General features: G+C 57.9%; 55 protein-coding genes, 3 tRNA genes and 1 pseudogene (1 of these 59 running past the window's edge). 50 read left to right on the forward strand and 9 right to left on the reverse strand.

Annotated features, from left to right (window positions below; all coding sequences use genetic code 11):
- The first annotated feature begins 200 nt into the window (after positions 1-200).
- The 19 genes from FYJ43_RS12005 (at position 201) to FYJ43_RS03940 (ending at position 20692) form a co-directional block, all read left to right on the forward strand.
- Complete coding sequence (locus FYJ43_RS12005; RefSeq protein WP_195839895.1) at positions 201-1424, forward strand: tetratricopeptide repeat protein; 1224 nt, start codon at positions 201-203, stop codon at positions 1422-1424.
- Entirely contained in the window at positions 1421-2419 is a 999-nt protein-coding gene (locus FYJ43_RS03855; RefSeq protein ID WP_326833320.1) for an HAD-IIA family hydrolase, read from the forward strand. Before FYJ43_RS12005 ends, FYJ43_RS03855 begins: the two co-directional genes overlap by 4 nt.
- A 53-nt stretch (positions 2420-2472) precedes the next feature.
- Complete coding sequence (locus FYJ43_RS03860; RefSeq protein WP_326833321.1) at positions 2473-3051, forward strand: biotin transporter BioY; 579 nt, start codon at positions 2473-2475, stop codon at positions 3049-3051.
- Entirely contained in the window at positions 3048-3788 is a 741-nt protein-coding gene (locus FYJ43_RS03865; protein WP_326833322.1) for an energy-coupling factor ABC transporter ATP-binding protein, read from the forward strand. Before FYJ43_RS03860 ends, FYJ43_RS03865 begins: the two co-directional genes overlap by 4 nt.
- Complete coding sequence (locus FYJ43_RS03870) at positions 3785-4405, forward strand: energy-coupling factor transporter transmembrane component T family protein (RefSeq protein ID WP_154562292.1); 621 nt, start codon at positions 3785-3787, stop codon at positions 4403-4405. Before FYJ43_RS03865 ends, FYJ43_RS03870 begins: the two co-directional genes overlap by 4 nt.
- Positions 4406-4639: 234 nt before the next feature.
- A complete protein-coding gene (locus FYJ43_RS03875; RefSeq protein WP_154562294.1) occupies positions 4640-5626 on the forward strand; it encodes an ABC transporter permease in 987 nt (328 codons plus the stop codon).
- Positions 5623-6594, forward strand: a complete 972-nt coding sequence (locus tag FYJ43_RS03880) for an ABC transporter permease (protein ID WP_154562296.1) — start codon at positions 5623-5625, stop codon at positions 6592-6594. Before FYJ43_RS03875 ends, FYJ43_RS03880 begins: the two co-directional genes overlap by 4 nt.
- Positions 6594-8747: a dipeptide ABC transporter ATP-binding protein gene (locus FYJ43_RS03885; RefSeq protein ID WP_154562298.1), complete on the forward strand. Its 2154-nt coding sequence runs from the start codon at positions 6594-6596 to the stop codon at positions 8745-8747. Before FYJ43_RS03880 ends, FYJ43_RS03885 begins: the two co-directional genes overlap by 1 nt.
- Positions 8740-10452 carry an ABC transporter family substrate-binding protein gene (locus FYJ43_RS03890; RefSeq protein ID WP_195839896.1) on the forward strand — a complete coding sequence of 571 codons (1713 nt, stop codon included), beginning with the start codon at positions 8740-8742 and terminating at the stop codon, positions 10450-10452. The genes FYJ43_RS03885 and FYJ43_RS03890 overlap by 8 nt, the downstream gene beginning before the upstream one ends.
- A gap of 139 nt (positions 10453-10591) precedes the next feature.
- Positions 10592-11329 (forward strand): TlyA family RNA methyltransferase, encoded by a 738-nt coding sequence (locus FYJ43_RS03895; protein WP_326833323.1) that lies wholly within the window; start codon positions 10592-10594, stop codon positions 11327-11329.
- A 39-nt stretch (positions 11330-11368) separates the two neighbouring features.
- A complete protein-coding gene (locus tag FYJ43_RS03900) occupies positions 11369-12304 on the forward strand; it encodes an NAD kinase (RefSeq protein ID WP_326833324.1) in 936 nt (311 codons plus the stop codon).
- Positions 12301-13980 carry a DNA repair protein RecN gene (gene recN, locus FYJ43_RS03905; protein WP_326833325.1) on the forward strand — a complete coding sequence of 560 codons (1680 nt, stop codon included), beginning with the start codon at positions 12301-12303 and terminating at the stop codon, positions 13978-13980. Before FYJ43_RS03900 ends, recN begins: the two co-directional genes overlap by 4 nt.
- Positions 13981-14235: 255 nt before the next feature.
- Positions 14236-15924 carry a CTP synthase gene (locus FYJ43_RS03910; protein ID WP_326833326.1) on the forward strand — a complete coding sequence of 563 codons (1689 nt, stop codon included), beginning with the start codon at positions 14236-14238 and terminating at the stop codon, positions 15922-15924.
- The gene (locus FYJ43_RS03915; RefSeq protein WP_326833327.1) at positions 15921-16580 is read left to right on the forward strand and encodes an NUDIX hydrolase; all 660 of its coding nucleotides are present in this window, start codon (positions 15921-15923) and stop codon (positions 16578-16580) included. The genes FYJ43_RS03910 and FYJ43_RS03915 overlap by 4 nt, the downstream gene beginning before the upstream one ends.
- Positions 16577-17497 carry a site-specific tyrosine recombinase XerD gene (locus FYJ43_RS03920; protein WP_326833328.1) on the forward strand — a complete coding sequence of 307 codons (921 nt, stop codon included), beginning with the start codon at positions 16577-16579 and terminating at the stop codon, positions 17495-17497. The genes FYJ43_RS03915 and FYJ43_RS03920 overlap by 4 nt, the downstream gene beginning before the upstream one ends.
- A gap of 89 nt (positions 17498-17586) precedes the next feature.
- Positions 17587-18504: a ParA family protein gene (locus FYJ43_RS03925; protein ID WP_326833329.1), complete on the forward strand. Its 918-nt coding sequence runs from the start codon at positions 17587-17589 to the stop codon at positions 18502-18504.
- Positions 18489-18848: a hypothetical protein gene (locus tag FYJ43_RS03930; protein WP_154562302.1), complete on the forward strand. Its 360-nt coding sequence runs from the start codon at positions 18489-18491 to the stop codon at positions 18846-18848. Before FYJ43_RS03925 ends, FYJ43_RS03930 begins: the two co-directional genes overlap by 16 nt.
- A 20-nt stretch (positions 18849-18868) precedes the next feature.
- A complete protein-coding gene (locus FYJ43_RS03935) occupies positions 18869-19606 on the forward strand; it encodes a pseudouridine synthase (RefSeq protein ID WP_154562304.1) in 738 nt (245 codons plus the stop codon).
- A 6-nt stretch (positions 19607-19612) separates the two neighbouring features.
- Positions 19613-20692 (forward strand): FKBP-type peptidyl-prolyl cis-trans isomerase, encoded by a 1080-nt coding sequence (locus tag FYJ43_RS03940; protein ID WP_326833330.1) that lies wholly within the window; start codon positions 19613-19615, stop codon positions 20690-20692.
- Positions 20693-20699: 7 nt separating this feature from the next.
- Here FYJ43_RS03940 and gluQRS read toward each other — a convergent pair whose 3' ends face one another.
- Positions 20700-21755: a tRNA glutamyl-Q(34) synthetase GluQRS gene (gene gluQRS / locus FYJ43_RS03945; protein ID WP_154562308.1), complete on the reverse strand. Its 1056-nt coding sequence runs from the start codon at positions 21753-21755 to the stop codon at positions 20700-20702.
- Positions 21756-21800: 45 nt separating this feature from the next.
- On the opposite strand from gluQRS, the gene FYJ43_RS03950 reads away from it, so the two are divergent.
- The 11 genes from FYJ43_RS03950 (at position 21801) to ilvC (ending at position 32802) form a co-directional block, all read left to right on the forward strand.
- Positions 21801-22763: a helix-turn-helix transcriptional regulator gene (locus FYJ43_RS03950; protein WP_154562310.1), complete on the forward strand. Its 963-nt coding sequence runs from the start codon at positions 21801-21803 to the stop codon at positions 22761-22763.
- Positions 22760-23722: a WYL domain-containing protein gene (locus FYJ43_RS03955; RefSeq protein WP_154562312.1), complete on the forward strand. Its 963-nt coding sequence runs from the start codon at positions 22760-22762 to the stop codon at positions 23720-23722. Before FYJ43_RS03950 ends, FYJ43_RS03955 begins: the two co-directional genes overlap by 4 nt.
- Positions 23722-23925 (forward strand): hypothetical protein, encoded by a 204-nt coding sequence (locus FYJ43_RS03960; protein WP_154563285.1) that lies wholly within the window; start codon positions 23722-23724, stop codon positions 23923-23925. The genes FYJ43_RS03955 and FYJ43_RS03960 overlap by 1 nt, the downstream gene beginning before the upstream one ends.
- A gap of 93 nt (positions 23926-24018) precedes the next feature.
- Positions 24019-24252: a twin-arginine translocase TatA/TatE family subunit gene (locus FYJ43_RS03965; protein WP_154562314.1), complete on the forward strand. Its 234-nt coding sequence runs from the start codon at positions 24019-24021 to the stop codon at positions 24250-24252.
- On the forward strand, positions 24252-25124 hold the full coding sequence (gene tatC, locus FYJ43_RS03970; RefSeq protein ID WP_154562316.1) for a twin-arginine translocase subunit TatC: 873 nt from the start codon (positions 24252-24254) through the stop codon (positions 25122-25124). The genes FYJ43_RS03965 and tatC overlap by 1 nt, the downstream gene beginning before the upstream one ends.
- 71 nt (positions 25125-25195) lie before the next feature.
- On the forward strand, positions 25196-27946 hold the full coding sequence (locus tag FYJ43_RS03975) for a DEAD/DEAH box helicase (protein WP_154562318.1): 2751 nt from the start codon (positions 25196-25198) through the stop codon (positions 27944-27946).
- Between the two features lie 39 nt (positions 27947-27985).
- Positions 27986-28747 carry an imidazole glycerol phosphate synthase subunit HisF gene (hisF, locus tag FYJ43_RS03980; protein WP_154562320.1) on the forward strand — a complete coding sequence of 254 codons (762 nt, stop codon included), beginning with the start codon at positions 27986-27988 and terminating at the stop codon, positions 28745-28747.
- Between the two features lie 44 nt (positions 28748-28791).
- Positions 28792-29202, forward strand: a complete 411-nt coding sequence (locus tag FYJ43_RS03985) for an HIT family protein (protein ID WP_154562322.1) — start codon at positions 28792-28794, stop codon at positions 29200-29202.
- A gap of 219 nt (positions 29203-29421) precedes the next feature.
- Positions 29422-31209, forward strand: a complete 1788-nt coding sequence (locus FYJ43_RS03990; RefSeq protein ID WP_195839897.1) for an acetolactate synthase large subunit — start codon at positions 29422-29424, stop codon at positions 31207-31209.
- 9 nt (positions 31210-31218) lie between these two features.
- Positions 31219-31725 (forward strand): acetolactate synthase small subunit, encoded by a 507-nt coding sequence (ilvN, locus tag FYJ43_RS03995; RefSeq protein ID WP_154562326.1) that lies wholly within the window; start codon positions 31219-31221, stop codon positions 31723-31725.
- A gap of 48 nt (positions 31726-31773) precedes the next feature.
- On the forward strand, positions 31774-32802 hold the full coding sequence (gene ilvC, locus FYJ43_RS04000) for a ketol-acid reductoisomerase (RefSeq protein ID WP_154562328.1): 1029 nt from the start codon (positions 31774-31776) through the stop codon (positions 32800-32802).
- 60 nt (positions 32803-32862) lie between these two features.
- Here the strand turns inward: ilvC and FYJ43_RS04005 are convergent, their stop codons facing one another.
- A complete protein-coding gene (locus tag FYJ43_RS04005) occupies positions 32863-33441 on the reverse strand; it encodes an O-methyltransferase (protein ID WP_326833331.1) in 579 nt (192 codons plus the stop codon).
- Between the two features lie 54 nt (positions 33442-33495).
- Positions 33496-34554: a 3-isopropylmalate dehydrogenase gene (locus FYJ43_RS04010; RefSeq protein ID WP_154562330.1), complete on the reverse strand. Its 1059-nt coding sequence runs from the start codon at positions 34552-34554 to the stop codon at positions 33496-33498.
- Between the two features lie 87 nt (positions 34555-34641).
- Between FYJ43_RS04010 and FYJ43_RS04015 the strand changes: the two genes are divergently transcribed.
- Entirely contained in the window at positions 34642-35733 is a 1092-nt protein-coding gene (locus FYJ43_RS04015; RefSeq protein WP_154562332.1) for a branched-chain amino acid aminotransferase, read from the forward strand.
- A 74-nt stretch (positions 35734-35807) separates the two neighbouring features.
- On the opposite strand, the gene FYJ43_RS04020 is transcribed toward FYJ43_RS04015, so the two are convergent.
- Positions 35808-37091 carry a thymidine phosphorylase gene (locus tag FYJ43_RS04020; RefSeq protein WP_154562334.1) on the reverse strand — a complete coding sequence of 428 codons (1284 nt, stop codon included), beginning with the start codon at positions 37089-37091 and terminating at the stop codon, positions 35808-35810.
- A 72-nt stretch (positions 37092-37163) separates the two neighbouring features.
- Between FYJ43_RS04020 and FYJ43_RS04025 the strand changes: the two genes are divergently transcribed.
- The 4 genes from FYJ43_RS04025 (at position 37164) to FYJ43_RS04040 (ending at position 39282) form a co-directional block, all read left to right on the forward strand.
- Complete coding sequence (locus FYJ43_RS04025) at positions 37164-37964, forward strand: fumarylacetoacetate hydrolase family protein (protein ID WP_154562336.1); 801 nt, start codon at positions 37164-37166, stop codon at positions 37962-37964.
- Positions 37964-38908, forward strand: coding sequence for a CPBP family intramembrane glutamic endopeptidase (locus FYJ43_RS04030; protein ID WP_154562338.1), 945 nt, complete (start codon positions 37964-37966; stop codon positions 38906-38908). Before FYJ43_RS04025 ends, FYJ43_RS04030 begins: the two co-directional genes overlap by 1 nt.
- 93 nt (positions 38909-39001) lie before the next feature.
- Positions 39002-39073 (forward strand) — tRNA-Gln (locus tag FYJ43_RS04035).
- A gap of 136 nt (positions 39074-39209) precedes the next feature.
- Positions 39210-39282, forward strand: a tRNA-Glu gene (locus FYJ43_RS04040).
- A gap of 106 nt (positions 39283-39388) precedes the next feature.
- Here FYJ43_RS04040 and FYJ43_RS04045 read toward each other — a convergent pair.
- Complete coding sequence (locus FYJ43_RS04045) at positions 39389-40108, reverse strand: IclR family transcriptional regulator (RefSeq protein ID WP_154562340.1); 720 nt, start codon at positions 40106-40108, stop codon at positions 39389-39391.
- Between the two features lie 109 nt (positions 40109-40217).
- Between FYJ43_RS04045 and leuC the strand changes: the two genes are divergently transcribed.
- The 4 genes from leuC to FYJ43_RS04065 all read left to right on the forward strand — a co-directional run bounded on the left by leuC (position 40218) and on the right by FYJ43_RS04065 (position 44240).
- Positions 40218-41633: a 3-isopropylmalate dehydratase large subunit gene (gene leuC, locus FYJ43_RS04050; RefSeq protein ID WP_154562342.1), complete on the forward strand. Its 1416-nt coding sequence runs from the start codon at positions 40218-40220 to the stop codon at positions 41631-41633.
- Position 41634: 1 nt separating this feature from the next.
- The gene (gene leuD, locus FYJ43_RS04055) at positions 41635-42234 is read left to right on the forward strand and encodes a 3-isopropylmalate dehydratase small subunit (RefSeq protein ID WP_154562344.1); all 600 of its coding nucleotides are present in this window, start codon (positions 41635-41637) and stop codon (positions 42232-42234) included.
- Positions 42235-42371: 137 nt separating this feature from the next.
- The gene (locus FYJ43_RS04060) at positions 42372-43094 is read left to right on the forward strand and encodes a lysophospholipid acyltransferase family protein (protein WP_154563289.1); all 723 of its coding nucleotides are present in this window, start codon (positions 42372-42374) and stop codon (positions 43092-43094) included.
- 48 nt (positions 43095-43142) lie between these two features.
- Entirely contained in the window at positions 43143-44240 is a 1098-nt protein-coding gene (locus tag FYJ43_RS04065; protein WP_154562346.1) for a D-alanine--D-alanine ligase family protein, read from the forward strand.
- 35 nt (positions 44241-44275) lie between these two features.
- On the opposite strand, the gene FYJ43_RS04070 is transcribed toward FYJ43_RS04065, so the two are convergent.
- Entirely contained in the window at positions 44276-44731 is a 456-nt protein-coding gene (locus FYJ43_RS04070; RefSeq protein WP_326833332.1) for a DUF3515 domain-containing protein, read from the reverse strand.
- Between the two features lie 48 nt (positions 44732-44779).
- Between FYJ43_RS04070 and FYJ43_RS04075 the strand changes: the two genes are divergently transcribed.
- Positions 44780-45742, forward strand: coding sequence for a thiamine-phosphate kinase (locus FYJ43_RS04075; protein WP_154562348.1), 963 nt, complete (start codon positions 44780-44782; stop codon positions 45740-45742).
- 31 nt (positions 45743-45773) lie between these two features.
- Here the strand turns inward: FYJ43_RS04075 and FYJ43_RS12565 are convergent.
- Positions 45774-46046: pseudogene (locus FYJ43_RS12565) on the reverse strand (amidase); the annotation flags it as partial.
- Positions 46047-46065: 19 nt separating this feature from the next.
- Between FYJ43_RS12565 and FYJ43_RS04085 the strand changes: the two are divergent.
- Positions 46066-48402 (forward strand): FtsK/SpoIIIE family DNA translocase, encoded by a 2337-nt coding sequence (locus tag FYJ43_RS04085; protein ID WP_154562350.1) that lies wholly within the window; start codon positions 46066-46068, stop codon positions 48400-48402.
- An 83-nt stretch (positions 48403-48485) separates the two neighbouring features.
- Here FYJ43_RS04085 and FYJ43_RS04090 read toward each other — a convergent pair whose 3' ends face one another.
- Together FYJ43_RS04090 and FYJ43_RS04095 are read right to left on the reverse strand one after the other, a co-directional pair.
- On the reverse strand, positions 48486-49043 hold the full coding sequence (locus FYJ43_RS04090) for a DUF805 domain-containing protein (RefSeq protein ID WP_154562352.1): 558 nt from the start codon (positions 49041-49043) through the stop codon (positions 48486-48488).
- Between the two features lie 121 nt (positions 49044-49164).
- A tRNA-Val gene (locus tag FYJ43_RS04095) sits at positions 49165-49238 on the reverse strand.
- A 159-nt stretch (positions 49239-49397) separates the two neighbouring features.
- Between FYJ43_RS04095 and prfB the strand changes: the two genes are divergently transcribed.
- The 9 genes from prfB to argH all read left to right on the forward strand — a co-directional run.
- Positions 49398-50504 carry a peptide chain release factor 2 gene (gene prfB, locus FYJ43_RS04100; protein ID WP_326833333.1) on the forward strand — a complete coding sequence of 369 codons (1107 nt, stop codon included), beginning with the start codon at positions 49398-49400 and terminating at the stop codon, positions 50502-50504.
- 10 nt (positions 50505-50514) lie between these two features.
- Positions 50515-51201, forward strand: a complete 687-nt coding sequence (gene ftsE, locus FYJ43_RS04105) for a cell division ATP-binding protein FtsE (RefSeq protein ID WP_326833334.1) — start codon at positions 50515-50517, stop codon at positions 51199-51201.
- A 26-nt stretch (positions 51202-51227) separates the two neighbouring features.
- Complete coding sequence (gene ftsX / locus FYJ43_RS04110) at positions 51228-52130, forward strand: permease-like cell division protein FtsX (RefSeq protein WP_229771623.1); 903 nt, start codon at positions 51228-51230, stop codon at positions 52128-52130.
- Positions 52131-52176: 46 nt separating this feature from the next.
- Positions 52177-52659 carry an SsrA-binding protein SmpB gene (gene smpB / locus FYJ43_RS04115; RefSeq protein ID WP_154562354.1) on the forward strand — a complete coding sequence of 161 codons (483 nt, stop codon included), beginning with the start codon at positions 52177-52179 and terminating at the stop codon, positions 52657-52659.
- Positions 52660-52755: 96 nt separating this feature from the next.
- Complete coding sequence (gene argC, locus FYJ43_RS04120; protein ID WP_154562356.1) at positions 52756-53811, forward strand: N-acetyl-gamma-glutamyl-phosphate reductase; 1056 nt, start codon at positions 52756-52758, stop codon at positions 53809-53811.
- Positions 53812-53822: 11 nt separating this feature from the next.
- The gene (argJ, locus tag FYJ43_RS04125; RefSeq protein ID WP_154562358.1) at positions 53823-54989 is read left to right on the forward strand and encodes a bifunctional glutamate N-acetyltransferase/amino-acid acetyltransferase ArgJ; all 1167 of its coding nucleotides are present in this window, start codon (positions 53823-53825) and stop codon (positions 54987-54989) included.
- A complete protein-coding gene (gene argB, locus FYJ43_RS04130; RefSeq protein ID WP_154562360.1) occupies positions 54986-55918 on the forward strand; it encodes an acetylglutamate kinase in 933 nt (310 codons plus the stop codon). Before argJ ends, argB begins: the two co-directional genes overlap by 4 nt.
- 10 nt (positions 55919-55928) lie before the next feature.
- Positions 55929-57125 carry an acetylornithine transaminase gene (locus FYJ43_RS04135; RefSeq protein ID WP_154563299.1) on the forward strand — a complete coding sequence of 399 codons (1197 nt, stop codon included), beginning with the start codon at positions 55929-55931 and terminating at the stop codon, positions 57123-57125.
- A gap of 115 nt (positions 57126-57240) precedes the next feature.
- Positions 57241-57671: the beginning of an argininosuccinate lyase gene (gene argH / locus FYJ43_RS04140; protein WP_326833335.1), read on the forward strand. The gene runs 1030 nt beyond the window's last position; 431 of the gene's 1461 nt are visible here — the first part of the coding sequence; it begins with the start codon at positions 57241-57243; its stop codon lies off the right edge, out of view.

The following is a 57671-nucleotide window of genomic DNA, read 5'->3' on the forward strand; positions in this document are numbered from 1 at the left end:
GGGTGGGGTCCAACACGCGCGTGTGCACACACCCACAAGACACGTGCACAGGGGACAGGGGGTGCCCCGCAACCCCCTCACCAACTCCAGACCCTCACTACCGAAACCCACCACCCCAACACCGCGAACCACGATAGATAGCGGACACACGACTAGAGCTCGGTTCGCCATGAGGGCCATGTGTGCGGGAGAATATCAGCATGGCTGATTCTTCCTCCCCTCATAGCGGTCGACCCGGCGGAGGCCACTCGGGCCCGAGGCGCAACGGCTGGTCCGGCAAATCTGGTGGACGCGGCGGTTGGAACTCGAATTCTCGTGGCCGTCGTAGCGACCGCCAGTCGTGGTCTGATGGCGACCGTCCGCGCCGCGGAGGAGACAACGATCGTCGTTGGAATGGGGACCGTAAGCCCCGCGGTGATGGTGAGCGTCGTTGGGATGACGACCGTAAATCTCGGCGCGGCAATGGGCGCCGTTGGGACGGTAGGCCGAGGCGTGGTGACTCTGAGCGTCCGTGGCGCGAGGGCCGTGATTTTCGTCGAGATGATCGGCCTCGTCGAGATTTTGCCGGGGATGGCCGTCAGGATGATGATCGTCGGGAATTGCGTAAAAATGGCCACGCGCGTGATGCTCGCCATTATGAAGCTGGCGCGACGAAGAATCCCGCAGTTGAATCGGATGGCACTGTGGCTTCTCAGGAGCCCATGGCGCCGCTTGATTTCGATGAGAAAGCTCTTCCGGCAGCGGTACGTGCTGAGTTACGCGGAGTTTCCGCTGATACTGCTCACATCATTGAGGGGCATTTGGTAGCTGCTGCTGAACTTCTCGATGAGGACCCAGCTTTGGCTAATGCCCATGCTCAGGCTGCTCGTCGTCGGGCCCCGCGCTTGCCCGTCTTACGTGAAGTGGCTGCCGAAGCCGCGTATCAGGCAGGTGAATATGCCTCTGCTCTCAACGATTACCGTGCCCTACGCCGTATGACCGGAAATGATAACTTCCTGCCTGTGATGGCCGATTGTGAGCGGGCACTAGGACGTCCGCAGGCTGCACTTCGGCTTATTCGTGAAGGCGAGGCGGCGGGACTCAGTCCGTCTCAGCGGGTGGAGCTTGTGCTTGTGCAGGCTGGTGTGCGCCGTGATCTTGGCCAAAGAGACGAGGCGGTTCGTGTCGTCCGTTATGCCGTCAAGAATCTCAAGGCTCCCACGGAAGCGACTGCGCGTCTGCATTATGCTTACGCAGAAATGCTCTTGGAGGACGGCGATACGGCCGGTGCTCGCACATGGTTTGCTTCCGCCGATAAGCATGATCCCGCGAATTTCCTTGACAGCCAGGATCGCATTGACATCATTGATGGTCGTGAGCCAAGCGGGGATCCGGCTGATGACATGATTTTTATTGACGACGAGAGTGAGGAAACAGATCAGTGAGCGGTGCCCTCATCGATGGTCATGATGCCGTTCTCTTTGATCTGGACGGGGTGGTTTATCTAGGACCGAACCCAGTCCCGACAGCCCCGGACACCATCGCTGAATTGCGGCGTCGTGGGGTGAAGGTTGGCTTCGTCACCAACAATGCTGCGCGTTCTGCTGTGGTCGTTGCTCGACACCTGACTGATATCGGCATCCCGACGTGCCCCGACGACGTCGTCACGTCAGCGCAGGCGGTTTGTGATCTCGCTGCTCGTAGTTTGCCTGCCGGGGTGCGAGTACTTGTCGTCGGCACCGAATCGCTACGCGAGGAGGCGATAGCTCGTGGGCTACTGCCCGTCGAATCCGCCAAAGACGATCCGGTCGCTGTTATTCAGGGGTACGACTCGCAGGTTTCGTGGTCGAAACTCGAGGAGGCGGGATTCGCTTTGCAAGCTGGTGCACGGTGGTATGCCGCCAACCCAGATATCACGCGTCCAACTGATCGCGGTATTGTTCCGGGAATTGGTGCTCAACTTCAGGTTGTTGCCTCAACCTGTGACGTTCAGCCTATTTTCGCTGGAAAGCCCTATCGCCCCTTGCTGGACGCCACTATTTCTCGTTTAGGGTCAACGTCACCAATCTTTGTTGGGGATCGCTTGGATACGGATATTCGTGGCGCCAATGCGATTGGAATTGACTCACTGTTTGTCTTCACGGGTGCTCACGGCGTCACTGACCTATTAAATGCTGTACCTGAGGATCGACCGAATAATATTGCCGCCGATTTGTCCGGGTTGTTTGAACCCAAACGCGAGGTTGTGATGTCGGGCGAGCGCGCACAGTGTGGTGACGTCACGGTGTCGTTGGATGAGGACCGGGCGCTCCGCCCTGAGGGTGTCCCTGAGGATGCGTGCGGACAGCTCGATGCTGTTGCCGCCATGATGGTCCTCGTCTATGGGATGGATGCGACTGTTCCCGACGATGCGGCGAGGCTTTTCGACAAGCTTCACTGAACGGTGTTCAATTAGTTCTATCAGCGGCCTACCGGGACGGCCGCTCTCTCGTCGTGGGAAGGAACGCGATGTCGAAAGGTTTCCAGGCTACAGACCTGGCTCTCATCGCGGTCTTCGCAGCGCTCATCGCTGTGCTGGCCGTCATTCCGCCAATATTCATGGTGGGGGCTGTGCCTTTCGCTCTTCAGATGATTGCCATCATGCTGACTCCCATGGTTCTGGGAAGCGTCCGTGGCGGATGTGCGGTTGGCCTTTACATTCTTGTCGGTGCTCTGGGGCTGCCCGTGTTTAGCGGTGGGGCGAGTGGTGTTGGCGTCTTAGTCGGCCCTACTGGTGGGTTTCTATGGGGTTGGCTGATCGGTGCCTTCATTGCGGGTGCAGTGGCGACGCTCGTGCTTCGGAAACATCCACGAAAGTCGATGCTTCCAGTGTGGCTTTATGTCGTGGTACTGGTGGACTTAGCATGTACCTATGTTGGCGGCATTTTGGGGCTGATGGGATTTGCGAAACTGAGCTTCAACGCAGCGGTTACCGCCAATCTTGCCTTTTTTGGGTTCGACCTAGTTAAGGGAATCCTGTCCTGTCTCATCGCTACTGCAGTGTTGACCGCTTTTCCCCGTCTTATGCCGTGATTGAATTTCATCAGGTCAGCGTCGACGTCGACGAGTACGACGTGGAGGGCCGTCACTGTCGCGTGACAATTCTTCGAACGGTCGATCTCGCCCTACCCGAGCGTAGGGTCGCTGTTATCGGTCCTAATGGGGCAGGTAAGTCAACTCTTCTCAAGCTCGTTAACGGGTTAGTCGAGGCGACGAGTGGCACAGTCACGGTCGACGGGATCGATCCGGCCCGAGACGGTCGTGCGGCTCGATCACACGTCGGCTACATCTTTACGAATCCGATGAGCCAACTCGTCATGTCGACTCCAGCTGCCGACGTTGAACTGTCTCTTCGACAACGCATTCGCGACCGTGCCGAACGCCATGAAGCAGCGATCCGCATTCTCGCCGATCAAGGGCTAGAAACCGTTGCGGGACGCAGCGTGCATGCTCTATCGGGAGGGGAACGTCAACTGGTGTCACTGGCGAGTGTGTTGGCGGTTGAACCATCAGTCATCCTCGCTGACGAGCCGACGACCTTGCTGGATCTACGAAACCGGGAGATGGTGCGTCGCGCATTCGAGCGCTTAGACCAGCAGATCCTGTGTTGTACCCACGATCTGGAATTGGCTGCGTCTTTTGACCGTGTCCTAGCTGTCGAAGATGGTCGAGTAGTTGATGACGGCACACCGGGAGAAGTTATTGCTGGCTACCGGGCGCGGATGATGCTTCACGATGCTCGATATGGTGGACAGGATAAGAGTCGATGACGGCCTTCTTAGGCGGTTACCGCGCCGGGAGCACTCTCGCTCACCGTATGCCAGTTTGGTCGAAGTACCTCCTCGTCGTGCTTGTCGGGGTGACGCCCTTTTTCGTCAAACAATGGTGGTTCTCTTTGGGCTGCCTGGTATTGGCGGTCATCATTGATGTGACGGTTGCCAAAATGTCCATGCGCACGGCGCTGTCCGTAGGTCTGCCGTTATGGATCGCGAATGCCTTGATACTCGCATACCACTGTATTTTCACGACCTGGCAACGGGGAGTGATATACGTTGCCGGTTTACTCGCGTGCCTCTACATTGCCCGATTGGTGACGTGTACCACTGATCCCGGAGCGCTCATGGATGCCATGGTTGTTCTAGCTCGACCTCTTCAGCCATTAGGTGCTAAGCCAGAAAAATTTGCGCTCACTATTGCCCTAATGTGGACCACAATCCCGTATCTGCTCGGATCAATCGGTCAGGTCAGGGACGCCGCCAAAGCCCGGGGATTGGAACGATCGAGTTGGCGATTTCTCATCCCGATGTTCGTCGGGGCGGTGGGTCATGCTCTGGAGATGGGAGAGGCGCTCAAGGCCCGCGGTTTGGGGGATGAAGACCCGTCCTAACGTCCTCTTAATGATACTGCGTATCGAATAATGAGATATTGTTGCTGATGACCCGCATCATTGCGTAGGCCTTACTGCTAACCGCACCAGGTTCTTGGTTCGCAGTTGGCAGTCGCCCTCTCTGGGGCCCTATCAAGGAGGTAGACGATGATGACGCTTGTTGGACCACCCCTGGGCTCCTGGCGCGGGGAGGATATGGCGGTATCGCTGCTCGATGTTGAGCAGGGGTAACGAATGTTCAAGTACCTTGCCAAACGCGCCGTGACGTACGTCATCATGGCTTATTTAGCGACGACCGCTGCCTATTTCTTGGCCTGCTCGTATTTTCGTCCCGGCAACCTAATGCTCGATCGCACTCCTCGTCCGACTCCTGAACAGGTTCAGCATAGCCTTGCGACATTGGGCCTCGACCCGACCAAGTCAGTTCCGCAACGGTATTGGGAATGGCTTAAGGCCGTTGTCCTGCATTGGGACTGGGGCCGTAGCCCAGATTCCACCTTCGTCAACGTCGAGTTCGCACACCGAGTGTGGATCAGCTTTGCTCTTCAGATCGTCTCGATCGTTCTCACCTTGATCATCGGGATTGTCTTGGGCGTCATTTCCGCTGCCCGTCAGTATTCGGTAGCGGACCGTGTGATTACCGGATGGTCGTACCTCACGTACATTCTTCCGGCCCCCGTTGCATACTTGCTGGTGCAGCTCGGGGCTGTTGCTATCAATCAAGCCAGCGGATCCCAGGTCTTCTTCGTGACAGGGACTTATGATCCAACAGTGGTCGGGTTGTGGCCCCGAGCTCTCGACCTGGCGAAGCACTACGTTGTACCGACCGTCGCTATGACGATCTTTGGCTGGGCTGGGTACCAAGTTGGTCAGCGTCAATACCTGTTAGACAACATTGCAACTGACTTTGTGCGGACTGCTCGCGCCACCGGTTTGACCCGATCGCAGGCCATCCGTCGCCATGCGTTGCGGGTGTCGTTTATCCCAGTGGCTCAGTCGATCGCCTTCACAATTCCAGCGGTATTCACCGGGTCTTTCTTTGCCGAGTCGATCTTCAACTGGCAAGGGCTGGGAATGTGGTCTATTAGCGCCATTGGCAAGCAAGACGTCAATGTAGCGGTGGCCATGGTCGCATACGGTGCAGTGGTCTTTGCGATCGGTGCTTTGCTGGCAGACTTCTCGATCACCCTGGTCGATCCCAGAGTGAGGTTTACGTCATGAGCGGGACAGAGCCTGTAGGGGAGCTCGGCCAGCTCGCGCGTTTTGACGCTGGGCCTCACCTCGGCGAGGACATTGAGACTGACAATATACACGGCGCCGAGGATTTCCGTCCCCTTAATAAGCACCGGATTATCGCGCGTCGCTTTTTCCGAAACAAACTGGCTGTTGCTGGCCTATGTGTATTGGTGTTGGTAGTCTTTTTCGCCGTCGCTGTGATGATTTTCAGTCCGTATCGTGTCGATGACCTCGATCCCAATGTCATTGGAGCTGAGCCGCCGAGCTCACATCACTGGCTAGGGACGAACCAGGCCGGTGCCGACGTCTTGACGTTACTTGGACACGGAACTGGATTGTCCCTGCTTATCGGTGTTTTGGTTGGTGTCATCACCCCGGTCATCGCCGTTGTCTATGGCACCGCGATGGCGTACTTTGGCGGGATAGTCGATCGGGTCTTACTGTTTCTCCTCGAGACGCTCATCATGGCCCCGGCTTTCCTTCTCATCGCCATCATTATGGCGGGTCGTAGCGCGGGATGGCCGGTGCTTGTTCTCATGCTCGTCATCTTCGGCTGGATGGGGACTGCCCGTGTCATTCGCGGTATGGCGATGACGTTGGTCAACCTCGACTACGTGCGCTCAGCCCGATACATGGGCGTGAGTTCACCTCGCATTATTTGGCGCCACTTGGTGCCAAATATCGCCTCGCTGACAATCCTCAACGTCACTACCGGCATTTGGGGGGCCATCCTGGCGGAGGTGAGTTATTCCTATATCGGCATCGGTATCAAGATTCCGGATACCTCGCTGGGGCTCATGATCGCCCAGTCTTCGGATGCGGTGTCTTCTTACCCGTGGTTGTTCTGGACGCCAGTGTGCATGCTCGCGCTCATCACGGGCCCGCTCGCACTCATCAATGACGGACTGCGAGACGCCTTCGATCCAAGTTCACATGCAGGAGGACACGCCTGATGGCAGCCACAGCACACGTACCAACGCGCGCCACGACGACCGAGCCGGTGCTGCAGGTCAAGGATCTCAATGTTCAATTTAAGACCGAGGATGGCATCGTTCACGCTGTCAGAGATCTGTCGTTTGATTTATATCCCGGTAAAGCCCTCGGCATCGTGGGTGAATCAGGGTCGGGTAAATCTGTGACGGCGTTGTCGATTATGGGCCTACTAGACCCAACGGCTCGGACCGACGGCACAGTGATGTTAGACGGCATCAACCTGCTCGATCTCAGCGATAAGCAGATGTGCGCCCATCGTGGCAAGGACATCGCGATGATTTTCCAAGATCCGTTGAGTTCGTTGACGCCGGTCTTTTCCATTGGTCGTCAGATTAGTGACGCACTACGTATCCACAACCCTGAGTGGTCAAAAAGGAAGATCCGAGATCGCGTCATCGAGCTGCTTGAGCTCGTGGGTATTCCGTCCCCTGAAACACGAATTGACTCATTTCCGCACCAACTCTCCGGCGGTATGAGACAGCGTGTCATGATTGCAATCGCTATCGCCAATAACCCGCGCGTACTTATTTGCGATGAGCCGACAACCGCTCTGGACGTCACTATTCAGGCTCAAATACTTGACCTCATCCGAGTGGCTCAGAAAGAGACGGGGTGTGCAGTCATTTTCATCACCCACGACTTGGGAATTCTGGCCGGTTTGGCTGATGAGATGATCATCATGTACGCCGGCAGGGCTGTTGAGAAGGCTGAGGTCGACGAGTTATACACGCATCAGTGGATGCCATACACCATGGGATTGTTGGCAGCTGTTCCCCGCGTCGATCAGCATCGTGACGAAGCTTTGGTGCCAATTGAGGGACATCCTCCTAACCTCATAATGGAACCGACAGCCTGCTCATTTGCTCCACGGTGCCCGCTGGCCATAGAGGCATGCCATCAAAGGGTTCCGCGTCTTAAAGAATTAGCCGATAACCACCAGGCGGCCTGTATCCGCGGCGAGGAATTGCGCGATCAGAGCCTCAATGCACGCGACGTATTCAGGCCACCGGTTATTCCACAGGGACAGTTCTATGGTGTGCCGCGTGATGAGCGCGAGACTGTACTCGACGTCAGAAATGTTGTGCGTCATTTCCCATTCACGAAAGGATCCATCGTCAAGCGACGCATTGGGACAGTTAAAGCTGTAGATGGGGTGAGTTTCGATATCCGACAGGGGGAGTGCTTCGCTCTGGTTGGTGAATCGGGCTGTGGCAAAACAACCACATTGCTAGAGATCATGGACCGTGCGGGTGACCAGACCGGCACTATCAGTGTGTGTGGCCGAGATCATCGTTCGAAGGCCGCTGTGCGCGATTCGCGGGCAGATGTGCAGATCGTCTTCCAAGATCCGATGGCCGCACTTGATCCACGGTTCACTGTTTACGAGGTCCTCGCTGAGCCGCTTCAGGCCCATGGATGGGCACCGGACAAGGTCCGCGAGCGCGTCTTCGAACTGATGCGGACGGTGGGGCTCGTTCCGGACATGGCCAACCGTTTCCCTGCACAATTCTCCGGTGGTCAACGTCAGCGGATCGGTGTAGCTCGGGCTCTTGCTCTCAAGCCGAAATTGCTGGTTCTCGACGAGCCGGTATCGGCCCTGGATGTGTCTATTCAAGCCGGCATGATTAACTTACTTGACCAATTGCGCGCCGAGTTGGGGCTGTCGTATCTGATTGTTGCTCACGACTTGTCAGTGATTCGTCATATCAGTGACCGAGTGGGCGTTATGTATCTTGGCCGCATCGTTGAGATCGGCGACACTAATGAGGTCTTCGACGATCCCCGCCACCCCTATACCAGGGCGCTATTATCCGCAATCCCGGTTCCCGATCCTCAGGTTGAGCGGAACCGTCGGCGCGTCGTGCTTGCGGGGGACTTGCCCTCTCCGACCGACGACCTGTCCGGGTGCCCATTTGCCACCCGGTGCCCCCAATACGCCCTCTTGGGCCCCGATGAGCAGAAGGTCTGTTCATCGCGACGTCCCGAACTCACTGCGGATGGTCGTGATCGGCTGCACGCCTGTCACTTCCCGCAGTCAGGGGAGATTGGAAGTCGTATTCCCGGTGGTCACGATGGCCATCCGGGGCGCGCGTTAGAGAAGGAAGGTGACTGACGTGTCTACCCCCAAACGAATCAGTTCAGCCCTCATTATGGGCTTGTGCGCCTCGATGGCCATGAGCGGGTGTGCAGGAGGATCTGGTGAAGGTTCTGGCCCTGCAGCTGGTAAGGCTAATCAGGACTTAACGAAGCTGGTCTCTATCAACAAGCAAGATGCCAGTAACTTGGAGCAGGGCGGCACGCTTCGCACCTTCGTGGGCAGTTTCGGCCCGAATTTCAATACTTGGGCAAATGCCGGCAACTCGTCTGATACGACAGTCGTCCTGCGGGCTATCAACCAGGCTGGTTGCTTCACGATGACGGCTGACGGCAAATACAACCTCGACAAGGACTTCTGCACTGAGGCTGAGACAACCACCGAGAATGGAAAGCAGCTGGTTAAATTTACCTTCAACCCGAAGGCTAAGTTTAATGACGGCACCCCGCTTGACGTCAATACCGTCAAGAATATGTTTAATGTGCTGTCGGGGAAAAATAAAGCTTATGATCTTGTTGAGACGAAACCATGGGATACCGTCGAGAAGGTCGATGCCGGATCAGATTCTCGACATGTCATTATTACGATGAGACAGAAATATGCGGCGTGGCAGGATCTTATCGGGGGTTTCTTTCATCCGAAAATCAACACTCCGGATATCTTCAACAAGGGATTCGTTAACCAGATTCATCCTGAATGGTACGCTGGCCCCTTTACTGTAGGTAAGTTCGACGCGGCCAATAAGACTATCGTCGAGGTTCCGAACCCGCGCTGGTGGGGAAAGAAGCCTCACCTCGATCAGATTGTTATCCGCCAGATCGACTCGCAGGCGTCCCTATCGGCGTACAAGAACGGCGAGATCAACATCGTGGGTGCTAGTACCCCGAGTCGCTATAAGCAAGCTTCTACGGTTCCTAATAATGAATTCCGGCGAGGGCAGCAGGCGGGTGTTTTTGGATATGTACTTAATACCAAGGCTGATGGTCTGACTGACGTCAATGTCCGCAAGGCGATATATGAAGCTACTGATCGCTCGAAGCTGGCAGCTACCCGCTTTCAGGGGCTGAATTGGTCCGAGTCGGTTCCCGGTTCGTGGATGAGTTTACCCATCCAGCTTCAGTATAAGGATAATGTTCCGGTTAAATATGACACTAAGGCTTCCGAAAAAACCATGACTGACGCCGGTTATAAGAAAAACAGCGACGGCATGTGGGTGAAGAATGGGAAGAAAGTTTCCTTCTCGTTGACTAATTTTGGCGATGACCCTCAGATTAATGCTATCGTGCAACGTTACCAGAAGCAACTCACCGATGCTGGATTCGATGCCAAAATAGACCAGCGTGGCGAACAAGATTTTAACGTCACCATGGAAAAGAAGGACTTCGGTATCGTTTCTATGGGATACTCTATTGGAAACGTTCTTTCAGACCAGCCGTCGCAGTACTTCACATCGGATGCTGGCAACATGACTGGTTGCAGCCCTAAGGGCTTCGATAAGAAGGCCGATGACGTCACCCACATCATTGACGATAAGAAGCGCGATGCGGCTGTCAATGCACTGGAAACTGAATGGCAGAAGTCCTGCTATGCCATGATCCCGGTATGGAACGGTCCTAGCATCAGCGCCGTCAACAAATATCTGGCCAATTATGGTCCGTCAATGTTCCAGTCAATTGACTGGTCTATGGTCGGTTGGATGAAGGGTCACAAAGACGGGAAGTGAGGTCATCGTTCCTGATCCCACAGAAATAACCGATTGTGAGGGCGGCTCGACAACGGGCCGCCCTCGCTACGCCTGTCGTCGTAGCGGATGATGGCGTCGTCGCTGGAGGCACCGGGTATGGACGTGGCAATCTGTCCTCGTGAGACTCGACCAGGCCCTTGTCGAAGCCGGACTGACACGTTCGCGCACTCTCGCCGCCCGGTTAGTTCATGAAGGCCGAGTGACGGTTAATGGGATAGTCGCCACGAAACCGGCGATGAAAGTGAAGGCCACCGACGCGCTGGTCGCCGAGGAAGAGGTGTGGGTCTGTCGCGCTGCGTACAAACTTATTGGTGCCTTGGATACGCTCGGCGTCAGCGTGCCGCCAACGGTGCTTGATGCCGGGGCATCCACCGGGGGTTTCACACAAGTTGTGCTGTCGCGCGGTGCCGAACGGGTTCATGCTGTTGACGTCGGTCACGGCCAGCTGTCGCCGGTATTGCGCGACGATCCTCGCGTCATTGTTCATGAAGGTTTGAATTTGCGCGACCTGCGGCCTGCCGATCTGGCAGTCGACGGCTTTATCGAGCCGGTGGACCTCGTTGTCGGAGACGTTTCGTTTATTTCCTTGACGATGATCCTGGAGCCTATGGCGTCCGTTGTCAGCCCAGACGGCGTCATGGTGCTACTGGTCAAACCTCAATTCGAGGTCGGGCGCGCAGCCGTGGGAGCGCACGGCGTAGTCACAGACCCCACATTGCGCTCTCAAGCTGTCGCAAGGGTGATAGCAGCGGCGAGAGATCTTGGGTGGCGTATGCGCGACGAATGTGACAGTCCGTTGCCCGGCCAGGACGGGAACATCGAACACTTCGTTGTGCTGGAACGTATGGATCGGTGACGAACGTCTGTGGAGGTTACCTGCCGCTACTGTGGTGTTGTGAACGACACGAGGCCATCCAGATATGTTGTCGTCGTCACCCATGCCACGCGGGACGATGCCTTTGATGCGGCCGCCGAATTTATATCGGAAGTAGCAAGGCGAGACATCGGTTGTGCGGTTCCCGACGATCAGATGGAGCTGATGACGGCCAAATTGCCAGGGATCAATCTTGAAGGTCTCGCAGAGTTCACCCACCAGGCAGAGGTCGTTGTCGTTTTTGGTGGCGATGGCACAATCTTGCGAGCTGCTGAATGGTCGTTGCCTCGCCATGTTCCCATGATCGGCGTCAACCTTGGCCACGTCGGTTTCCTGGCTGAGCTAGAGCGCTCTGACATGGCGGATCTGGTGAACAAGGTGTGCTCACGTGACTACACGGTCGAAGACCGGCTCGTGCTCAATATCGCCGTCACCGAGCATTCTGGACAACATCGCTGGAGCTCCTTTGCCGTCAATGAGTTATCGCTGGAGAAAGCTGCACGACGGCGCATGCTCGACGTTCTTGCGTCTGTTGACGAGCTACCAGTGCAACGCTGGAGTTGCGACGGAATCTTGGTCTCAACCCCCACCGGGTCAACGGCTTATGCGTTCTCGGCGGGAGGCCCGGTAATGTGGCCCGACTTGGATGCCATGCTCATGGTGCCGTTGAGCGCCCACGCTCTATTCGCTCGCCCCCTGGTGATGAGCCCAGCTGCTCGAGTAGATCTCGACATCCAACCTGACGGTTCGGAATCAGCGGTGTTGTGGTGCGATGGCCGCCGCTCGTGCACTGTGCGGCCGGGGGAGAGAATTACCGTCGTTCGTCATCCCGATCGGTTACGGATAGCTCGTCTGGCGGCGCAGCCCTTCACGTCGCGTCTAGTCAAGAAATTTGAGCTCCCAGTCAGTGGGTGGCGTCAAGGCCGTGACCGTTATCACCCAGAGGAGACGTCGTGATACGCAGTGTACGTATCCGTGGGCTCGGTGTCATTGATGAGACAGTCCTCGAACCGTCATCGGCACTTACTGCGGTCACTGGTGAAACTGGTGCCGGAAAAACGATGGTGGTCACCGGTATCGGGTTGTTGCTCGGCGACAAGGCCGATACAGGATTAGTTCGACATGGCTGCGATCGTGCTGTCGTTGAAGCGGTTCTCGACGCTTCTGCTGGCGATCGCATCGGTGAGCTTGGCGGGATAGTCGAGGACGGCGAGGTAATCTGCGCTCGACACATCACCACCCGTCGCTCCCGAGCGCTGCTGGGAGGGGCTCAAGTCACTGCTCGCCAGTTGGCTGACATTGTCGGTGAGCAGGTGACCATTCATGGCCAGTCTGAGCAGGTGCGGTTGGTTGACGCGTCGCGTCAGCTCGACGTCATTGATCGTGCTGCGGCAGATGAACTGTCCGATCACCTGAATCGGCACGCACAATTGTGGTCGAAGTTTCGCGCTGCATCCCACCTCCTGCGCCGCCTCAACGCCGATCGCGCCGGTGCTGAGATGGAACGGGAAGTGCTTACGCGCCGAGTTGGCGAGGTTGACGCTGTTGACCCCAAACCTCACGAGGACGACGACCTTATTGCTGAGATGGCGGGATTACAGGCTGCTCAGTCGATTCGAGAGTCCCTGAGACGCGCCGACACTCTGCTCAACGGTGTGGAGACGTCGACCGGCCCGCAGCCGGGAGCACTCGCACTGCTGGAACAGGCCGTGCACGAGTTGGACGGCACCGGAGACGCAGATCCCCAGGCTGCTGAGCTGGCCGAGCGTGTCCGTCAGATGTCGTACGACCTCACCGAGCTGGCGGCGTCAGTTGCGAGTCATGCCGCTCGGGCTGACGCTGATCCTCAGAGGCTTGAAGAGTTGGGAGGTCGGTTGGCGGCTATCCAACGATTGCTGAGGTCGCGGACTACCACTCTCCAAGACCTGCTTGAGACCACTGCCGCAGACCGACGGCGACTTGCCGAAATTGACCCTGCCGCGACGGATCTTGAGTCTTTGGGGAGGCAGGTTGAACAGCTGCGATCCGAGTTGAGGCAATCTGCCGATCACATCAGTGCAGTGCGCCGCCGGACAGCCGTTCGCCTCGCTGCTGAGGTGCGCCCTGAGTTGGCTGCGTTAGCGATGCCACATGCCCGATTGGAGTTTCGCGTTGAGCCTGCTCCGATGGGTCCACGCGGTGCTGACTCGGTGACGATCATGTTGGCGGCGAACCCTGGCGCTGATCCGGCCCCGTTAGCCAAGGCAGCCTCGGGCGGCGAATTGTCGCGGGTGAGACTCGCTTTAGAGGTTGTCGCGGCTCAGACTCAGACACCGCAAACCTTTGTCTTCGATGAAATTGATTCAGGCGTCGGAGGCGCAGTTGGCATAGAGATTGGACGACGGTTGCGTCAGTTAGCAAGGCGTCATCAGGTCATTGTCGTCACTCACCTGGCCCAGGTAGCTGCCTTCGCGGACACGCATGTCGTCATTACGAAGGCTTCCGACGGGGCCGTCACTAGCTCGGGGCTGCGTGAGGTTACTGGATCGGATCGGGAAATCGAATTGTCTCGGATGATGAGCGGCATGGTGGATTCAGAATCCGGGCTTGAACATGCTCACGACCTGCTACGCGAGGCGGGCCAGATTAAGTAATGGCGGCATCACGGACGCTCTCGATGTTGTCAGACACAATTGATAATGCATTCTTGTAGTGCGTTCCTTGTCGCCATGGGGTGATTTTTCGACCTCGTAGCATTGCTCGATAAATAGCAATGAGAGCTCATTCACGCCGGTCCGTCGATCGACGACGTTCACCGGACAGATTCGCTATGAACCTCTGAGTGACGAGTGTGGAACGGTCGTGGCGGCTTGCCCCGAAGTCGCGGTGATCCGTTAGGCTGAAGGTCCGTGGGCACCGACAATCACTGCAGCAAGCATGTTTTCGTCACTGGAGGGGTCGTCTCCTCCCTGGGAAAGGGGCTCACGGCCTCCTCTCTCGGGTCGCTTCTGAAGGCGCGTGGCCTGAAGGTCACAATGCAGAAGCTGGATCCTTACCTCAACGTGGATCCTGGAACGATGAACCCGTTTCAGCATGGTGAGGTCTTTGTCACAGAGGACGGCGCTGAGACTGACCTCGATATCGGCCACTATGAGCGTTTCCTCAATGAGAATCTGTCGGGACAGGCCAATGTGACCACTGGCAAGGTGTACTCGGCCGTCATCGCGAAGGAACGTCGAGGCGACTACCTGGGAGACACCGTCCAGGTGATCCCCCACATCACTAACGAAATCAAGGAACGCATGTTGGCGATGGAGGAGGGTCACCCCGACGTCGTCATTCACGAGATCGGTGGCACCGTCGGCGACATCGAGTCTCTGCCGTTCCTTGAGGCTGCTCGCCAGGTGCGGCACGAGATTGGCCGCGAGAACGTGTTCTTCCTGCACGTTTCGCTTGTTCCTTACATCAAGCCTTCCGGCGAGATGAAAACCAAGCCGACTCAGCACTCGGTCGCCGCATTGCGTGAGGTCGGCATTCAGCCTGATGCCATCGTGTGCCGCTCTGAGCGTCCGTTGGGTAAGGGCATCAAGTCAAAAATTGCCCTCATGTGCGACGTCGAGGGTCCGGCTGTCGTCTCGTGTCCCGATGCTCCGTCGATTTACCTCATTCCGAAGGTGTTGCATCGCGAGGGTCTTGATGCCTACGTCGTGCAAAAGCTGAGTCTTTTCTTCCGTGACGTCGATTGGACAACCTGGGATAATTTGCTCGATCGCGTTCGGAAACCGCGCAGTGAGGTGACTGTAGCGTTAGTTGGCAAATACATCGATCTGCCTGATGCCTACCTATCTGTTACTGAGGCCCTGCGTGCGGGTGGGTTCGCTAATAGGGCGAAGGTCAACGTGATGTGGGTGGCCTCCGATTCTTGTGCTACCCCTGAAGGTGCCGCCCAACAGCTCAAAGACGCTGACGCCATCTGTGTCCCTGGTGGGTTCGGTATCCGTGGTGTTGAGGGCAAGATCGGTGCCATCCGCTATGCCCGCGAACATGAGATCCCCTTCCTGGGTCTGTGTCTGGGCATGCAATGTGCGGTCATTGAGGTTGCTCGCGACCTGGCCGGGATTGAGGATGCCGCATCAGGCGAGTTCGACCCACAAACGCCAAATCCAGTCATCGCGACGATGGCAGAGCAGGTTGAGGCGGTTTCCGGGAAGGCAGATTTGGGCGGAACGATGCGCCTGGGCGCCTATCCGGCCAAGCTTGCCAAGGATTCACTTGTCGCCGAGTTGTATGGCACCACGACAGTCACCGAACGTCATCGGCACCGTTACGAGGTGAACAACGCCTACCGAGACCGTCTGGAGCAGGCCGGGTTGCGCATTAGCGGTACGTCACCGGATGGCGGTCTCGCCGAGTTCGTGGAGCTGGATCGTCACATCCACCCGTACTTTGTGGCCACCCAGGCCCATCCTGAGCTGAAGTCGCGTCCAACCCATGCTCACCCGCTGTTTCGTGGACTCGTCGCAGCAGCTATTGGCCACGCCTCGGCAGTATCAAAGACTGCTGCCAAGGACACCGGTACAAAGGAGGCTAACAAGTGAGTCAGAAGCGCTGGGACGAGGATGAGTGCTGGCAGATTGTTAACCATCAGGTGAAGGCCACAGGGCGGGTGTGCGATTTCATTGATGATGTCGTCGTGACTCCGGCCGGAGAGCGGATTAACCGTCAGTACACGAGTCATCCCGGCGCGGTAGGCATTATCGCCCTTGACGACCAGGATCGTATCGCGGTCGTGAGGCAGTATCGTCACCCGGTGCGCATGGCGCTGGTCGAGCCGCCTGCTGGTCTACTCGATATTGACGGAGAGGACTTTCTGGAGGCTGCCCAACGTGAATTAGCCGAGGAGGTCATGCTATCGGCGGATGATTGGCGGGTTCTCGTCGATGTCGTCACCACGCCGGGTGGATGTCAGGAGTCGTTGCGGATTTACTTGGCTCGCGGTTTGCATGAGGTGCCTCGCCCTGACGGATTCGTCCTCGAGGGCGAGGAAGTGTCGATGAAGGCTGGATGGGAGCCGCTGGATGACCTTGTCGAGGCGATTTATGCCGGGCAGTGCCAGTCTCCGACTCTGGTAGCGGGAGTGATGGCCTTGGAGCTGGCTCGTCGCACGGATCGAATGAATCAGTTACGTTCTGCTCATTCGCCGTGGCCGATTCGGGAACGTCTTGGCGGTATCAACGGGGTCACTGCGCAGTGACGTTGTCTGTTAGTGGTGAAGTCGAGGATTATTTGCGTCACCTCGTGGTGGAACGAGGGCTTTCTGATAACACGGTGCAGGCATACCGACGTGATTTGCGGCGCTACCAAGAGTTTCTCAGTTCCCGGGGAATCGCATCGTTAGCCGAGGTGACCCGTATCGACGTTGAGGAATTCCGGCGCTCTCTGGATCAGATCGGCCTCGCCCCGGCATCTGTGACGCGTTGCATCGTTGCGGTACGAAATATGCACCGTTTCGCGGTGGAATCCGATCAAGCCCACAGCGACGTCACCGCCGGGGTCTCGCCAGGAACACCGTCCCGTCGCCTTCCTAAGGCGTTGACGATGGACCAAGTTGAAGCGCTCCTTTCGGCACCCGATACGAGCACTGTGGAGGGGCTCCGTGACGCTGCACTTCTGGAATTGCTTTACGGCACAGGGGCGCGAGTTTCGGAGGTCTGTGCCCTCGACGTTGACGACATCCGTCCGGTGCTAGATACCCCGGATCTTGGTCTGAGACTCATCGGTAAGGGGGACAAAGAGCGGATCGTTCCGATAGGTAGCTACGCGATTAAGGCTGTTGATGCCTGGCTGGTACGAGGCCGCCCGGTATGGGCCCAGTCGGGCAACGGGGACCATGCTCTGCTGCTTAATACCCGCGGTCGACGGCTGTCGAGACAGTCAGCGTGGGCAATCATCCGCCGTGCTGGTGAGGCTGCCGGGCTTGACGTCGACCACTTGTCTCCGCACAGTCTTCGGCACTCTTACGCCACTCACCTCTTGGATGGCGGTGCCGATGTCCGCGTTGTGCAGGAGTTGCTGGGACATTCATCGGTGACGACGACGCAGATTTACACGCTAGTGACGGCAGACCACCTGAGAGAGGTCTACCGCTCGTCGCACCCTCGTGCCGTCTAAGGTCGTGAGGGTGGGTGTAGTTGTCAGTTGTGCCCACTATCGTTAATGCGAGCGTAGTGCTGCCGTGACGTCGAGAGGAAGGTCACCACGTGTCCGAGACAGACCCCGAACCGTTGTTCCGTGTGCCCGGTCCGGGACGGGAGGCCGAAGAAGCTGCCGAGAACTCGATCGGTCCGACTGGACGCCCGCTTCCTGATCTTCCCGAGCCGATGCCAGTCCCTGATGGACCGAAACACGCCACCGTCATCTCGATGTGTAACCAGAAAGGTGGCGTTGGCAAGACGACGACAACGATCAATCTGGGAGCGGGACTCGCTGAGTACGGACGGCGGGTCTTGTTGGTGGACTTCGATCCGCAGGGCTCCCTCTCGGTGGGGTTAGGAATCAACCCCCACACTCTCGAAGAGTCGATTTACACTCTGCTGATGTCGCCACGAGACGACGTCCACGAGGTCATCCAGCCTACTGAAACTGAGGGCATGGATCTTTTACCGGCCAATATCGACCTGTCAGCGGCTGAGGTGCAGCTCGTCAGTGAGGTCGCCCGCGAGCAGACCCTTAAAAGGGTTATCGACCGAGTCCGCGGTGAATACGACATGATCCTCATTGATTGTGCGCCATCGTTAGGTCTGCTCACCATTAACGCACTGACCGCTTCCGATTACGTCATTATGCCGCTGGAATGTGAATTCTTTGCTTTGCGCGGTATTGCTTTGCTCACTGACACCATCGAGAAAGTTCAGGACCGCCTCAATCCCGATTTGAAGATTCTCGGCATCCTCGGAACCATGTTTGATCCGCGTACCCTTCACGCACGGGAAGTCATGGAGCGCGTCGTTCAGGCTTTTGGTGACGCCGTATTCCATACCGTCATTAAGCGCACGATCAAGTTTCCCGAGACGACCGTCGCCGGTGAGCCCATCACGAGCTATGCGTCCTCCTCCCCGGGGGCTCAGGCCTACCGTGACTTAGCTAAGGAGGTACTGGCCCGATGCCGCGCCGAGTGAGCTTGCCAGGGGCTAGTGAGCTCTTCCGTCCCACATCCGGTCATCACGAACCGGGTAAAGCTGTTCAACAGCCGGAGGCGCTCAAAACACGGAAGACGTCTCAGGACGTCTCCTCCCGTGAGAATCGTGGCGGTAGTGGGCGAGTGCGCCACGATGAGAAGATTACGGTCTACGTCTCGACCGAAGAGCTCATTGCTCTGGAGACTGCGAGGCTGACCATGAAATCGCAGGGAATTAATGCTGACCGAGGCAGAATTGTGCGTGCCTCAGTGGCAATGGCCCTGGCCGACTTTGAGGACAACGGCGAGGACTCCGCTCTCGCCCGTCTCCTCGCGACTGACTGAATACGTTAAGGACAGAAAATATGAGCGATGAGCAAGGCATCCGGCTGCAGAAGGTGCTAGCCCAGGCAGGTCTGGCATCCCGCCGTGCCGCTGAAGAGATGATCGCAGCCGGAAGGGTTGAAGTCAATGGCGAACTCATCGTTGAGCAGGGACGGCGCGTCGACCCTGAGCACGATGAGATCCGTGTTGATGGCTCCCGCATCCCGACGGCGCGGCGTCACGTCTACTATGTCCTCAACAAGCCGCAGGGTGTCGTCTCTACTATGGATGATCCTGAAGGCCGTCCATGCTTGTCTGACCTTGAAGGAGTGCCACGCGGCATCCGGTTGTTTCACGTCGGTCGTCTCGACACTGAGACCTCGGGCCTGATTTTGCTGACCAATGACGGTGAATTCGCTAACCGAATGACCCATCCGTCTTACAAAGTAGTCAAAACCTACCTGGCCGATGTTGAGGGTCGCGTCGATGACAAAGTCATCCGTCGCCTTTCGAAAGGGCTGAGTCTCGAGGACGGTCCTGTCAAACCTGACGCCGTGCGCTTGGTCCAGGCTGGTGACGAGCACTCCCTGGTTGAGGTGAGCCTTCATGAGGGTCGTAACCGGATTGTGCGTCGCATGATGGATTCGGTCGCTCACCCAGTGCGTCGGCTGTCTCGCATCGCAATAGGGCCGGTGAGACTCAAACGGTTGGGCCGCGGAGATATGCGTGAACTTACCCGCGACGAGTTGGGCCAGCTTCTCGACCTGGTGGAATTGTGATCGCGTATGGCTGGAATTGTCTTGAAGTACCTCTCAGGTAGTGTCAAGCAGGTGAGTTCGAACAATAATCGCTCGGTCAGCGCTGTGGCACTTGCCGCCGTTCTGTGTGTGTCATCATTGGCCCTCGCCTCCTGCAGTAAGTCGTCGTCAGAGCCGAAGCCATCCGCGAGTGCCTCCAGCGTCAGTGCTCCGGTCTCGACACCTGCTAGTGCAGCATCGTCGGCTTCCCCAACTAAGAAGCCGACAATGGTCACAAGTCTTGATCAGCTGAAGGTGTCTGGCGCGAACGGCAAAGCACCGACGGTTGAAGGCCCTTGGCCGCTGGCCATCGCTAAGACTGAATCCAAGGTCCTCAAAGCGGGTCATGGCGACACCGTCGATAAGAATTCCACCGTCAAGGTGAATTATGTTGGGGTTAATGGTCGTACCGGTAAGGTGTTTGATTCGTCATACCAGCGCGGTGCTACTGCTGACTTCCCATTGTCTCAGGTGGTTCCGGGGTTCTCTAAGGGGCTTGTTGGAAAGCACCAGGGAGACCAAGTACTCATTATGATGCCCGGATCTGACGCCTACGACTCCCAAGGTGGTGCTTCAGCGGCGGGCATTATGAAGGGTGATTCCCTCGTCTTCGTCGTTGACATCGTTGGCGTTCCGTTGCCGACGGCGAAAGGGGAGTCTGTCAAGCCGGCGTCTGGTTTGCCTGCTGTGAAGGATGACCATGGCGCTCCCGCCGTGACCATCGGCAAGGCCACCAAGCCGAATAAGCTCGTCGTTCAGCCCCTTATCAAGGGCACGGGGCCTGCGGTTACTGATCACGACGCTATCGACGTCAAGTACCGTACCTACGCATGGTCTTCTGGGGAGCTCATTGAGGATGGCTACGCTGGTGAGCCGGTCGCTGGATCCATGAGCTCTGTCATTCCTGGCTGGAAGAAGGGATTAACTGGTCAGACCGTCGGTTCTCGAGTGATGCTTATTGTGCCACCTGCTGACGCCTACCCGAACGGCAGCACAAATCCGCCGGTGAAAAAGGGTGAGACGTTGGTCTACGTCATCGACATCCTGTCGGCGCAAAAGGAATCCTGATTGGCGACTACCGTGCGCGAGGCATCGTCGTGGCCTCGCGCAGCATCGCCACGTCGAGAACTGCGTCACTCCACCAGCCGTGTGCCCCATCGAGTGGCCCTGGGTTTAAGCGGTGAATGCCCCCAGAAGGGGTTGGTGGTGTGAGAGCTGTGCTGCCGACGAGTTCATGGGGATCAGTGACTTCGGGCAGCCCAAGGGAACAGCACAGCCACGCCATGACTGTGTGACGATCAATCCCTGAATCCGCGAGATCGGCCAACCCGGCGGCTCCTGACGACTTTGACAGGCGCGCCCCCTCAGGGCCGGTGACAAGCCCAGTATGAGCGTAGAGCGGCGGAGTAAATCCGAGCAGTTCGGCTAACTGTGCCTGACGCGGGGCTGACGACCACAGGTCTCGAGCTCGAACGACCTGATCCACCCCTTGCAGACCGTCATCAACGACGACCGCAAGGTTGTAAGCCGCAGTGCCGTCATTGCGCACCAGGACAAGGTCGTCTACCCGGCCACAGGCTCGACCGCGGACGAGGTCGGTAACCTCAAAGGAGTCGAGGCGGCTAGCAAGGCGAATCGCGGGAGGACGGGTTTGCGCTCTGGCTTGCCGCTGATAATCATCGAGGGTTCGACATGTGCCCGGATACGGGCGCCAATCGGCGTTGTTGGGGGCTGTGGTCGCTGCGGCGATCTCGCGGCGGGTGCAATAGCAGGGGTATGTGTCTAGACCCGCTACAGCGTCGGCATAAAGGTCACGACGCTCAGACTGTCGGATGACTGGTCCATCCCAATCCAGCCCTAGGGATTCCAAATCGCGCAGTTGAGCTGAGGCAATATCGCCGGCTGCGGCCACCCGCGCTTGGTCCAAGTCTTCGATGCGCACCACGAACCGGCGACCTGTTGAGCGGGCCAGCAGCCACGCCGTCAATGCGGTGCGGAGGTTCCCCAGATGCAATGCTGAAGTTGGAGACGGGGCGAAACGGCCAGCTGGGCGTACCGGGTCGCAATGAGCGGTGGTGAAATCGGTCACGAGCGGCAGTGTAGGCAACAATTGGAGTGACGCGACGGGCATATCCCGTCCGGATGGGTAGGCTGTGACGCTGGAAGGAGGGTGCCGATGGCTGCACAGCGCTCGGAGAGGCTGGTTAACCTTGTTATCGCTCTCCTGGTCACTGACCGCCCCCTTACTCGCGCACAACTGCGTGACATGATCGAGGACTACCGCAAAGTTTCTGAGGTAGCGTTTCAACGCTCCTTTGAACGCGATAAGGAGGAGTTGCGGCGCATCGGTATCACCGTTGAATCCGTGACCCTTGACACCTTTTTTGGTGACGAAGTCGGATATCGCATTCCGCGTGCCGACGTGGAGCTTCCTCCGGTCCAGTTCACGCAAGCAGAGGCTGATGCGTTGGCGACCGCGGCGCGAGTATGGCGCGAATCTGTGCTGGACGAGTCCTCGACGTCAGCTCTGGTGAAGTTGCGTGCTGCAGGAGTTGAACCCGATACAGAGGCCGGTATCGCAACACAGGTTGTTACCGGGGCAGATGCGCCGTCGTTCTCGGATCTGTGGCGCGCTACCATCGACCGCTCTAGGGTTCGTTTCAGCTACCGAGGTGGCAAGCACCGCACCGTGGATCCCTGGAGAATGGCTTTGCGGCGTGGTCGTTGGTACCTCGTCGGGCGGGATGTTGACCGTGACGAGCCACGACTATTCCGGCTGTCACGCATCAGTTCCGCCGTAACCACCGTGGGGGCGCCCGGTACTGTGACAAGCCCTGAACCGGAGGTGATCGAGGCCCATCTCAATCGCTTAGAGCCGCCTGAACCTGAGGAGGTCAACGTTACGATGGCCGTCGCTCCCGGAGTGCGGTTAGGGGTCATGACGACGCGCGCTGAATGGGATGGGCCGGTGACGGAGGGCTACGAGGTCGTTACCGGCAGTTTTGGTGGATATGACGAAGCTGCTACGGCCGTGTTGCGTGCTGGCGGTCGGATCATTCTGCTTGCCCCGCAAGAGGCTCGCACCGTCTTGGCCGAGAGGATTAGCGCTATCGTGCGGCTGGAGGGAAACGCTTCATGACCGCTCGCACTGACACTGCTCGTCTCTTGGCCCTCATCCCCTATCTGCGGTCTCATCCTGGGGTGGCTGTAACCGAAGTTGCCCGAGTGTTTGGCGTCAGCACGGATCGAGTCATTGCCGATCTCAAGATTTTGTGGATGGTCGGTTTGCCAGGTGGAATGCCAGATGACCTTATCGACATTGACATGGATGCGGTCGACTCCGATGGCACGATCACCATCACAAATGCTGATGCGCTTCCCCGGCCCATGCGTCTGACTCCTGATGAGGCATGGTCTCTGCTGGCGGCTTTGCAAGTCATTGCCGATCTGGCTGACGATACTGTCCGTCCTGCAGTGGAATCCGCTGTTGAGAAGCTGCGTCAGGTCTGCCCGCAGACTGGTCCCGATCCAGTGGAGGCCAGTATCGAAGCCGACTATGATCCGCGCTCGGAGTGGTTTACAGGGGCTTGCGCTAACAAGTGGCGTATTGAGATTGTTCATCGTCGCGGTGACGATCCGACTCCGCACACCCAGATCGTCGATCCGGTGCGTGTTGAGGTTCGCGACGGGCATCGCTACCTCGTCGGGTGGTCAATAGCTCGCAAGCAATGGCGCACGTGGCGACTGGATCGCATCGTCACTGGCAAGAGAGTCGGACATGCTACGAATCACGGACGTCCTCCCAAGACTCTCGAATGGTTCTCTGACGTTGTCGACGAGGTGACGCTCACTCTTGCGCCATGCGCGGGTTGGGTTGCTGAGTATCACCCGGTGCGCCATGTCGAAAAGGACGGTGACAAGTGGAAAGTGACTTTTGCTGTTGCTTCTGCTACCTGGCTTGCCGAGCTCATGGTGGGTCTCGGGCCAGACGTCCTTGCCGTCGACCCGCCTCATGCCGCAGCTCCGGCCATCCAATTGGCGCGCGCTGCAGCTGTTGCAAACGGCATCGAGATTCCCGACCATGAGGAGGAATCGTGATGTGGTGGATGTGGGTGTTGGTGTTCGCTGTTGTGCTGCTTATCGTGGAAGTCGTTGGTGGCACGATCTGGTTGTGGCGCAAGCTTGCTGGCGTCGTGGCTGAGGTTGGGCGAGTAACGGGGCGGCTCGATGAATTTGCTCGCATTTTGGAGGATGTCGGCACTACCGCTGGTAAAGGCACGGCGACGTCCGAAACGTCCTGACTGTCGTGGTAGCCTGAACGCCGATCGTCGAGCTGGCAGCCTTCCTGTGTGGTATGGGAATGGGTGTCAGCCAAGTCTGGAAGGAGAGCCTCAATGGCTCCTCTGCTCATCGCGAATGAAGCGACCATCATCATCATCGTGCTCCTTGCACTCGTGCTGTTCGGTGGTTCCCGCATTGCTGGCGTCGGTAAGGGCGCTGGCCGGGCTATCCGTGAGTTCAAGGAAGAGACTGCAGGGCTGGATAAAGGCAAAGACACGAAGGCCGAGCAGGACACTAAGGCCACCGAAGCTGACGTCGCCAAGAGCGAAACCAAACCAACTGAGTGATGGCCACGGATACTCAGCAGCCCGACGGTGAGGATCACCGCAGGTTTGCCCGATTCCGCCCGCCCCAGGCTGGGGAAGGCGGCACAATGTCTCTCCTGGACCACGTCCGGGAGCTCCGTTACCGGATCATTGTGTCGCTTATCGCGGTGGTGATTACGAGCTCCGTAGCTTTCGTCTTTTACCGGCCGCTGGTTGAGATCGTCATGTACCCATACCAGCAGGCCAGCCGCGCCATCAAGATGAAGAATCCGACGGCCTCACTCCAGGTTGTCAACACCGGCGTCGTCGCTCCATTTATGCTGAATATGAGGGTTGCGATCGTTGCTGGACTCATCGCGGCCTGTCCTATGTGGCTCTATCAGATTTGGGCTTTTATTGTTCCTGGCTTGCTTGTCAACGAGAAAAAGTGGGCGTTGCGATTTCTAGGGTCGGCTATCCCGTTATTCCTTATTGGATCGGCGCTGGGGTATTGGGTGCTGCCTAAAGGCATTGCCCTCATGCTGAACTTCACACCTCATGGCATGGGCATTACCAATTTGCTCGATATGAATGCCTTCTTGGCGCTGGAGATTCGCGTCATTTTGCTCTTCGGCGTGAGCTTTCTACTGCCGGTGGTCTTGGTGCTGCTCAATCTGGTCCACGTCCTGTCGTCTGCACAGTTGAAGTCGGCACGGAAATGGTCGATCTTTGGGTTTTTCTGTTTGGGGGCGTTTGTAAACCCATCTGGTGACCCTATTTCCATGTGCGCCCTCGCTATTCCGTTGAGCGTCATGTACGTCATTGCAGAGTGGATTTGCCGCAGTAACGAACGCAAACGGTCTACTGACAATATGGGTATTGATAAGTCCGAGTTCGACATCCAGATCGACTGAGCAATCCTAAGATGCCCGATGGTCAACCTTGTCGGGCTGATCTCGTCGTAGCTTCCCGCTAGGTTGGGGGTATGAGCGAGACTCTCGACCGGTTCATTGCCGGGCTGTCCTTCGATCTCGACGAGTATCAGGTGAAGGCCTGTCAAGATCTCGACGACGGTGCTGGCGTTCTCGTGGCCGCTCCGACTGGGGCCGGAAAGACGGTGGTGGGGGAGTACGCCACTGATTTGGCGTTGGCATCGGGGCTGAAGTGCTTTTACACGACGCCTATTAAGGCGCTATCTAATCAAAAGTTTCACGACCTAGCCGCCCGACATGGTGACGACGCTGTCGGTTTGCTCACCGGCGACGTCACCATTAATTCACAAGCCCCAATCGTCGTGATGACGACTGAGGTCTTGCGGAATATGATCTACCGAAATTCCCGCTCCCTCGACACGTTGGGGTGGGTGGTGTTGGACGAGGTGCATTACCTCGCAGATCGGTTCCGCGGCCCGGTGTGGGAGGAAGTCATCCTTGGTCTCGATTCGCGCGTCAAAATCGTCGGGCTGTCAGCAACCGTCTCCAATGCTGAGGAATTTGGAGAGTGGCTTGATGAGGTTCGTGGTGACGTCAGGGTCGTCGTATCCGAGCGACGCCCGGTACCGCTCACTCAGCACGTGGCGGTTGCGCGGCATCTCTACGACCTTTTTGACCCGCGCCGTCCTACCGAGGTCAACCCCGAGCTAGTTTCGATTGCCAGAGACGAGGCCCGCTTTCAGCGTGACGATTCCCGGCGTCCGCGCGGACGATCTGGCAAAGGGAAACGTCATGTCTCTTACGGAACTGGTCGATTCGGTGGGGCCGCGGCACAGCGTCGGGGACGCGACAGCAGGCCTGGCGGCCCACGCAACCAGCCGAGCCGCATCCAGGTAGTGCGTTCCCTCCACAAGGCCAACCTTCTACCGGCCATCGTCTTCGTCTTCTCGCGCAGCGGCTGCGACGCCGCCGTCAGCCAATTGCTGAACTCCGACCTCGTGCTCACCAGTCAGCAGGAGGCCCGTCAGTTGCGACGCATCGTGCAGCGACATGGCGAAGGCTTGACCGATGAGGAACGACGTGCGGTCGGGTGGAATCATTTCGTGGCAGCTTTTGAACGCGGTATTGCGGCTCATCATGCTGGGCTGCTCCCGGTAGTGAAGGCGATCGTCGAGGAGGGGTTCGTAGCCGGGTTACTCAAGGTCGTCGTCGCCACCGAGACTCTCGCCCTGGGCATCAATATGCCGGCTCGGACCGTCGTACTGGAAAAGCTCGTTAAATACAATGGCCAGACTCATGCTGATATCACCCCCGGTGAGTACACCCAGTTGACCGGACGTGCTGGGCGTCGTGGGATTGATACTCAAGGACATGCCGTCGTTTGCTGGCAGCCAGGCATGGATCCGCGAGCGGTGGCTGGGCTCGCCTCGCGTCGTACTTACCCACTCAATTCAGCTTTCGTGCCGACATACAACATGGCTGTCAACCTCGTCGGATCGATGGGACGAGACAAAGCTCGCGACCTGTTGGAGCACTCCTTCGCGCAGTTCCAAACTGATCGCAGGCTGGGAGGTTCGGCGGTTCGTAACCGGCAGACCCAAGCTGAGATCGACGCCTACATCAGAGCAGCGCACTGTGAGCAAGGGAACTTTACCGAGTATGCCCGGTTGCGAGAACAGATCAGAGAACTAGAACATCAGCAGGCAAGACTGCGCAAAGCTGACCGTCCCAGCCACGTCGCTGATTCGCTGTCGCGTATTGACCCTGGCGACGTCATCGCAGTGCCATCTGGACCCCATGCCGGGTGGGTCGTTGTCATAGACCCTGGCACTCACGGTCACAGGGGCCAGCGTCCCCGTCCCCTCGTTATGACACCGGATAGGGCAGTGGTTCGCCTCAGCCATCACGACATTGACGCCCCCGTGGCGCGAGCGGCGGGTGTGAAAGTCCCGCGCCACTTCCATCCCGGAAACCTTGCCGATCGTCGCAATCTGGGCAAGGCCTTCGATCGGGTGCTTGATGGGCTGGGAAAACCGATAGTGCAGCGCCATCGCGTCGACGCGGATGCTGAGCTCGTCGGCCAGATCGCAGAGCTACGCGCCCGGATGAAGGCTCATCCTTGCCACTCTTGCCCCGATCGGGAATCCCATGCTCGTTTCGCTGAACGCGCTATGAGGCTTAGCCGTCGTAGCGAGAGGACACTAGCGAAAGCGCGCGCCAAGGCGACCTCAATCGCTACCCAGTTTGAGCGGATCGCGCTGGTGTTAGAGGCGCTGGGATACCTCGGCGAGGGTGGCCAGTCCGTTACCGCCGCTGGCCAGATGCTCTCCGGTATCTATTCTGAACTTGACCTCGTCACAGCTGAGGCTATTCGACGCGGAGTCTTCGACGGTTTGGATTGTCCGCAATTGGCAGCGGTGCTGTCGACGATTGTTCACGAGTCACGGCCAGGGGACCGGGGTCATCTTCACCGCATGCCCGATGCAGCCAGTGAAGCAGCGGAGTCGCAGCTACGAGCCGTTCGAGCTGAAATTGGGCTACTCGAGCGTGACCACCGCATTGACCGTCCCCGAGACCTCGATATTGGTTTTGCTGAGGCTAGCTACGCCTGGGCTGCTGGCGCGGGCTTGCAGACTGTGCTTGACGACATGAGCGCCGGTGACTTTGTGCGCCGAGTGCGTCAGGTGTGCGACCTCGCCGGACAGATCGCCCATGCCGGTGTCGGGGAAGCCCTCGCTCACACGTGTCGCCAAGTGGTGGGAGCCATGCAGCGCGGGGTCGTCACCATGGATCGGGAGGACTGAATCACTGGACGGAAATGTGCGGCCCGGTAGCCTGATGCTATGGCTGTGGCTGTGCGTGTCATCCCGTGTCTGGACGTTAAAGACGGGAGAGTCGTCAAAGGGGTCAACTTTGTGGGGTTGCGCGATGCCGGTGACCCGGTTGAGCTAGCTGCTGAGTACGGGAGGCTCGGTGCTGACGAGATCACGTTTCTTGACATTTCCGCCTCAAGTGAAGGGCGAGCCACTACTCGAGAGATGGTGACGCGATGCGCGGAGACGGTCTTTGTGCCTTTGACCGTCGGTGGTGGAGTCCGAGGGGTTGACGACGTCGACGTCTTGCTCAGGTCGGGAGCAGACAAAGTCGGCGTCAACACTGCAGCAATCGGACGTCCCGAAATGATCGACGAGATTGCCGACCGCTTTGGCAACCAAGTCATTGTGCTGTCTGTCGATGCCCGACGTGAGCCAGATCAGCCGTCTGGTTTCGGGGTGACGACCCATGGCGGCCGCTGCCGTGCAGGGTTGGATGCCGTGGAGTGGGTGCGTGAAGCCGTCGGGCGTGGGGCTGGTGAGATTCTGCTGAACTCAATGGATGCCGACGGGACGACTGAGGGCTTTGATATTGAGATGATCGAGGCTGTGCGAGCAGTTGTTGACGTCCCTGTCATTGCGTCCGGTGGAGCCGGAAAAGTATCCGACTTCGTCGAGGCAGTGCGTGCCGGCGCCGACGCAGTGCTCGCCGCATCAGTCTTTCACTACCGCACGTTGACGATCGCACAGGTCAAGGATGGCCTTCGCGATGCCGGCTTTGACGTCCGTTGAGTAAACATCTCTTCTAGGGGCAGTCAGTGTGGTAGTCATGATTCATGGATTGCCTTTTCTGCTCAATAGCCGCGGGCGACATCCCAGCGAAGATCATTGACTCAGATGACGTCTCTGTCGCGTTTCTCGATATCGAGCCATTCCAAGATGGGCACACTCTCGTCATCTCGCGTAAGCACGTCACGAGCGTCCTCGACGATGATGGGGAGCTGGCGCGTATCAGCCCGATGGTCACCAAGGTGGCTCGTCGCCTCGTGGATTCTCTCGGAGCTTCTGGGGTCAATATCATGTCCAACGCTGGCGAGGTCGCCGGCCAGAGCGTCCATCATTTGCACATTCATGTCATTCCCCGATACGACCGCGAACCGGGTATCAGTGCCATTCGGTCAACGATGCCGCGCCGCCCCATCGAGGAGGTCGCGGCCATCGTGACGGGCGACCCCCACCGCAAATAGCTCACAATATGAGACGTTTGTCCGAAACCGTTGACGGCTGGCCGTTCATGCACGAGGATCACTGCCATGAGCGGCCAGTTTCTCGTTATTGGCTAGCGTCCTGATCCTTTCGGACAGGGCGCTCCCTCGTATGCCACACGGCAGCGAGGGTTTTTTCTTGTCCGGGACTTTGAGGCACCAATGAAGGGCACCGCTCCACGACCACAGAGGGAGGACGACATGGCTGACAAACCGCGGCATCCACGAATGATGATGGGCTCGCAAATCATCATTGAGAGTCTCGAGATACTCGGCGTCGACGTTGTCTTTGGGCTTCCCGGCGGTGCGATCATGCCGACCTACGACCCGCTCATGGATTCCGCGAAGGTGCGGCACATTCTGGTGCGCCACGAGCAGGGAGCAGGTCATGCCGCCGAGGGATATGCCGTCGCTACCGGAAAAGTTGGGGTGTGCATGGCGACGTCTGGCCCTGGCGCCACTAACCTCGTCACCCCGCTCTATGACGCCTATCTCGATTCGGTACCTATGGTGGCTATCACTGGGCAGGTCGGTTCCAGTCTCATCGGGACTGACGGTTTTCAGGAGGCCGATATTCGCGGCATCACCATGCCGATTACCAAACATAACTTCCTTGTGACTCGCGCCGAGGACATCCCACTGGCGATGTCGGAAGCTTTTCACATTGCCTCTACCGGTCGGCCCGGGCCGGTTCTCGTTGACATCACCAAGGATGCCCAAACCGCCGTCGTGCCATTCACATGGCCCAAGCAGCACGATCTGCCTGGCTATAAGCCGACGACACGTCCCCACAGCAGGCAGATCAAGGAAGCGGCCGACCTTATCCGAGCTGCTCATCGGCCTGTTCTGTATGTTGGCGGTGGCGTGGCTAAAGCAGATGCTGCCAACGAGCTGGCACGCTTGGTCGCTCTGACGGGTATTCCTGTCACGACGACTCTTATGGCTCGAGATGTCTTCCCAGCCACTCATCCGCTCGCGTTGGGAATGCCGGGCATGCATGGCGCTGTTGCAGCCGTTGGAGCCTTGCAACGGGCCGACCTTCTCGTCGCCGTGGGTGCCCGATTTGACGACCGCGTGACCGGACGTCTCGATACATTCGCTCCCGGCGCCAAGGTCATTCATGCAGATATTGATCCGGCTGAGATCGGTAAAAATCGCCACGCTGACGTCCCAATCGTCGGTGATGCCAAATTAACGTTGACGCGACTGGCTGAATCCCTGGAAGGAAAAGATCTTCCCGATATTTCTAGCTGGGTTCGTCAGCTGCAGCGGATGAAACAGATTTATAAGCCGTCATGGGAGGAGGCGCCGGAAGGGGAGATCTCCCCACAGCACGTCATCCAGCGTATCGGCGCGTTGGCACCTCAAGACACCGTCTTCGTCACAGGAGTGGGACAACATCAGATGTGGGCGTCCCATCTTCTACCGCACGATCAGCCACGGTCATGGCTGACGTCAGGTGGTGCCGGAACGATGGGGTACTGCATCCCTGCGGCGTTGGGCGCCAAAATTGGTCGTCCGGAATCGACTGTCTGGGGTATTGATGGTGACGGCTGTTTCCAAATGACCAATCAGGAACTCGTCACGGCGGCCCTCAATGGTGCTCCAGTCAAAATTGCCATCATCAACAACAATGTGCTTGGCATGGTGCGGCAGTGGCAGAATCTTTTCTTCGATTCCAGGTTCTCTCATACTGACTTGCACTCTGATCGCCTCCCTGATTTTGTCAAGCTTGCTGAGGCTATGGGCTGCGCTGCTTTTCGAGTCACGGATCCGGACAAAGTCGATGAGGCGATCACGGCTGCCAACGAGATCAATGACCGTCCAGTCGTGGTGGAATTCGTCGTTCACACGGACGCCATGGTGTGGCCGATGGTGGCTTCCGGAGCTAGCAATGACGACATCAAGATTGCCCGCGACCTTGCCCCGGACTGGGGGGACGCTGGCGACGATGGTGCCTGCGCCAACGAGAACGACAGCGACGACTGAGGAGATGAGATGAGCAGACATGTATTGTCGGTGTTGGTGACGAATCGTCCGGGTGTGCTGACCCGAGTATCGGGCCTGTTTGCCCGCCGTGGTTACAACATCGAGTCTCTGACTGTGTCGCCGACCGACGATCCCAGTCAATCCCGGATGACGATCGGGGTGAATGTCGATTCCGCGCAAGCCCTTGAACAGATTGTCAAACAGCTCAACAAGCTCATTGAGATTCACAAAATTGTCGAGCTAGAGCCGAGTGCGGTCGTCCGTGAACTCATTCTTGTGAAGGTGCGCTCCGACGTTGAGAACCGTTCCAAGATCATCGACACTGTCGCGCTATTTCGAGCTAAGGCTGTCGACGTCTCATTAAAGTCGTTGACGATCGAGGCGACCGGAGGACGTGAGAAGCTGGATGCCTTACTGCAGATGCTCGAACCCTTCGGAATTATTGAACTTGTGCAATCCGGACAGGTGGCCCTCAATCGCGGTGCCGCCTCCCTCGGGGCGAAACGCTCCAGGTGATGTTCCAAGATTTCAAACCCCGACACCAGCAAGGAGAGAAACACAACCATGGCAAAGATCTATTACGACGACGACGCTGATCTGTCCATCATTCAAAACCGCCAGGTAGCGGTCATCGGTTACGGTTCCCAAGGCCATGCCCATGCCCTCAACCTGCGTGACTCTGGCGTTGACGTTCGAGTCGGTCTGCGTGAAGGCTCTGCGTCAATTGCCAAGGCCGAGGCTCAAGGCTTGCGGGTGTTGCCTATTGAGGACGCCTGCGAGGAGGCCGACCTGATCATGGTGCTCGCCCCCGACCAGAACCAGCGTCAGCTCTACGCCGAGCAGATCGCGCCGCATCTTCACGACGGAGACGCCCTGTTCTTCGCCCACGGCTTTAATGTCCACTTCGGCTACATCAAGGCCCCTCAAGGCGTCGACGTGTGCATGGTGGCCCCGAAGGGTCCTGGTCACATCGTGCGCCGCGAGTACGCTGACGGTCGCGGTGTTCCGGTGCTGGTGTGCGTTGAGCAAGATTCCTCTGGCAAGGCGTGGGACCTCGCCAAGTCTTATGCCAAGGCGTTGGGTGGTCTTCGTGCTGGCGGTATTGAGACGAGCTTCCGGGAAGAGACCGAGACCGATCTTTTCGGTGAGCAGGCCGTGCTGTGTGGAGGTCTGTCGCACCTCATCCAGGCCGGCTTCGAAACACTCACTAACGCTGGTTACCAGCCCGAGATGGCGTATTTCGAGGTTTGCCACGAAATGAAGATGATCGTCGACCTCATCATTGAGGGCGGTATTTCCAAGCAGCGTTGGTCAATCTCTGATACCGCCGAGTATGGTGATTATGTTTCCGGTCCGCGTGTGATTGACGATCACGTCAAGCAGAATATGAAGGCCGTCCTTGATGACATTCAATCTGGCGCTTTTGCGAAGCGTTTCATTGACGATCAGGATGCTGGCGCTCCAGAGTTCAAGAAGCTTCGCGAGGCTGAGGCACAACACCCGATTGAGGCCACCGGAAAGGAACTACGCAAGATGTATTCCTGGTTGGCAGCTACCGATGAGGACTACACCGAGGGCAGCGCCGCTCGTTGAGTTTGCTGATGTGACATTGGGGCCCGTAACACGTTGCGGGCCCCAATCCTGTATCTCCCGTCAACCGCGTGGAGATAGCCGACACGCGACAATAGCCGCCATGTCGGAGGCAAGTTGAATCTCGGTGGCGTGAACTTTCGGATGGGTCAGCCAAGCCAGCCTGGTGGTATCGACGGTGCCGTTGATATCGCGAGGAGGGAAACCATGGCTGGGGGGCATATCGTCGATAACGACGAGGCCCCCGACTGAAACCGCCTTAAGTATCTCGTCGACGTCGCGCACCCGTGCCACCCGGATCGGCACTGACAGCAATCCAAAAGGGCCATAGTCGAGTAGGTCATCCCAGTCGCCCTCAATAATGTCGACGTCGAGATCGGCCAGTACCTCGCGAGCTCGCGCGCAAACGGTGGGATCTGGCTCATAACTGACGACCTTGGTGCGTTTACGCGCCCCTAGTCGTAGCCAGGCAGCTCCCGCTCCTGACCCTGTCTCGCACTCACCGACAGCGCCATGTACCCCGGCCGCCAGGGTGGCCATGAACCGGCCAGTCTCATTGCGGGTTGTGGTGAAATAGCCCATCTCCAATGCATTGTGGAGAGCTTTCGTCACTGGTTCAGGTATCTCGGGAATGGGTAGCACGGAGCCATTCTGCCAGTCAAAGTCTTCTACGTTAGCTGAGGGGATCGTTACTGATCAGAGCCGTTGGGCAATATCTCGACCGATTTCACTGGTGGTGCGAGAGGGTGAGCAGATCCTAGCTGCAATGTCGGCTGAAACGGCCTCGCGGACGCGCGCCGCATCCTCAGGGCGGTTAAGGTGATCCAGCAGCAATGCTATTGACAAGATTGCCGCCGTTGGGTCGGCCTTACCCGTGCCGGCAATGTCAGGTGCCGAGCCATGTACCGGCTCAAACATTGACGGATATCTGCCGGACGTATTGATATTGGCGCTTGGGGCCAATCCGATGCCTCCGGTCACTGCCGCGGCAAGATCGGTAATGATGTCGCCGAAGAGATTATCGGTGACGATGACGTCGAATCGCTGCGGGTTTCGCACCAAAGCGATCGTGGCAGCATCGACGTGCAGGTAATCAGCGGTAACAGTTGGGAACTCAACGGCGACCTCGTCGACTATGCGGCGCCACAGTGATCCGGCATTGACGAGCACATTGTGTTTGTGAACCAAGGTGAGACGACCGCGTCGAGCAGCCGCACGAGTGAACGCGTCTCGGACGACCCTTTCCACTCCGAAGGCGGTGTTGACGCTCACCTCGGTGGCAATCTCGTGTGGGGTGCCGGTGCGTACCGATCCGCCATTGCCACAGTAAAGACCCTCGGTACCCTCCCGACATACAATGAAATCAATTGGCCCAGCCTCCGTAATATCCGGCGATAACGGTGTTGACGTACCTGGATACCACGTGAAGGGACGCAGATTGACGCCATGATCGAGGGCGAAACGAAGTTTGAGTAGCAGGCCGCGTTCTAATAATCCTGACGGTACTTCGGTTGAGCCGGGGGCAGCGCCGATGGCACCGAGCAGGATGGCGTCGTCGTGGGCAATTTCGGTTAAAGTCGAGTCGTCAAGAATTTCCCCGGTAGCCTTCCAATGCGCGGCACCAAGGTGATATTCATGGGTGGAAAATGCATCAGATCCGACGGCCCGCTCCAACACCTTGAGCGCTTGCTCAGTGACTTCGGGTCCGATTCCGTCTCCGCCGATGACGGCAAGTCGCGTCACGTCGTTAGTCATAGGCAAACCATAGCCATAATGTCCACAATATGATCTGCTGATTCACTAAATGGGATAGCCGGCTCGGCTTGGGTGTAGCGTATGGCCATGAGTTTGCGCTTTGCTTCTGCTGACGATCTGACGTGGTCCTCCGACGAGCGGATCGCGCTGGAACATGCCAATCCACGATTCGGTGCTGTCTTTTCCGACCATATGGCCGTCGCCACATGGAAGGCTGGTGAGGGCTGGGCCGACGACGCCGTGGTCAACTACCAGGGCCTCGATGTCAATCCCGGCAGCGCCGTCCTGCACTATGCCCAGGAGATTTTCGAGGGCTTGAAGGCTTACCGCCACGCTGACGGTTCTATCTGGCTTTTTCGCCCTGACCAGAACGGTGAGCGCTTTGTTCGGTCGGCTGAGCGTCTCGCCCTACCTACGTTGCCAGTTGACGACTTTGTCAATGCATGTGTTCGCCTCGCCGATGTCGACTCGCGCTGGGTTCCTGAGCCAGGTGACAGCGGCGAAAAGTCTCTCTATCTTCGGCCATTCATGATTGCGTACCAGGACTTTCTTGGTCTTGCCGCAGCAAGCACCGTGCTGTTCTCCGTTATTGGTTCTCCCGTCGGCGCCTACTTCGCCAGTGGGGTGAAGCCACTGCGTCTCCTCGTGGAACGCACACAGGCTCGGACGGCTCGCGGGGGCACTGGTGAAGCGAAGTGTGGAGGCAACTACGCAGCCTCCCTGCGCTCCCAGATTGAGGCTAAAAAGCGCGGCTGCGATGAGGTGCTTTTTGTTGATGCCGTTGAGCATCGGTGGATCGAAGAGCTAGGTGGCATGAACTTCATGGCTATCAGCAAGGATGGTCAGCTCGTGACTCCTGAGCTTGCTGGCACCATCTTGCGCGGCATTACCCGTAAGTCCATATTAGAGGTCGCCCCCGATCTCGGTCTTGAGCCTGTGGAACGCAAGATCGGTATTGACGAGCTCCTCGGCGGTGTGCGTTCAGGTGAGTTCCCAGAAGTTTTTGCCTGCGGTACGGCTGCTGTCGTCACACCTATTGGCTCTTTCCTGGACGGAGATACCGATGTCCAGGTTGCTGAGCCTACTGGAAAGGCCACCATGGAGATTCGTCGCCGTCTGCTCGACATCCAGTTTGGGCGCGCTGAGGACACCCACGGCTGGTTGAAGCGGGTCCGTTGATCGCTTTTCAAAGATGACCTATTACGACCCTTGGGGCCGGTTCACGCGCTGTGAACCGGCCCCATCGGTTGCGATCATGCCACGATGGTGTCGGCAACGATGTGTTGAGGCTGGAAGGATTGGCCGACGGTAAAGGCGTCAGTGATGGCCTCTTCAGCCCCCGCAATCGAGGCCGGGGTGTCAGTGAGGAGGGTGGCTAGAGGCTGGCCTGAGATCACGCGGTCTCCGGGGCGAACCCGCAACATGACGCCCGCCGCAGCCTGCACCGGGTCTTCCTTGCGGGCACGACCGGCGCCCAAACGCCAAGCGGCCATGCCAATGGACATCGCATCAATTCCGGTGATGACGCCAGCCTCGGTGGCAACGACATCCTGAGAATGGCGGGCCACCGGCAGCGGAGCGTCGGGATCGCCGCCCTGGGCACGAACCATGGTGCGCCAGACATCCATCGCTGCGCCATTGGCAAGGACATCAGCCGGATCGATACTGTCCAAGCCTGCCGATTGAAGCATCTGACGAGCCAGTGCAAGAGTAAGTTCAACGACGTCGGCTGGGCCTCCGCCAGCGAGTACCTCCAGGGATTCAGCAACTTCGATGCCGTTACCGCATGCGTAACCGAGTGGAACGTCCATGCGGGTCAAGAGGGCAGTGGTGTGCACTCCGGCAGCCTTACCTAGCCCGACGAGACGACGGGCAAGTTCGCGAGCATCCTCCTCGGTCTTCATGAATGCCCCCGAACCGGTCTTGACGTCGAGAACAAGACTGTCAGTTCCTTCGGCGATCTTCTTGCTCATAATGGACGAGGCGATCAACGGAATAGACTCGACGGTTCCGGTGACGTCTCTCAGCGCATAAAGCTTCTTGTCAGCAGGAGCAAGTCCCGGGCCAGCTGCGCAGATGACGGCGCCGACGTTCTCCAGCTGGCAGACCATCTCGTCGTGGGACAGATCCGCTCGCCAACCGGGAATGGCCTCCATTTTGTCGAGTGTGCCTCCGGTATGGCCTAGGCCCCGACCAGACAGTTGCGGAACGGCAGCACCACACGCCGCTACGAGGGGAGCGAGCGGCAGGGTGATTTTGTCGCCGACACCACCAGTTGAATGCTTGTCGACGGTAGGGCGCGATAGCCCGTCAAAGGTCATCCGCTCACCTGAGTCGATCATGGCCGTCGTCCAGGTGGACAGTTCGGCGTCGTCGAGTCCCTGGAAGTACACCGCCATCGCCATGGCAGACATTTGTTCATCCGCGACGATGCCATCGGTGTAAGCGCGGATAAGCCAGGTGATCTGGTCTGGCTCGAGAGTCTGGCCCTCGCGCTTGGCGCGGATGAGGTCAACGACGGAGTAGGTGCTGGTCATGGCGCAAGTATGGCAGGAAGCATCCCATCTCGGCGCGTGGATGGTGTCGGCTCACGCCGTTAGTCTTGATCTATGCGTATTGCCCGGTTTATCGCTGCTGGTTCCGACCCTGCCTTCGGGATTGTCGAGCTTGCTGCAGATCACGGAGATCACCCCGATACTATCGCCGTCATCACTGGAGACCCAGTGGCAGCACCGGTTCAATACACCGGCGCCCGTCACGATCTCGCTGACGTACGGCTGCTCTCCCCAGTGATTCCGCGATCCAAGGTCATCGGAATTGGCCGCAACTACGTCGAGCATATTCGCGAGCTGGGTAATGACGTCCCGAGCCAACCGCTGCTATTCGTGAAGCCGAATACCTCAGTTGTGGGTCCAGATGAATCTATTGTGCGACCGGCTGCGTCCTCCAACCTGCACTACGAAGGGGAGCTGGCTATCGTCATTGGTCGGATTTGTAAGGATGTACCAGAAGACAGGGCACAGGAAGTTATCTTTGGGTTCACTGTTGCCAATGACGTCACGGCTCGCGATTTACAGAACTCTGACGGTCACTGGGTTCGCGCCAAGGGAGCTGACACTTTCTGCCCGCTAGGGCCATGGATGGTGACCCATTTTTCCATCGCAGAAGCGTCTCATCGTCAAATTGTTACTCGGCTTGATGGTAAAGAAGTTCAGCACGGTAATACCAATCAAATGATCCACACTATTCCCAAGCTCATCTCTCATATTTCCTCGTTCATGACCTTATTGCCGGGAGACGTCATTCTCACGGGAACCCCTGCCGGGGTTGGGCCGATGGAGCCTGGGCAGCGCGTTGAGGTTGAGATCGAGGGGATTGGGACGCTAGCGAACACCGTTGTGGACGCCTGATGGCGACTCCTGCCGCGTCCCGCCATACCACGGTGAGCGATCCTGAGCCACGGGTCGACTACACCCGGGTCCTCCTTAATTCATCTGCAGGCCCGACGCTAGGGCTGCTCGGGCTCATCGGACTGCTGCTGGGATATGCCGTCGTTGTGCCCTGTCTGTTGTACGTCTTCCTAGGCGTGGGCTGGCTGTGTGAACATACCGATGGGGAAGGGTTCGGCGCTTACTACAAGCGAGCGTCCGGGTACCACACCGTTGGGGGACTGGTAGCTACCCACGCAGCTCTGGCTAGCCTTATCGTCGTTGTCCTCGTGCTAGCGCGCTATGTCAACCATCGTGCGCCGCGATGGGTGGCTTCAGTACAACCAGGTATTCGCTGGCGATTCGGGCTATTGGTAGGGCTCGTCGCTGTCGTCGTACTCAACCTCACGCAGCTGCTGGTACGGGGGGGAGCAAACTCCCATTACACCGTTCCCCATCACTGGTGGGTGTGGCTGTTGGCGATCATCATTACGTCGCCATTTCAGGCTATCGCTGAGGAGATGTTTTTCCGCGGCTACCTCATGAATGTCATTTCTGGGCTTGCTATGAACCTGCCAGAAAAGACCGGTCGCTGGGCGGCGGTCGTCATTTCTGCCCTCATTTTTGCTCTCATGCATGGGACGCAAAATGTGTGGCTTTTCGCAGATCGGTTCGCCTTCGGTCTGCTCGCTGGTTGGCTCGTCATCGTCACGGGAGGCATTGAGGCTGGCGTGGCAGCGCACGTCGTCAACAATCTCTTTGCCTTCGGGTATGCCGTGTTTTTGGGCGGGGTGTCTCAGGCTCGCGGCATGACGGCGATGGGATGGGTGGATGCAGCGTGGGACATTGGTGGCTTTTTGGCGATCGCTCTTGCCGGGTGGTGGATCGGAAGTCTTATGAGAGTGGCCCGCCGGACACCGGCCTGACAAGAGACTTCACTCTGATTTGCCAAGTTGGCAGACGGTCGGTTAAAGTTTCTCGTCGTTGCGCCACTGAGATTCAACATGGTGGAGCGGCATTGGGGTATGGGGTAATTGGCAGCCCGACTGATTCTGGTTCAGTTAGTCCAGGTTCGAGTCCTGGTACCCCAGCGGGGAGGCCATATCCATGAAGTTGCACACGCAGCGAGTGGATTGCTAAGGTTTTCCAGCCCGGTTTGGAAACGAAGTGGGAATAATTGAAGACAGGTTTCAAGAGCCGAATGTGACGGTAATTGAACACCTCAATGGCCCCGTAGTGCAGCGGCCTAGCACGCGGCCCTCTCAAGGCTGAAACGGCGGTTCGAATCCGCTCGGGGCTACTCAAGGATAGATGGCCCGGACCTTACAGGTCCGGGCCATCGGTATGCCATGACACTCAGCTAAGAGCTCGACGATGCCGACAAGGTGCAGCGTGCTCGTGTAGTTTCACTGCGCGGATCGGCGCAGGACCTCCGATAGGCGCCCTCCAGCCGCGACGACAGCTGGAGCGTGAATACGCCCAGGCTGGCGGGTGAGGCGCTCAATTGGCCCTGACACCGATACTGCCGCGATGACCTTACCGGAGGGCGAGCGTACCGGGGCCGAGACTGATGCCACACCAGTTTCGCGTTCGCCAACAGATTGAGCCCAACCGCGCTTGCGCACTGCCGCCAAGGTGACTGCAGAGAAAGCGGAATTACTCAAACCGCGCCGAATCTTATCGGTGTCTTCCCACGCCAGCAGGATTTGGGCGGCGGAACCGGCGTCCATCGACAACACTGACCCGACCGGAATAGTGTCGCGAAGTCCAGTGGGACGCTCAGCTGCTGCGGCACAGACTCGGCTGCCCGCTTGACGTCGATAAAGCTGAGCGGATTCGCCGGTGATATCACGTAGCCTGGCTAGGATCGGCCCAGAAGCAGCCAAGAGACGGTCTTCGCCGGCGGCTGCGGCAAGTTCTGACAATCGCGGGCCAAGAACGAAACGGCCTTGTAAATCACGTGCGACAAAGCGGTGGTGTTCTAGGGCACGAGCCAAGCGATGGGCCGTTGGGCGAGCTAGCCCAGTCATTTGAACTAGTCCTGCTAAGGAAGCTGGTCCAGTTTCGAGGGCCGCCAATACAAGGACGGCCTTGTCTAACACTCCCACACCACTTGATTCGTCCATATGCCGATACTAGCGTTTCGAATCCTGACCGTCGAGCCAGAATGGGTGCCGTCGAGCGGTGAGCCACGCCGCCAGCAATGACACCGCACGTCAGGAAAGGGAAGGTGCGATGGGAAGAACGTTGAGCGAGAAGCTCTGGGACGCCCATGTTGTCAGGCACGGGCACGACGGGGAACGCGACCTTCTCTACATCGACCTCCATCTCATCCACGAAGTTACGAGTCCGCAGGCTTTTGATGGGCTCAAACTAGCTGGCCGAAAGGTTCGTCGCCCCGATCTGACTCTCGCTACCGAAGACCACAACATTCCCACTGTCGACATCCTCAAGCCAATTGCCGACCCAGTCTCGCGCGCCCAAGTTAATGCTTTGCGTGCCAATGCTCCCGAGTTCGGTGTGCCGCTGCATCCGTTAGGGGACGCCGATCAAGGGGTTGTGCACATTATTGGCCCCCAGCTCGGTCTCACGCAGCCTGGTATGACCGTCGTGTGTGGAGATTCCCATACATCTACGCACGGTGCTTTTGGGGCGTTGGCCTTCGGTATTGGTACCAGCGAGGTTGAGCATGTGCTGGCCACTCAGACCTTGCCGCAAGGTCGTCCGAAAACCATGGCAGTCACGGTGGATGGGGAGTTGCCCGATGGCGTGACGCCCAAAGACCTTATTTTGGCACTCATCTCCAAGACCGGAACCGGTGGGGGACAAGGCCATATGGTGGAATATCGCGGTGAAGCCATCGAGAAGATGTCGATGGAAGGGCGCATGACGATCTGCAATATGTCGATTGAGTGGGGCGCTCGTGCTGGCATGGTTGCTCCAGACGACACGACGTTTTCCTACCTTCAGGACCGTCCGCACGCTCCGCGCGGGCAGCAATGGGACGAGGCCGTTGCGTACTGGCGAACACTTCGCACTGACGACGACGCTACTTTCGACGCTGAGATCCATGTGGACGCATCGACGCTGACCCCCTTCGTCACCTGGGGCACGAATCCGGGACAGGGGGTTCCCCTAGATGGGGTGGTCCCAGCGGTCGAGGATTTTGAGGACGAGGTTGCTCGCAGTGCAGCTTCTCGAGCCTTGGAGTACATGGATTTGACGCCCGGAACCAGGATGCGCGATATCGCCATTGACACCGTATTTCTTGGATCGTGCACGAATGGCCGTATTGAGGATTTACGTTTGGCAGCCGACATTATGAGGGGACGCCATATCGCGGCGGGCACCCGAATGCTTGTCGTACCTGGATCGGCGCGTGTGCGTCTGCAAGCTATGGAAGAAGGACTCGACGAGGTCTTCACCAACGCTGGTGCGCAATGGCGTGGTGCCGGATGCTCGATGTGCCTTGGCATGAACCCCGATCAGCTAGCACCCGGTGAGCGCTCGGCATCCACCTCGAATCGCAACTTTGAGGGACGTCAGGGCAAAGGCGGGCGCACTCACCTTGTGTCTCCGGCCGTCGCTGCTGCCACTGCAATCGTTGGGAGGTTGGCTAGCCCAGCTGATCTGTCACCTAAGGAGAACTGAGATGGACGCATTCAGCACTCATACCGGTGTCCCCGTGCCACTGCGACGCGCGAACGTCGACACTGACCAAATCATCCCGGCGGTCTACCTTAAGCGGATTACCCGTACCGGATTCGAAGACGGGCTGTTTGCGACGTGGCGCACCGAATCCGACTTCGTCTTGAATCACGAGCCTTGGAGCCACGGATCGATCCTCATCGTCGGTCCTGACTTCGGAATTGGATCCTCGCGTGAACATGCCGTATGGGCCTTGCAGAACTATGGGTTCAGAGTCATCATTGGTTCCCGTTTTGCCGATATTTTCCGCAACAACTCTGGCAATAATGGCTTGTTGCTGGCTCAAGTTGAGCCCGCAATCGTCGAGACGCTGTGGGACTATGCCGAGCAGCATCCTGGTGAGCAACTCACCGTCTCCCTCCAGAATCGGACAATTAGCCTTCCCGACGCGAGGACCTACTCATTCCACATCGACGACGTCACCCGGCAACGTCTGTTAGCTGGTCTTGACGCTGTTGGTGAGACTCTCAAATATGCCGACGCTATCGCAGCATATGAGGCACATCGGCCATCTTTCCTACCAACGACCTCCGCAGCGGGCTAGCTTTTCGCCATCCCTCGGCCGGTCCCTGTGAACAGGAGAGAGCCGATAAGGTGAGGTGATCCAGTTGACTCAGGAGGGACCCCGTGGCTCTGCCCGCCGTGACTAACCCAGCCGACACTCCCGGTCTGATTTTCCGGATGGGTGTAGCAGTGCTGTACCCGCTTGCTCATACGCTGACGAGGTTTGACCATCATGGCGGCGAGAATCTTCCCTGCCCTGGGCCAGCACTCGTCGTGAGTAATCACGTGTCGAACTTCGATCCAGTCGTGTTGGGGTCTTTTCTTGTCGCCAACGGGCGATGGCCGCATTGGCTTGCAAAGAAAGAGCTGTTCTCCGTGCCCATTGTTGGTTGGGTGGCATCGGCAAGCGGACAAATTCCAGTAGACCGAAAGGGGCCCAACCCGGCTAAGGTTCTTGACGACGCCAAAGCGGCGCTTGATAAAGGCATGACGGTTGTCATGTACCCCGAAGGTACGATCACCGCTGACCCGCTCCACTGGCCAATGACCGGGCGCACGGGGGCTGCGCGTTTGGCGCTGGAGACCGGCGTCCCCGTCATTCCAGTGGGGCAGTGGGGGCCGCAAGAGGTTATGGGGTACAAAGAGATGACGTTCCCGAAGCTGTGGCCTCGTAAGACGATGAAACTGTACTGCGGCACTGACGTTGAGCTGTCGGACTTGCGAGGGCGTCATGATATTGCGGCAGTCAGGGAGGCTACGAACCGCATCATGGATGCCATCGACGCTCAGGTTGCCAGGGCTCGGGGAGAGTTCCCGCCGCCGGATCGTTACGACATGCGTAAGGGGACTCGCGTGTCCAAGTCTATTGCCCCTGCGCGGCCCGTCGTCGACCCTCACTGACGTGTCGGCTCGGTAGTGTTGGGTGACGTCATACGGAAAGGACCTCACATGAATCGCATCCATGTGGCTGTCATCTTTGGTGGGATGAGTCCAGAGCATTCGATCTCCTGCCTTTCAGCGGCGAATGTGGTGGCTGCAATTGATACCGAACGATTCGATGTCTCTGGTGTTGGCATTAGCCATGAAGGAATTTGGGTGCGATATGGGGTCGACGAAATTCTCGCTCTTCCCGCTACTGGTCAGCTTCCTACCGTCGAAGTGGGAGATCGCCCTCTGGTATCGGTCAAACAGATGCCCGAAGGCACGTGCGTCGTCGATACTGAGGGAAATGCCGATGTGGTCCAGGTGGCATTCCCAGTATTGCACGGCCCGTTCGGTGAAGATGGCACTATTCAGGGCCTGCTAGAAATGGCCGGGGTGAGGTATGTCGGGTGCGGGGTGGCAGCGAGTGCTAATTGCATGGACAAGCATCTCACCAAGATGATTCTTGCGGAGGCTGGAGTTTTAGTTGGGCCTTATGTCGTCGTACGTGATCATGAATGGCGTGAGGATAGAAAAGCCGTCTTTGACGCTATTTCCCAGCTGGAATACCCACTGTTCGTAAAGCCGGCTCGTGGTGGATCGTCGATCGGCATCTCTCGCGTGACAAGCTTGGGCGGTCTGGAGGCGGCTATTGAGACGGCTCGTGAGCACGACAGTAAAGTTCTTGTTGAGCAGGGGATTCGTGGACGTGAGATCGAATGCTCTGTCCTTGACGGTCACCACGGCTCTGCCCCCCGCGCCTCCGCGCCAGGTGAGATCGTTATCCATAATCCTGACGACTTCTATGATTTTGAAGCCAAATACCTCAGCGGGGAGCAAAAAGCATCGGTTCAGGCTCGCGCAACACTTGACGACGACACTCGCCTTCGAGTGCAAGAAGTAGCGATCAAAGCGTTTCGGGTGCTCGGTTGTGAAGGGCTTGCGCGTATCGACACCTTTGTCACCCCTGACGGCGCCGTGTACGTCAATGAGCCTAATACCATGCCCGGGTTTACGCGCACGTCAGGATTCCCACTCATGTGGCAAGCCAGCGGGATGAGCTACCCCCAAATCGTCAGTGAACTTATTGACCTGGCTCTGGAAAGGCCACTCGGGCTGCGCTAACTAGTATGCGCTGATGGGGCTTTGGGGAAAATACCTCATTGGCATGGCCGTTCCAGGGGCATTTTCTTGATCGTTGTCGAAAGGTCGACTAATGCGTCGGCTTGAGGGGCATAACTGGTAGGAACTGTCACCTCGACGTAGCCAGCCCTTCCTATGGTGGTGAATCTCCAGCCGTCGTCAATCTGTTCGGAAAACCACCCGACGTCATTGACGACGTCGCATCGTGACGTAAGTTGCAGGTCAGCAGGCTTGTTGACTCCACAGCGCAACACGATGCGTGGATCACCCCACGTTGCCACGGTGGCGTCATGGTCGTCCAATCTCGCACCGGCAACCGTTTGTGGCAGATCGGCCATGACGGCTCGACATCCAGCCACAGCAGCACCCGTGGGAGAGGGATGGGCAATCGGGTCCTGCCGATGAGAGCAGCCCGTCGTCAGGATAAGGACCGCTAGTACGGTTGCACATAGGGATGCATGATAGATGCGCACGCACTCACGCTAGCGTGCTCCTCTCTGACCGGTTGATAAGGAGATCCCATGGCCACCACGACGACCATTTCCCAGGTAGGGGAGTTCCCCCTCATCTCCTCGATGGTCGCAGATCTGGCGATGGGGCAGGCGGTCACTCTCGGCCCAGGCGACGACGGCGCGGTGTTCCAGATCGACGGTTCTGCAGTTGTTTCCACTGATGTCCTTGTCGAGGAGGTCCATTTCCGACGCCGTTGGTCGACGGCGACCGACGTGGGTCGCAAGGCTGTGGCGGTCAACGTTTCCGATATTGAGGCGATGGGCGCCGTCCCGGTTGCTGTCGTCGTGGGGTTTTCCGCTCCCGGTGATCTACCGGCAGCGTGGGCTCGTGAATTCATGGCCGGGATGGCTTCCGAGGCTGACAAGGCTGGAGTAAGCGTCGTCGGAGGCGACACCACGGGCGGGCCGGTCGTCAGTATCGCTGTGACGGTCATCGGCCAGACCGCCGGTATGGCACCTGTGCGTCGTGACGGCGCTGTCCCCGGTGATGAGGTTGCGGTTGTTGGTCAACTGGGGTTGGCGGGCGCCGGTTTGGTCCTTCTGGGGCGTGGTTTCCGCTCTCCCCGGGCTGCTGTCGCGGCCCAACGTTGCCCGGAGGTTCCCTACGGTCAAGGCCGGGTGGCAGCCAAGGCGGGAGCGCATGCGATGATCGACGTGTCGGACGGTCTGCTAGCTGACCTAGGACATATCGCCGAGATGTCCGGTTTCGCCATCGACATTGATACCTCGAAGCTGGATGTTGCCGAACCGGTGCGCACCGTCGGTATGGCTACTGGGGTGGATCCACTCACCTGGGTGCTCGCAGGAGGAGAGGACCATGCCTTAGCAGCGACCTTTGCCCCGAACACTGTTCCGGATGGGTGGACTGTCATCGGGCGTGTGCTGCCTCCTGACCAGGTTTCGGATCCCACAGTTCTTGTTGACGGACAAGCTTGGGAACACGAACGTGGCTGGACTCACTTTCATTCTTGAGGCGATGGCGGCGTTGATGTTGCCATCGAGCTCGTGGCGCAACGACTAATCCCGTGACTCCCCGCATCGGCTCTAGGGCCGTGGTGGTCTCGGTTGATAACGTCAATGACATGGCGACCCGTGCGTCTTCCCCAGCGCGGCCCCGAAAGACGACGGCGAAGAAATCGTCGCGTAGCTCGGGTGCACGCTCGAACGGAAGCAACAAGAAAACGTCGACCAGCTCGCGGAGTAGGTCGACGCCTCCCAGTGCGCCCGCGTCCACTAACCCGGTAGCCCAGGTGCTATCGGTGACGTGGTCGGGCATTGCGAGGGGATTAGGAAGCATGGTTCGAGGGATCGGTGGCAGACCTACTGAGCCTGGTATCACTCATGACGGCACTGGTTTGGTCTTGCTGTTGCTGTCGGGCCTCGTTGCCGCTGGATTCTGGTTCGATTTACCGGGCGGATTTGGCAATGGACTGCGAATCGGGGTTGCGACCATCTTCGGATCGCTGTCTTATGCCCTTCCGCTGTTCGGTTTAGCCGCGATGTGGCACACCTTGCGTCACCCGGCCACGATCGGTACTGGCGGACGTCAGGTGCTGGGATGGACATGTTTCTTTCTTGGTCTTCTTGGGGTTATTAACATTGCCCACGGCCTGCCACGCCCGGACCGTCCTGAGGCGGTGCGTGCTGCCGGCGGCATGCTCGGATACATATCATCGAGCCTATTCGCGGACCTCTTGACAACGTGGGCTGCGTTACCACTGCTCGTTGTTGTTACGGCTTTAGGCGTGTTACTCGTGGTGGGACGACCATTAATTGACGGCGCAGCCCGAGTTCGCCAAGCGTCGCGCCGTTCTGCCGTCAAGCCTCGTGACATTGAGTCTCGTCGGGCATATGACACGCCGTTGGTTGGGGATACCCTCGTTGATCGCCGTGATGATGACGCCGTTACTCAACAGATGGAGCCTGTGCGCACGCACACGAGCAGTTCCGAGCGCACTAACGAGAGCCTCGATGCCATCTTTGATGCCGAGGCACCATTAGCGTCGACCGATGATTCCCTGGACGTACCAGGGCAGGGCGAACCGGAGAAAGTTCGCACAACTGCCGGGCTGCCACAGGGCTTCACTGTCCACGAGCACACCGACCTCGAACCGCCGGCCCATGAACCGATGCCGGCCCGGGTGGAGCAGTTGCAGTTATCAGGGGACATCGCTTACACCCTGCCCGCATCGGATCTACTGCAGCCGGGCTCAGTACCCCAGGCACGCACCGATGCGTCCGATGCCGTTGTTTCCAAGTTGTCAACAGTCTTCGACGAGTTCGGTATCGACGCTCAAGTGACGGGCTATTCTCGCGGTCCGACGGTCACCCGATATGAGGTCGAGCTGGGAGCGGCCGTCAAGGTAGAAAAAGTCACCGCCTTGAGCAAGAACATCGCTTACGCAGTCGCCTCCCCTGACGTGCGGATCTTGTCGCCGATCCCTGGGAAATCCGCTATCGGCATTGAGATTCCGAACCGGGACAAGGAAATTGTGTCCTTGGGGGATGTGTTGCGCTCGTCGAAGGCCCGCAATGATCACAATCCGCTAGTCGTCGGACTGGGTAAAGACGTCGAGGGCGGATTTGTTATCGCCAACGTCGCTAAGATGCCTCACTTGCTAGTCGCTGGCGCTACTGGTTCTGGCAAATCGAGTTTCGTGAATTCCCTCATTACGTCGGTCATGATGCGCGCTACTCCTGACGAGGTGCGCATGATGCTTGTCGACCCCAAGCGGGTTGAGCTGACCCAATACGAGGGCATTCCACACTTGGTGACGCCCATCATCACTAGCGCAAAGAAGGCCGCCGAAGCCCTGCAGTGGGTGGTACGCGAAATGGATCAGCGTTATGACGATCTGGCGGCGTTCGGATTCCGTCACGTCAAAGACTTCAACAAGGCTGTACGGGCTGGCGAGGTCACCTTGCCGCCCGGATCGGAGCGGGTCTTAGCGCCATACCCATACCTGTTGGTTGTCGTCGACGAGTTGGCTGACCTTATGTTGGTCGCTCCTCGCGACGTCGAGGACTCAATTGTTCGTATTACTCAGCTGGCACGTGCGGCCGGTATTCATTTGGTGCTGGCAACTCAGCGTCCGTCGACCGACGTATGTACCGGCCTCATCAAGGCCAATATCCCGTCACGGTTAGCTTTCGCGACGTCGTCGATGACAGATTCACGAGTGATTTTGGATCAGCCGGGTGCCGAGAAGTTGGTTGGTCAAGGCGACGGGCTTTTCCTGCCGATGGGTGCGTCAAAACCGGTGCGTGTGCAGGGATCCTGGGTGTCTGATTCTGAGATTCACCAGGTTGTCGCGCATGTTAAGTCCCAGATGGAGGCCCATTATCGCGATGATGTCGCTGCTCCGACCGTCGAGAAGAAGGTGGCCGAGGATATTGGTGACGATCTGGAGCTCGTCTTGGAGGCGGCGAAACTCGTAGTCGAGTTGCAGCTGGGGTCAACGTCGATGTTGCAACGTAAGTTGCGTGTGGGGTTCGCTAAGGCTGGCCGCCTCATGGATATTCTCGAGACCCGCAACGTCGTCGGGCCTTCGGAGGGATCCAAGGCAAGGGATGTTTTGGTCAAGCCGGATGATCTTGACGACGTATTGGCCAATCTCCAGGCGGAGGGATAAGGCGCTCGTACTGCATGCCACAACGACGATTCCTCGCGTACCGTGAGCGAGGAATCGTCGCGCGTCATGAATGATGTGGACGATTAATCCTCTGCTGGTAGAGGACCGTCGTCATACTTGTGCCAAGCATCGGGATGGGAATTCTGGCAGAAGAAGACCAATAGGACGATCCATCCGATGAAGGGTAGGAGCAGCCAAAATAGGTGGAACCCGGAGCGATTGGCGTCGTGAAGTCGGCGCACTGCCAAAGAGAGGCCCGGGATGAGTGTGCCGAGAGACCAGATAGCTGCCAGCACGAGATAGACCGTTGTTGGGTTGTCGTTTGTGCCACCGGTTCCGGTATTAATGATGTTGAGAGCGACGTTAACGAGCGCGCTGAACAGGGCGACCCACCAGTATTCTGATCGGGAAGCACGACCGTGGAACACCGCGTAATTCTTAAAGAAGAGCTTGATCGCGCGACCGAAACTCACGTTTGGCCGACGATGGTTTGATCCGTCCGCACCAAAGGCAGGATCGCCGTACGGATTGGGCATCCCATAGGGACTGCTGGTTTGTCCGTAGGGATCATGCTGGGACTGGCTTGGCCACGCCGAAGTACCGGCGTTATCGGTTCGGTACGGGTCGTTCGGCTCCGTCATGCGGACACCTCTTCTCGTATGGTTGATGCTGACAGGACATACGCTAGCGTAGAAAGGTCCAACGGTTGCCGTACAGGAATGAACCGTGAGTGGGGATGTTCTGCGTATTCATCGCATCGAGTGGGCGCAGCCGGGCTCGAACCGGCGACCTCCAGCGTGTAAGGCAGGCGCTCTGACCAACTGAGCTATGCGCCCGGCGACTACTCTAGCGGATACGCGCCATGTCCGCCTATTGGCCACACACATGCGCCTTGGGTGCGCTTACGTTAGCGGTTGTATTACTCGGAACACACGCGCCACGGTCGGAAATCATGTCACGAGAGTTGTCGTTGCGTCCCTGTAGAGTTAGTCAACGTGGCATTGGTAGACCTTCAGCAGACCGTTGAGGACCTCGACGCATCCTTGGCTTCGATTGAGAATGTTCTCGATCCTGAGGCGAAGAGGGCGGAGATCGCGAACCTCGAGAAGCAGGTGGCCGCCCCCAATCTGTGGGACGACCAGGAAAATGCGCAGCGGGTAACCTCTCGGCTGTCGGCCCTGCAGGCAGAAATCGAGCGCCTGGAGCGGCTGCGCGCGCGGATCGAGGATGTCCACGTACTGTTGGAATTTGCGGCTGCCGACGACGACACAGATTCCCTGGCTGAGGCAACGACCGAGACGGTTAAGCTCCGGGAGGAGATTGACGCTCTCGAGGTGAGGACCTTGCTGTCGGGTCAGTATGACGAGCGCGAGGCTGTCGTCACTATTCGTTCCGAGGCCGGTGGCGTGGACGCCGCTGATTTTGCAGAGATGCTGCTGCGTATGTATTTGCGGTGGGCCGAGCGCCACGGTTACAAGGTTGAAATCCTCGACACGTCGTATGCCGAGGAAGCAGGCATCAAATCGGCTACGTTTGTCGTCCATGCGCCATTCGCCTACGGCACCCTTTCAGTTGAACAAGGCACTCACCGTTTGGTGCGGATTAGTCCTTTCGATAATCAGGGACGCCGTCAGACCTCCTTCGCTGGCGTCGAGGTGCTACCCGTCGTTGAAGAGACCGACCACGTCGACATTCCAGAGTCAGACCTGCGCGTCGACGTCTTCCATGCTTCGGGTCCCGGCGGCCAGGGGGTGAACACTACTGACTCCGCCGTTCGTCTGACCCACCTTCCGACCGGCATTGTGGTGAGCTGTCAGAACGAGCGCTCGCAGATCCAGAATAAGGCGGCCGCACTGCGTGTTCTGCAGGCCAAACTGCTCGAGAAGGCCCGCGAAGAGCAGGAAGCCGAGATGAATTCGTTGAAGGCGGAGGGCAACTCATGGGGAGCTCAAATGCGCTCCTATGTGCTGCATCCCTACCAAATGGTGAAGGATCTGCGTACTAATCATGAAGTCGGCAATACCGACGCCGTCTTCGACGGAGATATTGACGATTTTATTGACGCCGGTATTCGTTGGCGCCGTAAGAACGAGACTGACTGACGGGGCAGACGTGATTACCTTCGACAATGTCACGAAGATATATAGCGGGCAGAGCCAGGCGGCTTTGTCTGACGTCAATGTCGACATCAACAAGGGGGAGTTCGTCTTCCTTGTGGGGCAGTCCGGGTCAGGAAAATCGACGTTCATCCGACTCATTTTGCGCGAGTATCGCCCGTCTCGTGGCACGCTGTATGTCGCTGGTAAGAACCTTAACCAGTTGAGGTCGTGGAAAGTTCCCGCGCTGCGGCGCCAGATCGGCACGGTATTTCAGGACTTCCGTTTGCTCCCGGGCAAGACGGTCTATGAGAACGTCGCCTTCGCGATGCAGGTTATAGGTAAGTCGATGAAGGAGATCCGTAACGTCGTCCCCGAAACCCTTGAACTCGTCGGTTTGGAGGGCAAGGAAAAGCGGATGCCTGACGAACTGTCTGGTGGCGAGCAGCAGCGTGTTGCGCTAGCTAGGGCTTTTGTGAATCGCCCTAAAATTCTCATCGCTGATGAGCCTACCGGGAACCTTGATCCCGATACCGCAGTGGGCATCATGAAGGTGCTTGATCGTATCAATCGCACCGGTGCAACCGTCGTCATGGCCACTCACGACTCGACGATCGTCGACCAAATGAGGCGACGAGTCATCGAACTCGAGCGCGGACACGTCGTCCGTGACGAGAACGAGGGCGTCTACCGCAATTCCTGAATCCCCGATAAAGAACGAGGAAGTACATGCGTCACACCTTGCGAGAGACGTGGTCTGGGTTACGCCGAAACGCGGCGATGACCCTGGCTGTCATCGTCACGATGTGGGTGTCCCTGTCCCTATTCGGGGCGGCCCTGTTGGCAACACAGCAGGTCGACCTGCTCAAGGGTAAGTGGTACGACAAGGTAGAGGTATCGGTCTTCCTCTGTGTTGATGGCGTTTCTGGGTCCCAATGCTCGGGCGACAAAGCTGCCACCCAAGCCCAGAAAGACGCTATTCGTCAAGCGTTAGAGTCTAATCCGCAGGTGTCTCGCGTCTATTACGAGTCTAAACATGAGGCATTCGAGGAATATCAGCGTATCTATGCCGATTCTCCAGTGCGTGATGTCTTGACAGAGGACACTATCCAGGATTCGTACCGCGTCAAGCTGGTTGATCCTCAGCAGTACCAGGGAGTTGTGACCGAAGCTCAAAGCCTGCCCGGGGTACAGTCGGTTGTTGACTTACATAATGTTTTAGACCCGATATTCCTGTGGATGAACGCCCTGAGATGGGTCACTTTTGGAATGTCTGTGCTTTTGCTTGTCGCGGCAGCTTTGCAAATCGGTAATACGATACGGATGGCGGCCTTCTCCAGACGCCGAGAACTGGGAATCATGAAACTTGTAGGTGCGTCCAATACCTATATCCTCATGCCTTTCCTTCTTGAATCCCTCATTGCAGGTCTCATTGGTGCGCTCCTTGCCTGTGTCACCTTGGCGTTGGGCGCTGATGTGGTCGTTATGCGCAAGATGGCGCACTCGATCACAACGTTGGCTTGGATTGGGTGGCCGCAGGTCTGGACGTCGATTGCATGGATGGTCATTGTTGCAGCTGTGTTGTCTGTGGTGCCTGCGTACGTTGCGACACGGAAGTACCTCAGAGTCTGATGTCTTTCATATAGGATGAAAAATCCTGTGTCGAAGGAGGTTTGTCATGCCTAGGGAGCAGGGAGTTAAGGTGGTTGCGCGTAACCGTCGCGCTACCCATGACTACACCATCGGTGACAAATGGGAGGCCGGTCTCGTTTTGCAGGGCACTGAGGTGAAATCCTTGCGCGCCGGCAAAGCTACGCTCACTGATGCCTTCGCCCAGGTTGATGACCGTGGTGAGGTGTGGATGTACAACCTCCACATTCCCGAGTACGCGTTCGGAACGTGGCGAAATCACAGTGTGATGCGCAAACGCAAGCTCTTGCTCAATAAGCGTGAGATCGCCAAGCTTTCTCGCGAGGCGGATGGTCCGGGAAAGACGATCATTCCTTTGCAGCTCTATTTCAAGGACGGCTACGCCAAGGTCGAGATTGCCGTTGGTACCGGTAAGAGGGATTGGGATAAGCGTCAGGCCATACGGGAGCGCGATGCCAAGCGTGAAGCTCAGCGGGCTCTTGCAAATCGGGTGCGCAATCGCAAACGTTGACCCCTCGTCGACTGCATCGTCGATATAGGTGCGGGGTGGCTGGCGTTCGTCACATCGTGAGCCAGCTTGGGCTCGAGCGCAATCCAGTGTATAAATATGCACATGAGCGCAAAAGGATTCACTGTTGCCGTCGCCGGGGCGTCTGGATATGCGGGAGCCGAAGTTGTGCGCTTGCTGTCTGGACACCCGGAGCTCACGACGGGTGACCTTGCCGCTTATAGCCAGGCCGGACTTTCGTTGGGACACGTCATGCCCCACCTTGCCGGGGCAGCTGGGACACGAATCCTGAGCGAGATCGACGTCGAACGCCTCGCTGCTCATGACGCCGTCGTGCTGGCCCTACCGCATGGGGCTTCCGGGCGGATCGCCCGAGGGATAGCGCAGATCAACCCTGACGTTGTCATCGTCGATGCGGGGGCAGACTTTCGGCTGGCGTCGACCTCTGACTGGCAACGGTGGTATGGCGGCGACCATGCAGGTACCTGGGCCTACGGGCTTCCCGAGCTGCCGCGAGCCGAGGGTGGTTCGCAACGCGATCAGCTCGTGGGTGCCACCCGTATCGCCGGGCCAGGGTGCAATGCCTCTGCGGTCGCGTTGGGCTTGGCGCCCCTTGTCAATAGTGTCGACACGAGCCAGACGGTCATTACCCTCATTGTTGGGACGTCCGGGGCTGGAAAATCCAGTCGACTAGATCTCACGTTTTCCCGGATGAGCGGGGGCGCTCACCCGTATTCAGTTGGTCACGCGCATCGTCATATTCCCGAGATCAGGCAGTCACTTCGCATGGCGGGAGCTGAGGAGCCGCGCCTGAGCATCAGTGCGGTGCTCGTGCCCATGACCAGAGGAATTCTTGCGGTATGCGCTGCACCGTCGCAAGCCTCCACCGAGGAACTTCGTGGACGGTTGCATGAGGTATATGACGACGAACCACTCATTCACATTCCTGACGCCTATCCAGATACTCACGACGTCGTCGGATCCGCCATGACGCACATCAATGCGGTGGGCGATCCCGAAAACGGGCTTGCCACCGTCGTCGTCGCGCTAGACAACCTCGTCAAGGGGACAGCCGGTGCCGTCATTCAGTGTCTCAATGTGGCCTTCGGCCTCCCCGAGACTGCTGGGCTTCCCCTCGTTGGCCTCAATCCATAATAGGAGGATTCATGTCCGTCACTTATCCCCTCGGGTTCCGTGCCAGTGGTGTCCAGGCTGGGTTGCGATCGACGTCAGCCCCTGACCTTGCGTTCATTGTCAATGACGGTCCTGACGACGTCGTTGCTGGGGTATTTACAACAAACCGTGTGTGCGCTGCGCCAGTGCAGTGGTCGCGTCGTGTGATTGCCGATCACAAGGCCCGAGTTGTCATTGCTAACGCAGCCGTCGCGAATGCCTGTACGGGGATTGATGGTTTCGCTGACTGTCAGTGCGAAGCTGAACATGTTGCAACGCTCATTGGATGCACACCGCATGACGTAGTTGTTGCCTCAACCGGAGTCATCGGGGTACGGCTCGATATGCCAGCCATCCTGGCAGGAGCGGGCATGGCCGATCGTGCTCTGAATAGGGGAGATGATGCCAATACTTCGGCGGCGCGAGCGATCATGACGACCGACACCGTCCCGAAGATGGCGACAATTGATGCCGGCAATGCGCGATTCGGCGGTATCGCTAAGGGGGCTGGGATGCTGGCTCCGCAGCTGGCGACGATGCTTGTCTTTGTCACCACTGACGCTGTCGTCGATCCCAAGGAGTTTCAGAGTGCCCTAGCCAAGGCATGCGACGTCACGTTTAGTAGGGTTGATTCGGATGCGTGTATGTCAACCAATGACACGGTTGTCGCTATGGCCTCGGGAGCGTCCGGCGTCAGCTTGACAGGTGACGTACTTGTTGAGGCACTCACTGCGCTATGCGCCAGCTTGGCTCGTCAACTCGTTGCTGACGCTGAGGGGTCTCACCATGACGTCAAAGTGACTGTCACAGGTGCGACGAGTACCGAGGCTGCTGTGGCGGTGGCCCGTGAGGTGACGCGATCTAATCTCGTTAAGACGGCTATTTCGGGTAATGACCCTAACTGGGGTCGAATTGTCGCTGCGGTCGGATGCGTTCCAGAGAGTGTAGCTCCCTTTGATCCTGACAAGATTGATGTGTCTATTAATGGCATCAAGATCTGTCAATCCGGGGCTATTGGCGAAGACCGCAACCGCGTCGATATGAGGCCGCGTGAGGTTCATATTGATATTGAGTTGCACGCGGGCAACGCAGAAGCCGCAGTATGGACTAATGATCTTACCCACGAATACGTAGAAGAGAACAGCGCATACACATCATGACCCTCGTTTATGATATCCCCCTTAATGATTCTCAATTCTCGGCTCAGCGGAAGTCCGAGGTCCTCGTAGAGGCACTGCCGTGGATCCGGCGATTCCAAGGGCGCACTGTTGTCGTGAAATATGGCGGTAATGCGATGGTTGATCCAGGATTACAGCAGGCCTTTGCTGACGACATCGTTTTTATGGCTTCGGTGGGAATCCGCCCCATCGTTGTTCACGGCGGCGGACCTCAGATCAATGCCATGCTTGCTGAGTCTGCTACCCCCGTCGAGTTCCGCAACGGTTTACGAGTGACGTCTCCAGAGATTATGGAGGTTGTTCGAATGGTGCTCGTCGGTCAAGTGGGACGTCAGCTTGTGAATCGCATCAATTCCTATGCGCCATTAGCGGCCGGCATGTCGGGTGAAGATTCTGGACTATTGTCGGCGCGGAGGTCGCGGGTCATTGTTGATGGTGAACAGATAGATATGGGTCTGGTAGGAGATATTGTTGACGTCAACACCGATCTCATTAATTCCATGCTTGATCGCGGTCAGATTCCGGTTATTGCACCGGTGAGTCCTGAGGTTGACGAGGCAGGTCATCCGACTGGACAGGTTCTCAACGTTAACGCCGATACGGCTGCTACCGCAATTGCACAGGCATTGTGCGCTGAGAAGCTGGTGATGCTGACAAACGTCGCTGGGATTTATGGCACCTGGCCAGATCCTCACACCCTCATTTCTGAGATTTCCGCGAGTGATTTGCGCGCGATGATTCCACGTCTAGGAGAAGGCATGCGGCCAAAGGGGCAGGCCTTGCTCGACGCTATTGACGGAGGAGTATCGAGTGCCGTGATTGTGGATGGCCGCCTTGAGCATGCTCTTTTGCTGGAGATTTTTACAACCAAAGGTGTTGGAACAATGGCTCGTCGTGACGACTACGTATAGGGGGATGACGATGATTCAACAGTCGACTCCCGGTGATTGGCAAGAACGCTACCATAGCGCTCTCCTGGGCGTATTCGGTAGTCCCCAATTATGCCTCGACCATGGTTATGGATGCATTGTCGTCGACAGTGACGGTAATGAATACCTTGACCTGCTTGGCGGAATCGCAGTTAACGCGCTGGGCTATGCCCACCCGGCATGGGTCAAAGCGGTGACACATCAGGCGGAAACGTTGGCTCATGTTTCGAACTTCTTTACCACCAGGCCTCAGCTTGATCTTGCAGAAAAAATGCTTTCCCTAGCCAAAGCACCAGAGGGATCTGCGGTCTTTTTCTCGAATTCTGGCACGGAGGCCAATGAAGCGGCGATAAAAATATGTTTGGCGCGTAAGAACGGACGCATTATTGCACTCGACCATGCATTTCATGGCCGCACGCTCGGTGCCCTTGCGCTGACGCACAAGGCTGCTTATCGCCAACCTTTTGGCCCCTCGGCCATTGATGTCACATTCGTTGCTCCTGACGACCACGGCACGTTGTGCCATGAGTTAGACAAAGGCGATGTTTCGGCGGTATTTGTGGAGCCTGTTCAAGGTGAAGCTGGCGTCGTCCCGCTTTCGCGTGAATACTTACGCCAGGTACGCGAGCTGACGGTCTGCCACGACGCCCTCATGGTCGTTGACGAAGTGCAATGCGGAATGGGGCGCACTGGTCGATGGTTTGCGCACCAAGGTGCTCACATCACTCCCGACGTTATGACGACGGCAAAAGCGTTGGGAGGTGGCTTTCCTATCGGGGCAACGGTGACGTTCGGTCCACACGTGTCTGGGGTTCTCACGGCAGGGCAGCACGGAACCACCTTTGGGGGCAATGCGCTAGCGTGCGCTGTTGCGTGTGCAGTCATTTCTACCATCGAATCCGATGACTTACTGGCCCATGTTCGCAAGATCGGCGCCTTGATGTCGACCGCATTGCAGCAATGCCATCCTAGTATCACGCAGGTACGGGGGAGTGGCGCTCTTCTTGGCATCCAGTTCGACTCAGACATAGCGGGTGATCTCGTTGTTGCTGCTCGCGATGCCGGATTTATCGTCAACGCCGCTAACCCATCCACGCTGAGGCTGGCCCCGCCCTATGTTCTGACGGAGGCTCAGGCGCAGTCCTTCGTCGATGCTCTTCCTGGCCTCATCGACAGCGTGAGATCTTGACGATTCCCACCACTTGATGATTCTTCCCCCGGACAATTCTTCATCGTGGGACACGCGTGAGGTTCAAGGATGGGGATAGGTAAGCTGAAAACACGTCCCCGATTGAGGAGCTTTTGTGACCACCGAACCGCATGACCATGCCCAGAACAGCGCTGAACCTCATCGCCCGATGGCGCTGTGGGGCGGACGATTCTCGGGCGGCCCAGCTGAGGCGTTGGCGGCGCTGTCAGTCTCAACTCAGTTCGATTGGCGGCTGGCTCGACACGATATTGCTGGATCGAGGGCCCATGCCGGAGTGCTCCATGCTGCCGGTCTCCTCGATGACGATCAATATGAGGGGATGCTCAAGGCTCTCACCACCTTGGAAGATGACGTTATGTCGGGTCGTTTTGTGGCCCAGCCCGAAGACGAGGATGTTCACACTGCTCTGGAGCGTGGCCTCATCGAGCGTGCCGGTGAGGACCTGGGAGGACGACTGCGTGCCGGGCGTTCTCGCAACGACCAAATTATCGCACTGCTGCGGCGTTATTTGCGCGAGGAGGTTCG

The sequence above is a fragment of the Cutibacterium porci genome (genome assembly GCF_009696315.1).
Classification (GTDB): Bacteria; Actinomycetota; Actinomycetes; order Propionibacteriales; family Propionibacteriaceae; genus Cutibacterium; species Cutibacterium porci.

Excerpts from the sequence above, each read along its gene's own strand:
- gluQRS (WP_154562308.1), bottom strand. The coding sequence starts at position 21,755 with ATGCCCGTCGCGTCACTCCAATTGTTGCCTACACTGCCGCTCGTGACC.
- ftsX (WP_229771623.1), top strand. The coding sequence starts at position 51,228 with ATGCGTCACACCTTGCGAGAGACGTGGTCTGGGTTACGCCGAAACGCG.
- FYJ43_RS04025 (WP_154562336.1), top strand. The coding sequence starts at position 37,164 with ATGCGTATTGCCCGGTTTATCGCTGCTGGTTCCGACCCTGCCTTCGGG.
- FYJ43_RS03930 (WP_154562302.1), top strand. The coding sequence starts at position 18,489 with ATGCCGCGCCGAGTGAGCTTGCCAGGGGCTAGTGAGCTCTTCCGTCCC.
- tatC (WP_154562316.1), top strand. The coding sequence starts at position 24,252 with ATGGCCACGGATACTCAGCAGCCCGACGGTGAGGATCACCGCAGGTTT.
- leuD (WP_154562344.1), top strand. The coding sequence starts at position 41,635 with ATGGACGCATTCAGCACTCATACCGGTGTCCCCGTGCCACTGCGACGC.
- FYJ43_RS03940 (WP_326833330.1), top strand. The coding sequence starts at position 19,613 with ATGGCTGGAATTGTCTTGAAGTACCTCTCAGGTAGTGTCAAGCAGGTG.
- leuC (WP_154562342.1), top strand. The coding sequence starts at position 40,218 with ATGGGAAGAACGTTGAGCGAGAAGCTCTGGGACGCCCATGTTGTCAGG.
- FYJ43_RS04010 (WP_154562330.1), bottom strand. The coding sequence starts at position 34,554 with ATGACTAACGACGTGACGCGACTTGCCGTCATCGGCGGAGACGGAATC.
- FYJ43_RS03960 (WP_154563285.1), top strand. The coding sequence starts at position 23,722 with ATGTGGTGGATGTGGGTGTTGGTGTTCGCTGTTGTGCTGCTTATCGTG.
- FYJ43_RS04060 (WP_154563289.1), top strand. The coding sequence starts at position 42,372 with ATGGGTGTAGCAGTGCTGTACCCGCTTGCTCATACGCTGACGAGGTTT.
- argJ (WP_154562358.1), top strand. The coding sequence starts at position 53,823 with ATGTCCGTCACTTATCCCCTCGGGTTCCGTGCCAGTGGTGTCCAGGCT.
- FYJ43_RS04085 (WP_154562350.1), top strand. The coding sequence starts at position 46,066 with ATGGTTCGAGGGATCGGTGGCAGACCTACTGAGCCTGGTATCACTCAT.
- FYJ43_RS04020 (WP_154562334.1), bottom strand. The coding sequence starts at position 37,091 with ATGACCAGCACCTACTCCGTCGTTGACCTCATCCGCGCCAAGCGCGAG.
- FYJ43_RS03870 (WP_154562292.1), top strand. The coding sequence starts at position 3,785 with ATGACGGCCTTCTTAGGCGGTTACCGCGCCGGGAGCACTCTCGCTCAC.
- FYJ43_RS04090 (WP_154562352.1), bottom strand. The coding sequence starts at position 49,043 with ATGACGGAGCCGAACGACCCGTACCGAACCGATAACGCCGGTACTTCG.
- FYJ43_RS03955 (WP_154562312.1), top strand. The coding sequence starts at position 22,760 with ATGACCGCTCGCACTGACACTGCTCGTCTCTTGGCCCTCATCCCCTAT.
- argC (WP_154562356.1), top strand. The coding sequence starts at position 52,756 with ATGCACATGAGCGCAAAAGGATTCACTGTTGCCGTCGCCGGGGCGTCT.
- ilvC (WP_154562328.1), top strand. The coding sequence starts at position 31,774 with ATGGCAAAGATCTATTACGACGACGACGCTGATCTGTCCATCATTCAA.
- FYJ43_RS12005 (WP_195839895.1), top strand. The coding sequence starts at position 201 with ATGGCTGATTCTTCCTCCCCTCATAGCGGTCGACCCGGCGGAGGCCAC.
- FYJ43_RS03985 (WP_154562322.1), top strand. The coding sequence starts at position 28,792 with ATGGATTGCCTTTTCTGCTCAATAGCCGCGGGCGACATCCCAGCGAAG.
- FYJ43_RS03935 (WP_154562304.1), top strand. The coding sequence starts at position 18,869 with ATGAGCGATGAGCAAGGCATCCGGCTGCAGAAGGTGCTAGCCCAGGCA.
- FYJ43_RS03875 (WP_154562294.1), top strand. The coding sequence starts at position 4,640 with ATGTTCAAGTACCTTGCCAAACGCGCCGTGACGTACGTCATCATGGCT.
- FYJ43_RS03965 (WP_154562314.1), top strand. The coding sequence starts at position 24,019 with ATGGCTCCTCTGCTCATCGCGAATGAAGCGACCATCATCATCATCGTG.
- argB (WP_154562360.1), top strand. The coding sequence starts at position 54,986 with ATGACCCTCGTTTATGATATCCCCCTTAATGATTCTCAATTCTCGGCT.
- FYJ43_RS03885 (WP_154562298.1), top strand. The coding sequence starts at position 6,594 with ATGGCAGCCACAGCACACGTACCAACGCGCGCCACGACGACCGAGCCG.
- FYJ43_RS04030 (WP_154562338.1), top strand. The coding sequence starts at position 37,964 with ATGGCGACTCCTGCCGCGTCCCGCCATACCACGGTGAGCGATCCTGAG.
- FYJ43_RS04065 (WP_154562346.1), top strand. The coding sequence starts at position 43,143 with ATGAATCGCATCCATGTGGCTGTCATCTTTGGTGGGATGAGTCCAGAG.
- FYJ43_RS03990 (WP_195839897.1), top strand. The coding sequence starts at position 29,422 with ATGGCTGACAAACCGCGGCATCCACGAATGATGATGGGCTCGCAAATC.
- FYJ43_RS03880 (WP_154562296.1), top strand. The coding sequence starts at position 5,623 with ATGAGCGGGACAGAGCCTGTAGGGGAGCTCGGCCAGCTCGCGCGTTTT.
- FYJ43_RS04015 (WP_154562332.1), top strand. The coding sequence starts at position 34,642 with ATGAGTTTGCGCTTTGCTTCTGCTGACGATCTGACGTGGTCCTCCGAC.
- FYJ43_RS04075 (WP_154562348.1), top strand. The coding sequence starts at position 44,780 with ATGGCCACCACGACGACCATTTCCCAGGTAGGGGAGTTCCCCCTCATC.
- ilvN (WP_154562326.1), top strand. The coding sequence starts at position 31,219 with ATGAGCAGACATGTATTGTCGGTGTTGGTGACGAATCGTCCGGGTGTG.
- FYJ43_RS04045 (WP_154562340.1), bottom strand. The coding sequence starts at position 40,108 with ATGGACGAATCAAGTGGTGTGGGAGTGTTAGACAAGGCCGTCCTTGTA.
- FYJ43_RS03950 (WP_154562310.1), top strand. The coding sequence starts at position 21,801 with ATGGCTGCACAGCGCTCGGAGAGGCTGGTTAACCTTGTTATCGCTCTC.
- smpB (WP_154562354.1), top strand. The coding sequence starts at position 52,177 with ATGCCTAGGGAGCAGGGAGTTAAGGTGGTTGCGCGTAACCGTCGCGCT.
- FYJ43_RS03975 (WP_154562318.1), top strand. The coding sequence starts at position 25,196 with ATGAGCGAGACTCTCGACCGGTTCATTGCCGGGCTGTCCTTCGATCTC.
- FYJ43_RS04135 (WP_154563299.1), top strand. The coding sequence starts at position 55,929 with ATGATTCAACAGTCGACTCCCGGTGATTGGCAAGAACGCTACCATAGC.
- hisF (WP_154562320.1), top strand. The coding sequence starts at position 27,986 with ATGGCTGTGGCTGTGCGTGTCATCCCGTGTCTGGACGTTAAAGACGGG.